At 61.2% G+C, this 57,671-nt stretch carries 51 protein-coding genes and 5 pseudogenes (1 of these 56 running past the window's edge); 22 read left to right on the forward strand and 34 right to left on the reverse strand.

Going from position 1 to position 57,671, the window contains the following annotated elements; genetic code table 11:
• Positions 1-577, reverse strand: a pseudogene (locus tag RAD15_RS05085) (VWA domain-containing protein); the annotation flags it as partial.
• 358 nt (positions 578-935) lie between these two features.
• On the opposite strand from RAD15_RS05085, the gene RAD15_RS05090 reads away from it, so the two are divergent.
• The 4 genes from RAD15_RS05090 to RAD15_RS05105 all read left to right on the forward strand — a co-directional run bounded on the left by RAD15_RS05090 (position 936) and on the right by RAD15_RS05105 (position 3,827).
• A complete protein-coding gene (locus RAD15_RS05090; protein WP_458176048.1) occupies positions 936-1,778 on the forward strand; it encodes an AAA family ATPase in 843 nt (280 codons plus the stop codon).
• Positions 1,779-1,858: 80 nt separating this feature from the next.
• Positions 1,859-2,446 carry a TetR/AcrR family transcriptional regulator gene (locus RAD15_RS05095; protein WP_458175055.1) on the forward strand — a complete coding sequence of 196 codons (588 nt, stop codon included), beginning with the start codon at positions 1,859-1,861 and terminating at the stop codon, positions 2,444-2,446.
• A gap of 27 nt (positions 2,447-2,473) precedes the next feature.
• The gene (locus tag RAD15_RS05100; protein ID WP_458175057.1) at positions 2,474-3,106 is read left to right on the forward strand and encodes a glutathione S-transferase family protein; all 633 of its coding nucleotides are present in this window, start codon (positions 2,474-2,476) and stop codon (positions 3,104-3,106) included.
• Between the two features lie 10 nt (positions 3,107-3,116).
• The gene (locus RAD15_RS05105; protein WP_458175059.1) at positions 3,117-3,827 is read left to right on the forward strand and encodes an SDR family NAD(P)-dependent oxidoreductase; all 711 of its coding nucleotides are present in this window, start codon (positions 3,117-3,119) and stop codon (positions 3,825-3,827) included.
• Between the two features lie 71 nt (positions 3,828-3,898).
• Here RAD15_RS05105 and RAD15_RS05110 read toward each other — a convergent pair whose 3' ends face one another.
• From RAD15_RS05110 to RAD15_RS05120, 3 genes and pseudogenes are all read right to left on the reverse strand, one after another.
• A complete protein-coding gene (locus RAD15_RS05110) occupies positions 3,899-4,873 on the reverse strand; it encodes a LysR family transcriptional regulator (protein WP_458176050.1) in 975 nt (324 codons plus the stop codon).
• A 497-nt stretch (positions 4,874-5,370) separates the two neighbouring features.
• On the reverse strand, positions 5,371-6,174 hold the full coding sequence (locus tag RAD15_RS05115) for a glutathione S-transferase (RefSeq protein WP_458175061.1): 804 nt from the start codon (positions 6,172-6,174) through the stop codon (positions 5,371-5,373).
• Between the two features lie 299 nt (positions 6,175-6,473).
• A pseudogene (locus RAD15_RS05120) lies at positions 6,474-8,096 on the reverse strand (long-chain-fatty-acid--CoA ligase); the annotation flags it as partial.
• A gap of 206 nt (positions 8,097-8,302) precedes the next feature.
• Here RAD15_RS05120 and RAD15_RS05125 point away from each other — a divergent pair.
• A complete protein-coding gene (locus tag RAD15_RS05125) occupies positions 8,303-8,710 on the forward strand; it encodes a tautomerase family protein (RefSeq protein ID WP_458175063.1) in 408 nt (135 codons plus the stop codon).
• Positions 8,711-8,951: 241 nt separating this feature from the next.
• Positions 8,952-10,049, forward strand: a complete 1,098-nt coding sequence (locus RAD15_RS05130; RefSeq protein ID WP_458175065.1) for a helix-turn-helix domain-containing protein — start codon at positions 8,952-8,954, stop codon at positions 10,047-10,049.
• 162 nt (positions 10,050-10,211) lie between these two features.
• On the opposite strand, the pseudogene RAD15_RS05135 reads toward RAD15_RS05130, so the two are convergent.
• A pseudogene (locus RAD15_RS05135) lies at positions 10,212-11,498 on the reverse strand (3-hydroxyacyl-CoA dehydrogenase family protein); the annotation flags it as partial.
• A 399-nt stretch (positions 11,499-11,897) separates the two neighbouring features.
• Between RAD15_RS05135 and RAD15_RS05140 the strand changes: the two are divergent.
• The 5 genes from RAD15_RS05140 to RAD15_RS05160 all read left to right on the forward strand — a co-directional run bounded on the left by RAD15_RS05140 (position 11,898) and on the right by RAD15_RS05160 (position 17,517).
• Positions 11,898-13,220: a 4Fe-4S binding protein gene (locus RAD15_RS05140; RefSeq protein ID WP_458175067.1), complete on the forward strand. Its 1,323-nt coding sequence runs from the start codon at positions 11,898-11,900 to the stop codon at positions 13,218-13,220.
• Between the two features lie 54 nt (positions 13,221-13,274).
• A complete protein-coding gene (locus RAD15_RS05145; RefSeq protein WP_458175069.1) occupies positions 13,275-14,519 on the forward strand; it encodes an alpha-hydroxy-acid oxidizing protein in 1,245 nt (414 codons plus the stop codon).
• Between the two features lie 243 nt (positions 14,520-14,762).
• Positions 14,763-15,764 carry a fumarylacetoacetate hydrolase family protein gene (locus RAD15_RS05150; RefSeq protein ID WP_458175071.1) on the forward strand — a complete coding sequence of 334 codons (1,002 nt, stop codon included), beginning with the start codon at positions 14,763-14,765 and terminating at the stop codon, positions 15,762-15,764.
• A gap of 142 nt (positions 15,765-15,906) precedes the next feature.
• Positions 15,907-16,836 carry a crotonase/enoyl-CoA hydratase family protein gene (locus RAD15_RS05155; protein WP_458175073.1) on the forward strand — a complete coding sequence of 310 codons (930 nt, stop codon included), beginning with the start codon at positions 15,907-15,909 and terminating at the stop codon, positions 16,834-16,836.
• Positions 16,837-17,517 (forward strand): nSTAND3 domain-containing NTPase, encoded by a 681-nt coding sequence (locus tag RAD15_RS05160; RefSeq protein ID WP_458175075.1) that lies wholly within the window; start codon positions 16,837-16,839, stop codon positions 17,515-17,517.
• 470 nt (positions 17,518-17,987) lie between these two features.
• Here the strand turns inward: RAD15_RS05160 and RAD15_RS05165 are convergent, their stop codons facing one another.
• The 9 genes from RAD15_RS05165 to RAD15_RS05205 form a co-directional block, all read right to left on the reverse strand.
• Positions 17,988-19,262, reverse strand: a complete 1,275-nt coding sequence (locus RAD15_RS05165) for an NAD(P)/FAD-dependent oxidoreductase (protein WP_458175077.1) — start codon at positions 19,260-19,262, stop codon at positions 17,988-17,990.
• 21 nt (positions 19,263-19,283) lie between these two features.
• Entirely contained in the window at positions 19,284-20,075 is a 792-nt protein-coding gene (locus tag RAD15_RS05170) for an amino acid ABC transporter ATP-binding protein (protein WP_458175079.1), read from the reverse strand.
• 34 nt (positions 20,076-20,109) lie between these two features.
• Positions 20,110-20,769: an amino acid ABC transporter permease gene (locus RAD15_RS05175; protein WP_280707931.1), complete on the reverse strand. Its 660-nt coding sequence runs from the start codon at positions 20,767-20,769 to the stop codon at positions 20,110-20,112.
• A 5-nt stretch (positions 20,770-20,774) separates the two neighbouring features.
• Complete coding sequence (locus RAD15_RS05180; protein WP_458175081.1) at positions 20,775-21,488, reverse strand: aspartate/glutamate racemase family protein; 714 nt, start codon at positions 21,486-21,488, stop codon at positions 20,775-20,777.
• A gap of 105 nt (positions 21,489-21,593) precedes the next feature.
• On the reverse strand, positions 21,594-22,451 hold the full coding sequence (locus RAD15_RS05185) for a transporter substrate-binding domain-containing protein (RefSeq protein WP_458175083.1): 858 nt from the start codon (positions 22,449-22,451) through the stop codon (positions 21,594-21,596).
• Positions 22,452-22,518: 67 nt separating this feature from the next.
• Positions 22,519-23,649, reverse strand: coding sequence for a saccharopine dehydrogenase C-terminal domain-containing protein (locus tag RAD15_RS05190; protein WP_458175085.1), 1,131 nt, complete (start codon positions 23,647-23,649; stop codon positions 22,519-22,521).
• A 12-nt stretch (positions 23,650-23,661) separates the two neighbouring features.
• Entirely contained in the window at positions 23,662-25,443 is a 1,782-nt protein-coding gene (locus RAD15_RS05195) for a thiamine pyrophosphate-binding protein (RefSeq protein WP_458175087.1), read from the reverse strand.
• 190 nt (positions 25,444-25,633) lie between these two features.
• Positions 25,634-26,074, reverse strand: a complete 441-nt coding sequence (locus RAD15_RS05200) for an Lrp/AsnC family transcriptional regulator (protein ID WP_458175089.1) — start codon at positions 26,072-26,074, stop codon at positions 25,634-25,636.
• Positions 26,075-26,158: 84 nt separating this feature from the next.
• Entirely contained in the window at positions 26,159-27,061 is a 903-nt protein-coding gene (locus RAD15_RS05205) for a LysR family transcriptional regulator (RefSeq protein ID WP_458175091.1), read from the reverse strand.
• 154 nt (positions 27,062-27,215) lie between these two features.
• Between RAD15_RS05205 and hglS the strand changes: the two genes are divergently transcribed.
• Genes hglS through RAD15_RS05220 form a run of 3 tightly spaced genes read left to right on the forward strand, consistent with a single transcriptional unit; the run spans position 27,216 to position 31,453 of the window.
• Positions 27,216-28,613 carry a 2-oxoadipate dioxygenase/decarboxylase HglS gene (gene hglS, locus RAD15_RS05210; RefSeq protein WP_458175093.1) on the forward strand — a complete coding sequence of 466 codons (1,398 nt, stop codon included), beginning with the start codon at positions 27,216-27,218 and terminating at the stop codon, positions 28,611-28,613.
• Between the two features lie 37 nt (positions 28,614-28,650).
• A complete protein-coding gene (gene amaB, locus RAD15_RS05215) occupies positions 28,651-30,213 on the forward strand; it encodes an L-piperidine-6-carboxylate dehydrogenase (protein WP_458175095.1) in 1,563 nt (520 codons plus the stop codon).
• 10 nt (positions 30,214-30,223) lie between these two features.
• The gene (locus RAD15_RS05220) at positions 30,224-31,453 is read left to right on the forward strand and encodes a pyridoxal phosphate-dependent aminotransferase (RefSeq protein WP_458175097.1); all 1,230 of its coding nucleotides are present in this window, start codon (positions 30,224-30,226) and stop codon (positions 31,451-31,453) included.
• Here RAD15_RS05220 and RAD15_RS05225 read toward each other — a convergent pair.
• The 9 genes from RAD15_RS05225 to RAD15_RS05265 form a co-directional block, all read right to left on the reverse strand.
• Positions 31,425-31,652: a hypothetical protein gene (locus tag RAD15_RS05225; RefSeq protein ID WP_458175099.1), complete on the reverse strand. Its 228-nt coding sequence runs from the start codon at positions 31,650-31,652 to the stop codon at positions 31,425-31,427. The genes RAD15_RS05220 and RAD15_RS05225 overlap by 29 nt on opposite strands.
• A 398-nt stretch (positions 31,653-32,050) precedes the next feature.
• The gene (locus RAD15_RS05230; protein ID WP_458175101.1) at positions 32,051-33,052 is read right to left on the reverse strand and encodes an FAD-binding oxidoreductase; all 1,002 of its coding nucleotides are present in this window, start codon (positions 33,050-33,052) and stop codon (positions 32,051-32,053) included.
• 21 nt (positions 33,053-33,073) lie between these two features.
• Entirely contained in the window at positions 33,074-34,213 is a 1,140-nt protein-coding gene (locus RAD15_RS05235) for an ABC transporter substrate-binding protein (RefSeq protein ID WP_458175103.1), read from the reverse strand.
• Positions 34,214-34,215: 2 nt separating this feature from the next.
• Complete coding sequence (locus RAD15_RS05240; RefSeq protein WP_458176052.1) at positions 34,216-35,529, reverse strand: oxamate carbamoyltransferase subunit AllG family protein; 1,314 nt, start codon at positions 35,527-35,529, stop codon at positions 34,216-34,218.
• On the reverse strand, positions 35,441-37,054 hold the full coding sequence (locus tag RAD15_RS05245; RefSeq protein ID WP_458175105.1) for an ATP-binding cassette domain-containing protein: 1,614 nt from the start codon (positions 37,052-37,054) through the stop codon (positions 35,441-35,443). Before RAD15_RS05245 ends, RAD15_RS05240 begins: the two co-directional genes overlap by 89 nt.
• Entirely contained in the window at positions 37,051-38,001 is a 951-nt protein-coding gene (locus RAD15_RS05250) for a branched-chain amino acid ABC transporter permease (protein ID WP_458175107.1), read from the reverse strand. The genes RAD15_RS05245 and RAD15_RS05250 overlap by 4 nt, the downstream gene beginning before the upstream one ends.
• Complete coding sequence (locus RAD15_RS05255) at positions 37,998-38,867, reverse strand: branched-chain amino acid ABC transporter permease (RefSeq protein WP_458175109.1); 870 nt, start codon at positions 38,865-38,867, stop codon at positions 37,998-38,000. The genes RAD15_RS05250 and RAD15_RS05255 overlap by 4 nt, the downstream gene beginning before the upstream one ends.
• An 11-nt stretch (positions 38,868-38,878) precedes the next feature.
• Positions 38,879-39,493 carry a hypothetical protein gene (locus tag RAD15_RS05260; protein WP_458175111.1) on the reverse strand — a complete coding sequence of 205 codons (615 nt, stop codon included), beginning with the start codon at positions 39,491-39,493 and terminating at the stop codon, positions 38,879-38,881.
• A gap of 21 nt (positions 39,494-39,514) precedes the next feature.
• Positions 39,515-40,879, reverse strand: a complete 1,365-nt coding sequence (locus RAD15_RS05265; RefSeq protein WP_458175113.1) for a Rieske 2Fe-2S domain-containing protein — start codon at positions 40,877-40,879, stop codon at positions 39,515-39,517.
• Positions 40,880-41,090: 211 nt separating this feature from the next.
• Here RAD15_RS05265 and RAD15_RS05270 point away from each other — a divergent pair, with 211 nt between their 5' ends.
• The 5 genes and pseudogenes from RAD15_RS05270 to RAD15_RS05290 all read left to right on the forward strand — a co-directional run.
• On the forward strand, positions 41,091-42,050 hold the full coding sequence (locus tag RAD15_RS05270; RefSeq protein WP_458175115.1) for a LysR family transcriptional regulator: 960 nt from the start codon (positions 41,091-41,093) through the stop codon (positions 42,048-42,050).
• Positions 42,047-42,616 carry a DUF488 domain-containing protein gene (locus RAD15_RS05275; protein ID WP_458175116.1) on the forward strand — a complete coding sequence of 190 codons (570 nt, stop codon included), beginning with the start codon at positions 42,047-42,049 and terminating at the stop codon, positions 42,614-42,616. The genes RAD15_RS05270 and RAD15_RS05275 overlap by 4 nt, the downstream gene beginning before the upstream one ends.
• Before the next feature lie 229 nt (positions 42,617-42,845).
• Positions 42,846-43,280: pseudogene (locus RAD15_RS05280) on the forward strand (LysR family substrate-binding domain-containing protein); the annotation flags it as partial.
• Between the two features lie 58 nt (positions 43,281-43,338).
• Positions 43,339-44,274: a RidA family protein gene (locus tag RAD15_RS05285; protein WP_458175118.1), complete on the forward strand. Its 936-nt coding sequence runs from the start codon at positions 43,339-43,341 to the stop codon at positions 44,272-44,274.
• Between the two features lie 243 nt (positions 44,275-44,517).
• Positions 44,518-44,725: pseudogene (locus RAD15_RS05290) on the forward strand (homogentisate 1,2-dioxygenase); the annotation flags it as partial.
• 441 nt (positions 44,726-45,166) lie between these two features.
• On the opposite strand, the gene RAD15_RS05295 reads toward RAD15_RS05290, so the two are convergent.
• From RAD15_RS05295 to RAD15_RS05305, 3 genes are all read right to left on the reverse strand, one after another.
• On the reverse strand, positions 45,167-47,635 hold the full coding sequence (locus RAD15_RS05295) for a family 16 glycoside hydrolase (RefSeq protein ID WP_458175128.1): 2,469 nt from the start codon (positions 47,633-47,635) through the stop codon (positions 45,167-45,169).
• A gap of 270 nt (positions 47,636-47,905) precedes the next feature.
• On the reverse strand, positions 47,906-48,652 hold the full coding sequence (locus RAD15_RS05300; protein ID WP_458175130.1) for a TSUP family transporter: 747 nt from the start codon (positions 48,650-48,652) through the stop codon (positions 47,906-47,908).
• Positions 48,653-48,981: 329 nt separating this feature from the next.
• Positions 48,982-49,986 (reverse strand): transcriptional regulator GcvA, encoded by a 1,005-nt coding sequence (locus RAD15_RS05305; RefSeq protein WP_458175132.1) that lies wholly within the window; start codon positions 49,984-49,986, stop codon positions 48,982-48,984.
• A gap of 47 nt (positions 49,987-50,033) precedes the next feature.
• Between RAD15_RS05305 and RAD15_RS05310 the strand changes: the two genes are divergently transcribed.
• From RAD15_RS05310 to RAD15_RS05320, 3 genes are all read left to right on the forward strand, one after another.
• Positions 50,034-50,294 (forward strand): DUF1127 domain-containing protein, encoded by a 261-nt coding sequence (locus tag RAD15_RS05310; protein WP_458175134.1) that lies wholly within the window; start codon positions 50,034-50,036, stop codon positions 50,292-50,294.
• A gap of 27 nt (positions 50,295-50,321) precedes the next feature.
• Complete coding sequence (locus RAD15_RS05315) at positions 50,322-51,011, forward strand: glutathione S-transferase family protein (RefSeq protein ID WP_458175136.1); 690 nt, start codon at positions 50,322-50,324, stop codon at positions 51,009-51,011.
• A 103-nt stretch (positions 51,012-51,114) separates the two neighbouring features.
• Positions 51,115-51,405 carry a hypothetical protein gene (locus tag RAD15_RS05320; RefSeq protein WP_458175138.1) on the forward strand — a complete coding sequence of 97 codons (291 nt, stop codon included), beginning with the start codon at positions 51,115-51,117 and terminating at the stop codon, positions 51,403-51,405.
• On the opposite strand, the gene RAD15_RS05325 is transcribed toward RAD15_RS05320, so the two are convergent.
• The 8 genes from RAD15_RS05325 to RAD15_RS05360 all read right to left on the reverse strand — a co-directional run.
• Positions 51,406-52,218 carry a hypothetical protein gene (locus RAD15_RS05325; protein WP_458175140.1) on the reverse strand — a complete coding sequence of 271 codons (813 nt, stop codon included), beginning with the start codon at positions 52,216-52,218 and terminating at the stop codon, positions 51,406-51,408.
• Between the two features lie 23 nt (positions 52,219-52,241).
• Entirely contained in the window at positions 52,242-53,663 is a 1,422-nt protein-coding gene (locus RAD15_RS05330; RefSeq protein ID WP_458175142.1) for a hypothetical protein, read from the reverse strand.
• Between the two features lie 7 nt (positions 53,664-53,670).
• On the reverse strand, positions 53,671-54,858 hold the full coding sequence (gene chrA / locus RAD15_RS05335) for a chromate efflux transporter (protein ID WP_458175144.1): 1,188 nt from the start codon (positions 54,856-54,858) through the stop codon (positions 53,671-53,673).
• Entirely contained in the window at positions 54,855-55,280 is a 426-nt protein-coding gene (locus RAD15_RS05340; RefSeq protein ID WP_458175146.1) for a hypothetical protein, read from the reverse strand. The genes chrA and RAD15_RS05340 overlap by 4 nt, the downstream gene beginning before the upstream one ends.
• Positions 55,281-55,466: 186 nt before the next feature.
• On the reverse strand, positions 55,467-56,063 hold the full coding sequence (locus tag RAD15_RS05345) for a superoxide dismutase (RefSeq protein WP_458175148.1): 597 nt from the start codon (positions 56,061-56,063) through the stop codon (positions 55,467-55,469).
• 28 nt (positions 56,064-56,091) lie between these two features.
• A complete protein-coding gene (locus RAD15_RS05350; protein WP_458175150.1) occupies positions 56,092-57,003 on the reverse strand; it encodes a DUF1259 domain-containing protein in 912 nt (303 codons plus the stop codon).
• Positions 57,004-57,020: 17 nt separating this feature from the next.
• On the reverse strand, positions 57,021-57,254 hold the full coding sequence (locus RAD15_RS05355; protein WP_458175152.1) for a PepSY domain-containing protein: 234 nt from the start codon (positions 57,252-57,254) through the stop codon (positions 57,021-57,023).
• Positions 57,255-57,303: 49 nt separating this feature from the next.
• On the reverse strand, positions 57,304-57,671 hold the 3' portion of the coding sequence (locus RAD15_RS05360) for a chromate resistance protein ChrB domain-containing protein (protein WP_458175154.1). It continues 451 nt past the right edge of the window; 368 of the gene's 819 nt are visible here — the last part of the coding sequence; the start codon falls outside the window, past its right edge; the stop codon is at positions 57,304-57,306.

A 57,671-nucleotide genomic window follows, 5' to 3' on the forward strand; every position in this document is an offset into this window, starting at 1 on the left:
GCAGGCGGCGCAGCGCCACCTTGATGTTGCGGATGCCGAGCTCGACATTGCCGTCGAGATCCTTGAACTCGCGCTTGTCCCACACCTTCACGGCGCGGTTGTTGCGGTTCTTCTCCTGGCCGATGCGCACGCCCTCGGGATTGTAGCCGTGGGCGCCGAACGGCGAGGTGCCGGCGGTGCCGATCCACTTCGAGCCGCCCTGGTGGCGGCCCTTCTGCTCCTCGAGGCGCTTCTTCAGGGTCTCCATGAGCTTGTCCCAGCCCATGGCCTCGATCTGCTTCTTCTCTTCTTCCGACAGGTATTTTTCGGCGAGCTTCCTCAGCCACTCCTCGGGGATCTCCGCCTTCTCCATGGCGTCGAGCAGGCTTTCCAGCCCCTTGAACACCGTGCCGAAGACGCGGTCGAACTTGTCGAGGTTGCGCTCGTCCTTCACGAGGGACGCGCGAGAGAGATAATAGAAAGTCTCGACCGTGTAGTCCGCGAGGTCGGCGTCGAGCGCCTCCATCAGCGTGAGGTATTCGCGCAGCGTGACGGGGACCTGCGCGTCGCGCAGAGAAGTGAAGAATTGCAGGAACATGATACATGGACCATCCGGTATCCGAGCAAACTATCCCGGATCTAGGCGCGCCCGATCGACAAACGAGAATAAGGACGCGTCATCGGTGAATAGCCTCGCGCATTGATTCTTGCTCTGCCGATGGTCGACCAATCGCTCTGAATGAGTAAGGCACAAAGCACTTGAATCATGGGACTTTAATCGCGTCGAGCTGCGCTCGGGCAGATAACCGCAACTCGTCGACTCTGCATGCGAGTCACTCCAGGAATATACGTGGCTTTTGGGAGCGGCCGAGAGGCCACGGGCTTGATCCGCTTGCAAAACTGTCGCTATTCAGATCATACCTTGCATACCATCCACTCGAACAACTCTGGTGGCCATGAAATTCACTGGGACAAAAAATTACGTCGCAACCGACGATCTCAAAGTGGCCGTCAACGCATCGATCGTGCTGCAGCGTCCCCTCCTCATCAAAGGCGAACCGGGCACCGGCAAGACGGTGCTGGCCGAGGAAGTGGCGAAGGCGCTGAACGCGCCGCTGCTCACCTGGCACATCAAGTCCACCACCAAGGCCCAGCAGGGCCTCTACGAATATGATGCCGTGTCGCGACTGCGCGACAGCCAGCTCGGCGATGCCCGCGTGTCCGACATCAACAACTACATCAAGCGCGGCAAGCTGTGGGAGGCCTTCACGGCCGAGCAGCGCCCGGTGCTCCTGATCGACGAGATCGACAAGGCCGACATCGAATTCCCGAACGACCTCCTGCTCGAGCTCGACCGCATGGAATTCCATGTCTACGAGACCGGCGAGACGATCAAGGCGAAGCAGCGCCCGATCATGATGATCACCTCCAACAACGAGAAGGAGCTGCCGGACGCCTTCCTCCGCCGCTGCTTCTTCCACTATATCAAGTTCCCCGACACCGAGACCATGGGCCGCATCGTCGACGTCCACTTCCCCGGCATCAAGAAGCGCCTGGTGGAAGAGGCGCTGCGTATCTTCTTCGAGGTGCGCGAGGTGCCCGGCCTGAAGAAGAAGCCCTCGACCTCCGAGCTGCTCGACTGGCTGAAGCTCCTGCTCAACGAGGAGATGTCGTCCGAGCAACTGCGCGAACGCGACCCGCGCAAGCTGATCCCGCCGCTGCACGGCGCGCTGCTGAAGAACGAGCAGGACGTGCATTTGTTCGAGCGCCTGGCGTTCCTCGGCAGGCGAGAGGTATAGCCGTTCAAGAATTCAATATTGGCCGTCAGCCGGAGTTCTTGATATGCAGGTCTCCGATTATTCTGACCGGAGTCGATGAGATGGGCCACTCCCAAGCGGACAAAGCGAAAAGTCGGGAGCGTATCCTGGATGCTGCCGCAATCCAGATCCGGGAGCTGGGATTGGACGGCCTCAGCATTGCCGAGCTCATGAAATCGGCAAAGTTGACGCACGGCGGGTTCTACGGGCACTTTGAATCGCGCGATCAGATGATCTCCGATGCTTTGGCAAAAGCTCTCTCGGAAGGCGGCCCGGAATCGGCGCGCGTGGGAAGCGCGAACGGTCCGCGCACTCTCAAGGCGATGCTAAACACCTATCTCAGCAAGGCACATCGAGACGATCGGAGTGTCGGGTGTGCAGTAGCGGCGCTGGCTGGAGACGTTGCGCGAAGCGATCGAAGAACGCGCGACGTCATGACGAGCTATCTCTCCCAGTACTTCGACAAAGTGGCTGACCTGGTGGAAGGCGATAACCCCGATGAATCCGCCATTTCCATCGTCTGCACGATGGTCGGAGCGGTCGCTCTTTCGCGAGTGGCGAGAGATCGTCCGATGTCTGACAAGATATTGCGCGCGGCCCGACAGAGCATTCTCGACCTTGTAGAGTGCCGCGAGGCAACTGAAGAATAGCGGCCCGAAGGGAAGAAAAGGACGACGATGAACCTCTACGATTTCGGACCTGCGGCGAGCGCTCAACGCGTTCGTGTCTTCCTGGCCGAGAAGGGCCTCAAACTACCGACCGAACAACTGAACGTCCGGGAAGGTGCGCAGTTCACCCCCGCGCTCACCGAGAAGAATCCGTTTCATTGCGTCCCCTTCCTGGAATTGGACGACGGCACGGTCATCGCGGAGTCCGTTTCGATTTGCCGCTATCTCGAAGAAATATACCCGCAACCAGCTCTTTTTGGGCGGACGAGCACCGAGCGCGCCGTGGTCGACATGTGGTTGCGGCGGTTCGAATTGGACGGCCTTGTTCCGATGCTGCATGCCGCTCGCAACTCCCTGCCTGTCTTCGCCGGTAGAGTCGTGCCGGGCACCCGGAATGGTCTGCCGCAATTGCCCGCACTGGTCACTCGTGGGCGCGAAATGATGGAGATCTTTCTCGATCGCGTGGAGCCGCACATGTCCAAGAACGCATTCGTCGCCGGCCCCCAGTTCAGCGTCGCAGATATCACCGGCTTCTTCGCCATACGCTCGGCCAACGCGCTGAACATGGATATCGGCGCGCGCTATCCTGCCGTCGCGGCATGGTTTGCCAAAGTTTCGGCGCGCCCGTCCTTTCAGCTCTGAGGAGGCCTATATGACAAATCCCGTTTGCCTCGTCACCGGGGTCGGTCCTGAGCACGGCACTGGCGCGGAGATCGCCAGGCGCTTCAGCGAAGGTGGCTACCGGGTCGCGATGATAGCCCGCAATGCGGAGAACATCCGCAATCTGGCATCGAAGTACGAGGGCGCGCGCGCCTATCCTTGCGATGTGGGAGATCTCAAGGCATTGGTCCAGACGCTCGCCCTGATCAGGACCGAGATGGGTGCTCCCCAAGTCGTCGTTCACAATGCTCTGCGTGCAACGCGGGGAAGCATCCTGGCCATGGACCCTGACGATTTGGAGAAGAACTTCCGGGTCAATACCACCGCGCTGCTCCATCTCTCCCGTGAGACCATTCCGCAGATGCTGGAGGCCGGGAAAGGTGCGATCCTGGTCACCGGGAACACGTCCGCCTTTCGTGGAAAGGCCAACTGGGGCTTCTTCGCTTCAACCAAAGCGGCCCAGCGCATCTTGGCCGAATCGATGGCGCGCGAGTTCGGGCCGAGGGGAATTCATGTCGCCTACTTCATGATCGACGCAGCGATCGACACGCCCCGCACCCGCCCAATCTTGGCGGCGGACAAGCCCGACGATTTCTTCGCAAAACCTGCCGCCATAGCGGAGGAGATGTTTCGGGTCGCCCACCAGGATCGGTCGACTTGGTCATTCCTTGTCGAACTACGCCCGTTCGGGGAGAATTGGTAAGGTAACCGAACTGCCGAGCGCGACGGATCCGATGGTCAAGCTTGCTCCGGCGTCGGTTCCGCGCAGACGAGCTAAGGTGCCAGGGCAATTTGACTGGACCGCGCAACCCGCTGCAATCGCTTCTGAGCGGACTTCTGCCCGACAAACCACGACTTGGTGTCAGTCAGTTCCGCTTCCAGAAAGCGCCAGACCTGCTTGGTCATCTTTCTGAGGTCGCTTTCGCGACGGCGGAGCAGCCATAAATCGAGAATGGCCGTCTCGTCCGGAAGCACACGCACCAAGCCTTCGGCCAAGGCAAACGGCACCGGCAGAAACGCCAAGCCAAGACCTTCCGCCGTCGCAGTGAAATGATTGACGACCGGCATGAGCTTCAAGGTGCTCCGGGCGCTCGCAGCCGAATTGAAGGCCGTCAACAAAGCGATGTGACTGGTGCGTTCGTTGTGAAGCCTGCCGTACTCGGTCATGCTTCCGATCAGTTCATGGTCGACCAGTTCGGTCAGGGACCTCGGTGCACCACGCTCAGCCACATAGCTGTCAGATGCAAACAGACCAAAGGCGATGGTTCCGATGCGGCGGCCGACGAGTTCGCTGTCAACCGGATGTCCTATCCTAATAACCAGGTCGAGATCACTGGTGGCAAGGTTCTGCTGCTCGACCGTGGAATTGATCTCAAGCCGGATCTGAGGATTCAGTGCGCGCAGCTTCTTGACCCGAGGCAGCAGCCAGTGCTTGGTCAGGCCTTCGGTCGCAGAGATCTTGACGGCGGTCGACCGATGGCCGACACGCAGGGACAGGTCCCGGTGAAACTCCTCGAAAGAACGAACCATCTCTTCCGCCGAGCGGAGAAGGTCCTGTCCCTCCTGGGTCAGTTTCACTCCAGACGAAACCCGAAAGAACAGCGGCGCACCGATATTCCGCTCCAACTCCTTCAAGCGCCTGCTAAGAGTCGGCTGGCTCATGCCCAAGTCCCGGGCGGCTCTATTGACGCTTCCGGTCCGCGCCACCGAAAAGAAGAGCCTAAACAGATCCCAATTGGTTTCGGTCAAGCGAGGTTTGTGTTGGCAACTACGAGTTGCCTCTATCCCCGTGTTGCGGGGCTCCGCTCCAGAGAAAGGTCCGCCGCGCGCAGCTTCGCCACCGACCACGTTGTCCATTTCCACCCCTTCGAGACATGTCCGAGCGGAGATAAAATGATGCTCGTCATCTTTATCTCAGGATGATGCTTGTCATGCAGAACGTCAAGCGGGGGATTGAACACAAATCGGTGGGAAGCAACAATTGAACAAATGTTCACTGCATGTTTCCAGGGCTGTGAAGGCTGTTAATAAGCACGCCGGCTGGTTAAATTGAGCTGTCCTTTGCGCACGAGAGCCGAATTCGCCTCTTCCTGGTGAGTTGTTCTGCCCGGCAAGCGTTGTAAGGCCCACTACACCTTCCAGACGAACTGTCTGAGAAATCTCCGACGGCACCCTTAAGTACGACTTCATGACACCGCACCGCGAACGCGGCGAGTTGAGTTGTAGACATACTGCATACCGTCACATCAGGCTGCCGCTACGGACAGTTTATCCACGTATGGCCCAAGGTCCGCAGCGAAATACTCATGCTTCAACAACCGACCGAAGTGTCTCATCATGCGTGGATACTCGTTGCGGACACCACTATGGAGTATTCTGCTTAGGCCCAGCTCCTGCAGCTGACGCGCTCGACAATTTTCGTTCATGAAAAGAGCGAACTCTGTGGCGAAGCAGATATCTGCAAGGGAAATGTTGTCGCCGACCAGCACCCGGCGGGCGGGCCAGAGCGCTTGCTCAAGTCCGGAGGCGTAGATCGAGAAAGCTTCTTGAGCTCTCGCGTGGATTGCCGCGTCCAGTGTCCCGTCTGACAGCGCGAGAAGGTAGATCTGGGCGTCTCGCGCAAAAATCAGACTTACATCCAGGAAGCTGTCGATCCTGGAAGTCTCGTAAGCATCGTGCCCATAGAGCGGGAATTCGGTCTTGCTCAGGCGTGCCACCGCTCGCATGATGCTGTTCGATTCGAAGATGCCAATTTTTCCGCCGGGAGCGAACGCGGCAGGAACGTTGCCGAATGGGTGGGTATTCATGAACGCTTCTGTCTTGAACAAGCGTTCTCCTGTCATCCCTACCCTGCCAGTCCGAGCGAGCGGCGAGTACGCATGCCATTCGTAGGAAGCTACGGGGGCGGCATTGTAATCCCAGAGCCAGCCCTTCAACTCCTTCGCAGGGGCACCTTTAATCTCGATCTCAACTCCTGCAAATCTGCCCGCAATGGTCGCCTTCCAAACTCTCGGGTTCGGCAAATATGAAAAGATGCGAAGGTCAGCCATTGTAAGCCACTCAGATGCGGTCCCCTCGGACGTGTCAGAGGACTAAAGGCCTAGCGGAATTCCCAGCAATCAAAAATCTGCATATCGCCTATTCACCAACGAATAGGCCGGTGCGAACCGCCATAGGCCCGTGCGCGCCACCGCAGGTCCCATCCGACTCGTCGTGGCGCGAAGTGGATTACAGAGGTGCGGTAAACTTGAGCGGATCACATAACGACCTTGCGCAGTGACGGATCTCAACTGTGAAGGTTAGCTCGCCCTGACTTGGACGTTTCACCATCCGACGGCGGCCGCGAGGACGCCGATGCGCTCGGGAGCTGGTGGTCGCGGTAACGCTCACGAAGCTCTGACTTCTTGACCTTTCCCGTCGCCGTATGCGGAATCGAATCCATCACGACGTCATCAGGCATCCACCACTTCGCGATCCTGCCCTCGAGATACGAAAGAATGGCGCTCTTGGACGCTTCCGCACCCGGCTTGATCTGGACTACGAGAAGCGGCCTTTCGCCCCATTTCGGATGTGGGACGGCGATCACCGCAACTTCCTGCACGGCAGGGTGCGCCGCAGCGACATTCTCGATCTCGATCGACGATATCCATTCGCCGCCCGACTTGATCACGTCCTTGGATCGATCGGTTATGCGCATGTATGCGTGCTCGTCGATCGTTGCGACGTCGCCTGTGTCGAAATAGCCCTCCTCGTCCAAAACTTGGTCATCCAAGCCAAAGTACCCTTTGGCGACGCTTGGGCCACGCACCTTCAGTCTTCCGAATGCTTTTCCGTCGCGGGGAAGTTTCGCGCCGAAGTCATCGGTGATCTTCATTTCGACGAGAAACGGCGCAAAGCCCTGGCTTGAAAGCTGGGCAAGCTTCTCAGCGCCGGTCAAGCCTTCGAACGGCGGCTTCAGGTACCCAATTGATCCGACGGGCCCCATCTCGGTCATACCCCAGCCTTGGCGTGCAGCGATCCCCATCCGCTGAAAGCCTTCGATCATTGTGGGCGGAGGCGCCGCCCCACCGATCGTCAAATTTCTAAGCGACGGCAGTCGCAAGTTCTCCGATTCCATATGCTGTTGAAGCATGAGCCAGACCGTCGGCACGCCGGCCGTCGACGTAACGTTCTCGTCGCAGAGCAATTCATATACCGAAGGGCCATCGAGCTTCGCGCCTGGAAAAACGATCTTGCTGCCGACCATTGGCGCCTGGAATACGTAAGCCCAGCTGTTGGCATGAAATAGCGGCACAACCGGAAGCACCGTATCGTTACAGCTTAAACCCATCACGTCTGCTTGGGCAGTCATCAGCGACTGAAGTACGTTTGACCGGTGAGAATACAGCACCCCCTTCGGATTCCCTGTGGTGCCTGACGTATAGCACAGGCCGGCAGCGGTATTCTCGTCAAAGGACTTCCAGGCGAAGTCGCCATCGACGCTATCGATCCAGTCTTCATACGCAATGGCTCCCCGCAAGGATGTGTTCGGCATGTTCTTCCGATCCGTCAATATGACGAAGCGTTCGATGAATTCGAGGTGTCGCGAGAGCTTTTCGAGAAGCGGCACGAATGTGACGTCAGCACAGAGAATTCTGTCCTTTGCGTGATTGATGATCCATTCAATCTGTTCGGGAAACAGCCGGGGATTCACGGTGTGGCAAATGGCGCCGAGCCCCATGATTCCATACCAGAGCTCCATGTGTCGCCAGGTGTTCCAGGCCAATGTCGCGACCCGATCGCCGAGCACGATGCCGTCGCGGTCCAGTCGTTGGGCAACCTTTAGCGCACGTTTTCTGATTTCGCCGTAATTGGTCCGATGGATCGGCCCTTCGATCGACCGCGTCACCACCTCGCGACCGGCATGACAAGCTGCGGCATGATCGATGATCCGCTGACACAGCAAAGGCCAGTCTTGCATCAAGCCCAACATGGAATCCTCCGACCGGTCCTGCCACTTCCGTTCAATCGGACTTGGTCTGTTGCTTCATTTGGAGCATGAGGCGGTCATGCGGCAAAACGAAACATAGGGGTTGGCGCGCAACGTCAACTTTTTGGCGCGCACGGCCATAGAACCCGCTTAGCCGGGACGTGATATTTCCAGGACATCCTAAGAACAGCGCAACGGTGGGAAACGGCATGCCAATCTATACGATCACGAGTGAACGCGGCACGATCAGCTCCGAGCAGAAGTTTGAGCTCGCCGAAGCGCTGGTGGAAATGCACCTACGTATCGCGGGCGGAGCCAGATGGCTCGTCAACGTGGTCTTCCAGGAATCGGAAAGCGTCTTTGTGGGGGGAGCGCCCGCAAAGAGATTACTGATAGCGACAACAATTCGGGAGGGGCGAAACGACGAAGCCAAAGCGTCGCTGCTGGCCGAATACTCATCCCTTGTATCGCGCGTGCTCGATGTCCCCACCTCGGATATCATTGCCGGCCTTGATGAAGTAAATCCGGACAATGTGATGGAGGCCGGATTCATTCTGCCAAAGGTCGGGCAGGAAGAGGCGTGGATGAAGAAGGTTCTAGCCTCCAAGGCGCATTGACGCCGATCGGCGATCGAAAATGGCCGGGTGCCAAGGTTTTGCCGGGGCAAGCTCCGGCCGAATTGAGGACCTCAGACGGGCTCTCCCGGCGGGATCGATACCGTGAAGTATCGCCAAGCCTTCCGGACCCGCTGCGACCGAGGCGTCGCAAAGGAATCCGAAGAGCAGATAAAATGGCTATGGCGATGTGTGTCGAAACATTGATATCATTCGACGGCGCTCCGCAGGGAGAACCGTCGCCTTGGCAGCTCTTACAGTCGCCTCATGCTGGTTTAACGCAATTCTCGACGGCCTTGAACGACAGGGCCTGGAGCGAACCCGACTAACAGTCGGGGTCCGCGGCGTCGCGGACGGCAGATTTCCGGATACGAGCCGCATTGAGCTGTCTCCAACAAGAACCATTTGGGGCCGCGCCCGGCTTCTTTCGGGCGACCCTCTGATCGGAGTCAAGGTCGGCAGCACCTTGCCTATTCACGCCACAAACGTGATCGCGATCATCACGGCGCATAGCCCCACATTTGGCGAGGCAGTTCAGCACCTTTTGCACTATCAGGCGTTACTGAGCGAGGGCGGCCAGTTCACGACGCAATCCACGGGAGGATCTGTTCGGCTGCAGTATAAGCCCAACTGGGACGCCGTATCGATGGATGTGCTCCACACCGATGCGATCATCGCCTGTTTCGTCGCCAGCGGTCCGAGGCCCACGCTTGTCCGGCTTGTTGGGCGGCCAGATGCCGATCAGGTATCGTTTGCTCAGATCTTGAAATGCGACGTCTGCTTTGGCGCCCGATACGCTTCCATCGATTACGATGCCAAGGCGCTGAATGCGATCAGATCCGGAGCGGATCGATCCTTGTGCGACATCAATATCGCGTACGCCGAGACTTTGTTGGGTACTCTCCGAAGAATGGATGCCCTTTGCCAAAGGGTACAGGCAGCGATCGCAAAGCTCGGTCCGGGTGCAGCCAATATCGAGTCCGTCGCCAGCGAAGTCGGCTGTTCACCGCGCACGCTCCAGCGCCGTTTGCGTTCAGCCGGCACGAGCTTCTCTGAACTTTTCGAGGCCTACCGGATGGCGGAGGCCTTGATCATGCTCTCCGAGACAGATGTCGGCCTCTCTCGTATCGGTCACCTGCTTGGCTACTCGGAAGCGAGTACATTCTCCCGCGCCGTTTCGCAGTGGTACGGACTATCGCCCCGCCAGATCAGGAAACAGCGGAACAGTGATATAGTTCGAATTCACGAGACGAACCAACCGCCTTCCCGCACGACGAGCAACGCCATTCGGATGTCTCGGACAAGGGGCGTCAAACGGCCGAGCTTCGTGTTTACCGTTTGATTTGCTCGCTCCGTCCCCCGCAACGAAACAGCCGGTCTTTCGATAATCCAAGGCAGCCTAGCGGAAGACATTCCCTCACATCCGACAATGAACGGGCTGTTCCGTCAACGGGGCACCGGATTGGCCGTTGTCCCGCCACGATGGGAAGGGATATCGACGTAGCTATGCCGCGGCCGCCTTTTTTGGGGTGAAGCGACCGTAGAATGTCTCGCCTCTAGCGGCCATTTCGATCAAGAGCCTTGGCGGAGTAAAGCGCGAACCATATTTCTTCTCCAGCTTCAGACACAGTTCGACGAACTTCTTCGCACCCATAAAGTCGATGTAGGACAGCGTGCCCCCGGTGAAGGGCGGGAACCCGAATCCAAGAATCGAGCCGACATCGGCCTCTCGCGGATCAGTGATGACACCATCCTCCACGGTGCGCGCAGCTTCCACCGCCTGGACCGCGAGAAACCGCTGTTTCAACTCCTCGACGTCGAGCGTATCCGGATCGAGAAGCTTGGGCTGCAGCACGGTCAACTCCGGCCATAGCTTCTTCTGTCCCTTGCCCTTCTCCGGATAATCATAAAAGCCCTTGCCATTCTTCCGGCCGAGGCGTCCGCGCTTTTCCACCATCTCGACCAGCAACTTCTTGTGATCCTGGTTGATCGCCTGCGTGCCGATATCGGCTTCGGTAGCCCTCAAGATCTTCAGCCCAAGATCGAGAGCAGTTTCATCACTGAGCGAGAGTGGACCGACCGGCATGCCGGCCATCTTGGCGACGTTCTCGATCATGGCAGGCGGCACGCCGTCCAGCAGCATCTGGTACCCTTCGAAGATGAAGAGCATCACGCAACGGTTGGCGTAGAAGCCCCGCGAGTCATTGACGACGATCGGCGTCTTCTTGATTTGTCGCACGTAGTCCAGGGCGGTGGCCAGCGCAACGTCGCCGGTGTCCTCTCCAACGATGATCTCCGACAACATCATCTTCTCGACTGGAGAGAAGAAGTGGATTCCGATGAACCTTGACGGATCCTTGAACTCCTCGGCCAGCGAATTGATCGGCAGCGTGGAGGTATTCGTCGCGAAGATCGCGCCGTCCTTCAGAAGCGGCTGCGCTTTGGCGTAGGTCTCTGCCTTGACTTTCCGATCCTCGAACACGGCCTCGATCACCAGGTCGCAATCGCTTATCGCATTGTAGTCTGCGGTGGCGGTAATGCGCGACAGGATGGCATCACCTTCGGCTTGATTCATGCGACCCTTGGAAACCGCCGCATCGGCGTTCGCCCGGGCGTGGTCCTTGCCCCTGTCCGCCGAGGCCTGGTCGCGATCGATCAGCACCACATCGATGCCGGCCTGAGCCGAAATATAACCGACGCCGGCGCCCATGAAACCTGCACCGATGACCGCAAGCTTCCTCACCTTGGTCGACGGCACGTTCTGCGGACGGCGCGCGCCCTTATCCACGTCGCCAATGTGCCTATCGATGCCGCGATCGGCTGGACCCAGGAGGACGGGAGGCGCGCCCACCGCCTGGTCGGAACGACTGTCGACGACAACATGGCCGACCCCGATCGTATCGCTGAAACCTATCTGCACCTGCATCGCCAACATCGCTCGACCTGGGCCTTCGAAGTGGTTCTCAGGCCTTGGGTGGAGAAGTGGTGAGCATTGCGCATATAGGCGCTTGTGCCCGGACCAACGCCCAATTCTCCGCTGAATAACGCCTAGCCGATTTTGGCCGCAGCGCACCGTGGTAAGCGTACGCTACTGATATGGCTCTGGACTTGCGGGCGGCAAAACCTGCCGCCGAGCGCTTCAAGACAGGGTGGGAAGCGATGACGAGCCAATTTATCGAGGGGGATCGCCTTGAGCCTTGAAGATCATCCCACGGTGAAGAGCGTCCGCTCCCGCGGCCGGCAAGTTGCCGACACCCCCGTTTCCGCGAACCTGATCAAGCAAATCGCGCGCGACTGCGGCGCTGATGATGCAGGCATCATCGAGATCGGTCGCGCCGCGATCGCACCTCAGGTCAAGGTCATCCGGAAGGTCTACGGCCGCACGCGGTCCTTGCTCGCGATCGCGTGCAGCATGAATCGTGAGCCGGTCCGTTCCCCAGCCCGTTCGGTCGCCAACGAGGAATTCCACGGCACCTATGATCATGCCAACGAGACTGCGCGGGCGATCGTCCGCGCGCTGGAAGAGCACGGCATTCAGGCCTGCAACTCGGTGTCCGCCTTTCCAATGGAGATGGATCTGCCACGGGTCATGATGGTCCAGCACAAGCCGGTCGCCGTGGAGGCTGGGCTCGGTCGCATGGGAATCCATCGCAGCATCATCCATCCGAAGTTCGGAAGCTTCATGGTGCTCGGCACGATTCTGCTCGGACGGGAGGTCGACGCCTATGACCAGTCGATCGACTACAATCCGTGCCTGGAATGCAAATTGTGCGTCGCCGCCTGTCCGGTCGGGGCCATCAAACCGGACGGCGCCTTCGATTTCCTGTCCTGCCAGACCCACAACTATCACGACTTTCTCGGCAACTTCGCGCAATGGGTCGAGACCGTCGCCGATTCGAAGGATGCCAAGGACTATCGCTCACGCGTGCCCCGCACCGAGACGCTGAACATCTGGCAGTCGCTCTCGTTCAAACCGGGCTACAAGGCCGCCTATTGCATCGCAGCCTGTCCGGCCGGCGAAGATGTTATCGGGCCCTTCCTGGAGAACCGCGACGCCCACTTCGCGGAGGTGGTCAAGCCGCTGATCGACAAAGACGAGTTCGTCTACGTGATCCGGGACACCGATGCCGAGGACACGGTCACACGGCGCTTCCCTCACAAAAAGGTCCAGTATGTCACTTCGGGCCGCCATAGCGTCAACGTTCAGGGCTACCTCTTCTCCCTGTCGCTTGGTTTCCAGCGCGGCAGGGCCAAGGGGTTGGACCTCGTGACACATCTCAGCTTCACGGGAACAACGACGCTCGATGCGACGGTCATCATCAAGGACCGGAAGCTGGAGATCGTGTCAGGCAGCCATGTTGGTGAAGCGGGATTGAAGCTCACGGCGGATTCCGAGGCATGGTTGAGCGTGGTCAACCGCGACCTCGATTTGGCCGAAGCGATCGCCTCCAAGCTGGTGAGCGCGAGCGATGAAAAGCTGTTTGCAGCGTTCATGCGCTGCTTCCCGATGTGAACGTATCGGCAAGAACACGAGACTTGAATTGATTGCGTCTGCGCAGGATTGAGCATGATTTCTCGTCGGAATCTGCTTTTTGGCATTGGCGGAGCGGCCGTCGGAGGGGCGCTTGCTAGCTCGCTTGGTGAAGCGAGGTTTTTCGACTATGGTGACACTCCGGTAAACGTCTTCGACTATCGCGAGTTGGCGAGATTACGTTTGCCGAAGATTGTTTTTGACTACCTCGAGGGCGGTGCGGGTGGCGAATGGTCCCTGTCGCACAACAGAGCGATTTTCGAACGCCTCGCTTTCCGTCCAAAACGGCTGCTCGACATCAGCAAACGCGACATGTCGACCGTTTTGTTTGGACAGAAGTATGCTGCACCGATCGTGATTGCCCCGACCGGCCTGAATGGCGCATTCTGGCCCAACGGGGACATTGCGTTGGCGCGAGCCGCCGAGAAGGCCAACATTCCCTTTGCGTTGTCGACCGCTTCAACAGCGTCGATTGAGGACGTGGCGCAAAATGTGGGCGGGGACAAGTGGTTCCAGCTCTATGTGTTGAACAAGGCGTTGTCGCAACAATTGGTCGAGCGGGCCAAGACAGCAGGCTACTCCAAGCTCATTCTCACGACCGACCTTGGAGTTGACGGGCTCAGAGAGCGCGACAATCGCAATGGCTTCAAATTGCCACTGAATTACTCGTCGAGCTTGCTCGTCGATGGCCTGACGCATCCGAGCTGGGCACTCGACTTTGCAAAGTACGGCATGCCAAAGGTGGCGAACTTTACCAGACGTGACGCTTCAGACACGGCAAGCCAGGCCGGGCAAATGAGACGAGGCCTGGACGCGACCTTCAGCTGGCAAGATCTGAAGTGGCTGCGCTCCATCTGGCCTCATCAGCTATTGGTCAAGGGCGTGTTGCGGCCGGACGATGCCGTGCGATGCATCGCTGAGGGCGCAGACGGCGTCATCCTGTCAAATCACGGCGGTCGGCAGCTGGGGGACGCGATCTCCCCGCTTCAAGTCTTGGCTGAAACACGAAGCAAGATCACACAACCAATCCTCATCGACAGCGGTTTCCGCCGCGGCGCGGACATCGTGAAGGCGCTTGCTCTTGGAGCAAACGCGGTTCAACTTGGTCGCGCGACACTCTACGGGTTGGCGGCTCGGGGCGAAACTGGCGTCACGGACGTGCTCAATATGATGTTCGCAGAGATCGACAACACCATGGCACAGATTGGTTGTTCCTCGATTGCGGAGCTCAACACCGATTGCATCACTGAAGATCGATTACCCCTGGCCGCTCGCTCCTGACTGGACGATCACGGCGGATGTTCTGCCGCCATGTCCGCCCGCAGCATAACGTTCGGCCGGCGCGTGGCGCTTAGACCGGAACCATTCTCCGATGAATAACGCCTAGCCGAATTAGCCGGCGCGCACGCCATACGCCTGGCCTATTGTTCTCATGACAAAGGCTGAGCGCCACAACGAAAACAACTTCAGTCGCTTCACCGACAATACACCAGGGAGATTATCATGCACTCACGACGGAAGCTGATGAAGGCCGGCCTTGCCGCGGCCGCGCTTGCCACCACCAAGCTCAGTGCGCAGGCCGCGGGGGACCCGGCATCGCGGAGCAGCGGGAGCGACGAGCTGCCTCGCAAGCTCACTGTCTTGTCGATACGCCAGGAGGACGGGCGCGAAACCATGGGCGTGAAGACCGCCGCCGGCGTGCTCGACGTGGCCGCCGCGACCAAGCTCCTCGGATTATCGGCGCCGCTCACGTTGGAGGCCCTCCTCGTCAACGGCGGCAATGCGGAGCTGAACACGCTCATTGAGGCTGCTCTCAAGGCGCCCAACGCCAAAGATGCATTCCTTGACGAATCCAAGATCAAGTTCGGACGTCTATTCATCAAGCCCGGAAAGATCGTCTGTCTCGGCCTAAATTACCGGGAGCACGTCGAGGAAACGGGCCAGAAACTCCCTCCTCTGCCCATCCTATTCAACAAGTACAACAACTCGCTTGCGCCGCACATGGCGACGGTCCAGCTTCCGCCCCGCGACGTCTGCTACAAGTTCGACTATGAGACCGAACTGGTCGTCGTGATGGGCCGCAAGGCGAGCAACGTGCGCGCTGAGGATGCTCTCTCATACGTTGCCGGATACGCCGTGGGCAACGACTTTACATCAAGAGATCTGCAGCTCGAGGTCCCCGGCGGCCAGTGGATGGTCGGCAAGACGCTTGATGATTTCGCCCCAATCGGCCCCTACTTCGTTTCCGCCGATCAGATCGATCCCAACAATCTGGACCTCGAGACTCGCGTGAATGGGGAAGTGCGACAATCGTCGAACACGACGAAACTCATCTTCAATCCTCAGAAGATCATCGCTTACGCCTCCCGGCTCTTCGCTCTCGAACCGGGGGACATCATCTTCACCGGAACGCCCTCTGGCGTGATCGCAGGTTATCCCAAGGAGAAGCAAATCTGGTTGAAAGCCGGCGACAAGATCGAAAGCACGATCCAGAGACTTGGGACGCTATCGTTCACACTCGCCTGACTGCGCTCGCCGATCATGAGATGAGTGTCCATTGAGCGATTGAGGCGAACCCCAATATCGGTCCGTGCAGCCAGGTTCGTCAGAGCACTAGGCACTCATCCCAATTCCAGCACATACCCTCGCTTCTCGGAGAGAGATCAAGATGTTTCGTTTCGACAGAGTGATAGTCTCGCTTGCGGTCGTCCTGCTTTGGCTGCCGCCCTTGCACGCGCAACAGACCGGAGGCGCGCCGTCCACGTCAGCACAAAATGATCAGACGGCTCGTATGGCCGAAATTCCATACAGCCCTCAGACGAAGATCACGATCGAACGCCAGGGACAGGTCGTATTGATTGGCATCAACCGGCCCTACATCGACAACCGCATCGACCCGGAGGCGCTGGAAGGACTGGCGAGAGCATACTACGACTATGATCAGGACGCCTCGCTTCGTGCCGCCGTACTGTTCGGCCATGGCGATCGCTTCTCCAAAGGCATCGATGTAGATGCCACCAAATCGTTCACCCAGTCGGGTCGGAAGCTTCTGGATGGACCGCGCTTCATCGACCCGACCGGTCGGGGCAAGCCAAGGCTTACGAAGCCACTGGTCATTGCCGTCCATGGCGACACCTGGAACTTGGCCCATGAACTCTTCCTTGCTGCCGACATACGCGTCGCTTCGGAAGACACCGAGTTCGGCCAGGATGAAAATACGCATGGTCGATTTCCTGGAGGCGGCGCCACGATCCGCTTTCCCAGAGAAGCCGGTTGGGGAAACGCCATGCGATACATTCTGACGGGCGACCATTGGGGTGCGAAAGAAGCCTTCCGGATGGGAACCGTTCAAGTCTTGGCCCCCAACCGGGAGGCGGCACTCACGAAGGCAATCGAAATTGCAAACAAGATCGCTGCGTCCGCTCCGCTCGGCACCAAAGCCTCTCTGGCCAGCTCCCGCATGGCACTGGAAGAATCGGAGAGTGCGGCAATGGCGAAGCTCGGCGAACAATATTTCGCACTGCTCAAGACCCGAGATTTCCAGGAAGGCCGGGATGCCGAAGCTGAAAAGCGTCGACCGGTCTACGAAGGACGCTGATTGGATACGCGCGCACTTGCCGCCAAGGACTCCGACCTTGCACGCTTCATCAAGAGGGTTCGCACGTCGTCAAACGCCCGGTTCGTGCTGACCACGCGGGCGCCCATCTTCGAGGAGGCGCGGCGGGTCAAGCTGCTGCTCGAACTTTCCGACCAGCAGGACGATTACGCGTTGGACGATCGGCCTTCGTTGGTCAATCGTCTCGAGGAAGGTCTGACCGAAATGCTTGGCGGCCACATGATGCCGGACGACCTAGAGAGCATATGGGATGAGATCGCCGCGAGACGAACGTCTTTCAGCCCACGCGTGGCCGACGCCGCCATGGACGCGATCGCAGACCATATTCGGGATGTTCAATCGTTCGTCGAGGGTCTCGATTCGGAATCGGAACTCAGGGACCATATCAAGACGATCGAACGCGTCGGCCGCCGTTTCGCGATCCCGGACGACGAACTGAAGAGGGCGATCAGCGTGGTCCACGAACGCATTGCGGAAATCGGTGAGGAGGCCGAAACCGCGCCTTCTCCGTCACGATCATCGATGCCGACGCCGGAGCGTGAGAGCTTTGATGACAGGGATCTGGCCAATTTGTTTGCACCCGCTGGTCCACGGTCTCGAGTGACGGATCCGCCCGGCGCATGCGAAGAAGGCGGGTCAAATCGCCGTCAGCGCCCAGCCTGAACACAGTCCAAGGACTCTATTACAGTCACCAGCCAGAGCCAGTATCTCCCGCAATCAATGGTGAGCGCTTTTGCGCGGCAAGCTGCTCCGGCAATCTAATCCTTGCAACGACGGAAAATTGACCGCCAAGCTGTGGAAAAGAATACGACTGCCTCATCTGCATGACCCAGGCGTGACCCAAGCCAAAGCGGCCGATCGACTCTTGCGAAACCGCCTCTTAAGACATTGTTTTGTCTGCAATTTTGGTGGGCGCACCAGGGCTCGAACCTGGGACCCGCTGATTAAGAGACATCCCACGGTCATTGATTTCTCAAGAGAATTTTTCCAACTAAGTCAAAATCCCTTCATTAGAGATCAATGGCTTACAGCGAAACATCCAACCGCCGAGGGTGCGTCGCGGTTGGGGGACACACGATGACATAACTGCCGCGTGGCTTCATACCGCCCCGAATGCCAAATTGTCTGCTTGATCAGCCAAATCGCGATATGGCGAAGGGCGGAAGGTCGATAGGCGCTTCCCTGCCGCAAATGAGATCCGCGATGATCCGACCCGTGATCGGACCCGACGCAAGACCGATATGTCCGTGGCCAAATGCGTGGAAGATATCAGGTGACGCGGGGGACGCCCCAATGACCGGACGACCGTCCGGCGTCGAAGGGCGATGACCCATCCAGCGTGCGATCGTAAGGCGCTCGAGCGGCCCGAGACCGGGATAGGTCTTCAGGGCGTGTTGAACCAGAATATCGACGCGGGCCCAATCCGGCTCGGCGTCGACATGCGCAAGCTCGACCTGTCCCGAGAGCCGGAGGCCAGCAGCCGTTGGCGTGTTGGCCATTCTTCCATCGCTCGGCATGATAGGAAGCCGCGGGCCGGCTCGAGGGGACGCGATCACGCCGTGGTAGCCCCGCTCGCTGGCAAGCGAGACGTGATCGCCAGCGGCTCGCGCGAGCGCCTTGGAGTAGATGCCGGCGCAGATTACGGCACGATCGCAGTCGATCCGGCCGTGGTCGGTCGTCACCGCCTCAAGACGGCCCTTGGTCACGACAAAGCCGTTTGCGCTCGCCTTGCGAAGAACGGCACCTCGAGCGCACACGGCTTTCACGATAGCAGCCACATAGGCGCCTGGGTCGGTGCAATGCGCGCCTTCTTCAACAAGAGCGGCAAACCGGTAGCCGGGACTCAGATCCGGTTCGCGCCGCCGCAGTTCCCCGGCATCGAGCTCGGTCCATCGCACTCCATTCTCGCTTCGAAGCCGCCACGCGAAGGCTTCTTCCTCGAACGCCTCCCGATTGCGATAGGCATAGAGCAGGCCGGACCGGCGTATATAGTCGGGCCTGCCGATCTCCTCCGCCAGGACGGCATGGCGCTGTGGACCATCATTCAGGATCGATGCGAGCACACGCGCTGTGCGCTCGACTTTCTGGACAGTCCACCCCGCCGCGAGGAACCGCAATAGCCAAGGTGCCAGTGAAGGCAGGGCCGTCCAACGCAGCACCAGCGGTCCGTTGGGGTCGAGCAGAAAGCCGGGCACCTTGCGCCAGAGACCTGGCATCGACATCGGCACGATCGAGGCGGGACTAATCCAGGCGCCGTTTCCATAGCTCGCCGCTTGCGGACCGCCGGGCTCGCTCGGCTCGATCAGCGTGACAGAGTGTCCGTCCTTGATCAGCTCCCAGGCCGTCGCAGCTCCGACGATGCCGGCGCCGATCACCGCGATGCGCAACGGCTTCTTGTCCTGTTCCATTCCTGATCCGGCCGCGGCTCGTCACCCGTTGTCCGTAGCCGCCGGCAAGCGGCCGCTATGGAAATGACTGAGGAAGGCGCGTGTCGCCGGCTGCTGCGGTGTATCGATGACCTGTCGCGCCGGCCCCTCCTCCACCACGACACCATCACGCATGAAGACCACGGTGTCGGCGACCTCCCGCGCGAATGCCATCTCATGCGTCACGAGCACCATGGTCATCCCTTCCGCCGCGAGTCGGCGGACCACCGCGAGGACCTCTCCGACCAACTCGGGATCGAGCGCCGAGGTCGCTTCGTCGAACAGCATGACCTCCGGCTCCATCGCCAGGGCGCGCGCGATCGCCACGCGCTGCTTCTGGCCCCCGGACAACTTGTCAGGCGCTACGTCCGCTTTGTCCTTCAACCCCACTTTGTCCAGCAACCCGAGTGCCCTTTCGCGCGCGATGGCTGGTTGAACCTTGAGCACCGTCACCGGTCCTTCCATCACGTTCTGTATCGTCGACATGTGCGGAAACAGATTGAAATTCTGGAACACCATGCCGGTCCGCGCGCGGAATGCCGAAAGCTCCTTGTCGCCTGGAAGCTTGTGCCCATTGGTGAAGTCCATGCTGCTTTGACCAACCCGGATGACACCGCTGTCCGGGAGGGTCAGCAGATTGAGGCACCTGAGCAACGTGGACTTGCCTGAGCCGCTGGGACCGATCAGAGCCATGACACCCCCGCGGGGGACACGAAGAGAGATGTCCTTGAGCACGCTCAAGGCCCCGAACGACTTCTTCACCTGAATGAGCTCGATCATCGCGGAATCAGACACGGCAGCATTCTCCTGTCGTTGGTAGCGCCATGCTTCAATGCGCAAACCGCGCCTCGAGAACGCGTGCGAAACGAGTCATGGGGAATAGAATGATGAAGTAGATCACGGCGATCATGGTGTACGTTTCCAGCGGCCGGTAGGTCGCCGAGGTGATGAGTTGCCCCTGGTAGAGCAGGTCCGGCACCGCCAGCACGGATAGGAGCGAGGTGTTTTTCAGTTGCAGCACGGCCTGGTTGACCAGAGGCGGGATCATCCGTTTCAACGCTTGTGGCATCACGATTCGCTTCATCAGGTCGAAGCGGCGCATTCCGAGCGCGCGGCCGGCGTCCCACTGCCCCGCATCGATCGACACGATCCCGCCGCGAATGATCTCCGAATAGAAGGCTCCCCCGTAAAAACTGAGCGCGATGAAGGCCGCAACTGCGGGCGAGAGTTCGACACCAATCAGCACCGGAAGCGCGTAATAGATCCACACCAATTGAACCAACACCGGCGTGCAGCGAAAGACCTCGACCAGCATCACGAGCGGAGCCGAAATAAATCTCAGGTTAGATAAGCTCGCGATCGCCACCACGCATCCGACAACAAATCCGGCTCCAGCAGTCAGGATCGTAAAACCAATCGTATAGGCGGCGCCGACACCGATGATCCTGCTGTACTGCAAAAGAAACCCAAAATTCCAGTCGTAATGCATCGGACCTATTCCTTGCCAATCGATTGCGAATAGCCGGTCTGGGTCAGCCCCGAATGAAACCAGCGCCCGAGCGTAATGATGTCGTAGACGGGAAGCCCGAACCCACGAGACACGTCATCCGAGAACGGCGGAAGATTTGTGCATTCGAAAACGATCGCGCCGATGTTTGGATTTTCGGAGAGCAGCGCGCGAACGGCCGCATGCACATCGCGCCGCAGCCCGTCGCGATCATAGGACCGGCCGCCCTCGATGTGAGCACGCAAGCTGCCGTTCGGCGGCAGCCCGACGCGCGGCGTCCCCGGATCGGCGCCGACTTCAACGAAGTGCCTGTCCGTCAACGCCTTCGCATCGTAGGTGATGACGCCGGCGCGGCGGCCGGCCGTAAGGCAACGCTCGACCATGGGCAGTTGCAGAAGGCTCGACGTTGCGAGCGGAAGCTTCATCCGCGCGGAAAGCTCGCGCTGGCGCGACGCCAGAAAGCCGCATGACGTTGTCAGACCGATCGCCCCCTGCGCATGCAGCGCGTCGCCGGCTGCGACGAATGCTTCGATCAGATCGGCGTCATTGCCATCCACGATCTTCCGCGCGGACGCGCCCGGGACGGTCCTGAAGATGACCTCGAACGGCCAACTGGCGGGATGACCCACATCTCCCGGCGGCCGGTCGATCGCTATATCAAGCATGATGATGCCCAGTGGAGGACGTCGTTCATGTTGCATCAATCAAGTGTCCTCTCGCGCCGGAGGCTGATTGGTTCAAAACTCAACAGCTTCCTGATACAAAGCTGCCCGCGTCAACGGAGACGCGGGCAGCCCGGTCGAAAGTCAAAATTGGAGGCCGGGAGGAACGTCCTGCTCCTGGATATTGACGAGCGAAAGGCTCGACAGGATCCACTCGCGCAAGGCTCCAAGGGAGCGACTATATTCGAGCCAATTGTCGACGTAGGTGCGGAAGCGGGTATCGACATCGACGCGCACCCCACAGCAGGTCGGCTGTGACGCAACCGGCGTGGGGATGATGACTTTACCGACCTTGGCATTTTTCTTGACGGTCACCAGCGACAGCATCGCTACCTGTATGAGGCAATCCGCCCGCCCCGATTGCACCGCCAACACGGCCTCATCCGGGGACTTGAGGGCAACCAACGTCGCCTTAGGAAGGGTTCGCCGGGCATAGAGATCGTGCGTCGAGCCGATGTCGACGGCAACCCGCACCTCCGGCTTGTTGAGGTCTTCCCACGTCTTCGGCTCAAAACCGGACTTGGCGATGATCGTAAAAGTGTTGTTCATGATCGGACGCGTGAATTCGACGATCAACGCGCGCGACGGCGTCGGACTGAGGCCGAACATGATGTCGATCTTGTTGGCCTGAAGATCCAGCACCGAGTTGCCCCAGGTCGACTCGATGATCTCGACCTCGGCCTCCATCGCCTTGGCGAGATCCGTCGCCATGCTCACGCAAAAGCCCGACCATTGGCCGGTGGCGATGTCCTTGTGGTAGTACGGCTCCGTGCCGACGATGCCGGCAATGCGAAGCTTCTTGGTCCTGCGAATTTGCGCGAAAGTACTCTCAGCCGGAGGCTGTGCCTGGGCTGCGGCAGGCGACACGGCTGAGCTTGCAGCCATCGCAGCGGCGGCGGCGCCGAGCCCTACAAGCGATCCAACTTCACGACGACTAACCATTATCAAACTCCCCCTCTTTCAGTTAAATTCCTCAAGCCGCGATCCAATGCTGCGGGCAACGCCGCACTCACGCCGCCCTCTTGGTAGCGAATCTTGCGGCAAAGTCACTCGTCTCGGAGCTACGGGCCTCCCTGACCAACCTGCCGCCCTCATGCGTGGACAGGAAGTCGGACAAGCTCGCATCCTCCTGCCGCACGAAGCCTCTTGCCGGAAGCATGCCCGAGAGAAACAGCTCGACCATCGCGACGCAGCCGGCGGCCGTGGTGAGCTGGATCGCCCCGAGCTCGGGTCTGCCATCGTAGCGCAGCACGATGCTGTCTTCCTCCAAGCGACCGTTGCGTTCGCCGATACCGGTGACGAAGATCACGACGACGTCCTTGCGGGTAAACGGGGCGGCGCGGTTGAGAATGCGGCGCATGGTCTCCCGGTCGTCGGCGAGCCCCAGCCCCTGCAGCAGGAGCTTCATGATCTCGGAATGGCCGGGATACCGCAGCGTCTTGTAGCTCATGTCGCGGACCTTGCCGGCGAGCGTCTCCGTCAACGTACCGAGCCCGCCCGACGTGTTGAAGGCCTCGTAGGCGACGCCGTCGATCATGACGCTCTCGACGCCCTCGAGCGCTGGCACCGCGATCGGCTTGCCGTCGAAGACGATCTCGCAAGGATTGCAATACTCATTGATCAAGCCGTCGACGGACCAGGTCACGTTGTAGCGCAAGGCATTGGTCGGATAGAGCGGCAGCGCGCCGACACGCATCTTGATGGTCTTCACGCTGTCGAAGCGCGCCGCCATGTCGGCACCGAGCACGCAGATGAAGCCCGGCGCTAGGCCGCACTGCGGCGCCAGCATCACATCCGCGCCCGCCGCGATCTCCTTGATGTAGGCCGTCGTCGCCACGTCCTCGGTCAGGTCGAAATAGTGCGTCCCGGTCTCCACAGCTACTCGCGCGATACCCTGGTTGAGAAAGTACGGACAGGCGCTGACGACGATATCCTGGTCTTTCAGGAAGGCGCGCACAGCGTCGAGGTCCCCAGCATCCACGACCTTGGTAGCGAAGGTCCGTCCAGCACTCAAGCGGAGCTGCGCCTCCGAAGCGTCAGCCAAGGTGACTTTGTGCCCCTGCTCCGCCAGCATCCCGGCGATTACGGCACCGATCTGCCCGGCGCCGAGGACAGCGATGTTTCGCGATGAATGAGCCATATTTGAACCTCTCTAGAGAGCAGCCTGGACGCCGACCGCTGCCGGATCGGCCCCCACTTTTTTCAACCATGAGAACACCGGGGGCAGGCGGTCGGCGATGGATTCGACCGCGACATCGATGAAGATCGGCTCGTTGAGCGCGAAAGCCTCACGCAGAGCCGTCTCCAGTTGCGCAGGCGTCTCGACGCGGAAGCCGCGGATTCCGTAGACGGCCGCGAGCTTGCTCATGTCGTACCTTCCGAAATCGACGCTGAAGGTCGGGTCGTTGCTCGGTGCAGCCTCGCCTCGGCCGGAGCCCTTGCGGGCATGATCGCGGTCGACGACCCGCTGCAGCGCCTTGATCCAGCCAAAGCAGGCGTTGTTGAAATGAATCAGTACAGCCGGAATTTGAAGACGCGAGAGCGTTTCCAGTTCACCGGCGGACATGCCGAGCGAGCCGTCGCCGAACAAGCCCACGGGCCTCAGATGCGGCGCTGCGAAATAGGCCCCGATGACGGCCGGGATGGCGTAGCCAAGTCCACCATAGAAGCGAGGGATCACGAGCTTGGACTGTGGATCTCGAAGGCGGAGAAAACGCGTCGCATAGGGCGTCGGCGTTCCGGCGTCCGACACCACGTTGCAGGGCGTCGGCAGGCAACGATTGAGTGTTTCGATGACTCGTTCGGGACGCAGCGGCACCTCATCACTTTCCAGCTGCGGCGCCATCACGTCCCAGAACTCCGCACGGCGCCGGTTGATATCCTCGACCCAACCGGCCGTGCCGGGCCCGCGGGCCACCGGCACCATGGCGAGCAGCGCATCGATGACGGCACGAGCATCGCCGACCAGCGGAAAGTCGATGGCGTAGGTGTTGCCGATGACTTCCGGTTCGAGATCGACCTGAACGATCCTCGTCTCTCCGTTCGGGACGGGCCACTGCCAGTTCATCGTGGCGACCGACCCCATACGGCAACCCACATAGATCACGAGGTCGGCGCGCCCGAGTGCCCACACCGCATGCGGATGAAAGCCATTGTCGCCGATGATTCCAATGCCAAGCTTGTGGTCGTCGCGAATGATGCCCTGCCCGGTGATCGTGGTGACGACGGGGATGCCGAGCCGCTCGGCAAAAGTGGTGATGGAAGCTGCCGCACTGGATCGATTGGCGCCGCCGCCCGCAACGATCAGCGGACGCTCGGCGGCGAGAATGGCACTCAGTGCGCTTTCAAGATCGCTGTCCGCGGGCCTGCTGCGGTAGGACGGTGCCTGCCGACATTGCGGCTCGACATGCAGCGACACCCCTTCGCCCGGTAGATCCTGGTAGAGAATATCCTCCGGCAACGCGAGGACGACCGCGCCCGGACGACCGCCGGTCGCTTCGCGAAAGGCACGGCGGACGACCTCAGGCAACTTCGCGACATGGGAGAGCGTCTCCGCCCGCTTGCTGATGGGCTTAAACAAATCCTGGACCGGCAGTTCGGTCAGCGTGCCGCGTCCGACGCCGGGCTGCGGGATGTCGTTCACGAGAAGGATGATGGGCACCGAGGATTTGTTGGCTTCAGCCACGCCCGGCAAGCCGTAGAGCGCGCCGGCCCCGCTGGGCACCTCTGCAACGCCGGGCTTTCCAGACAGGCGCGCGTAGCAGTCGGCCATGAAGACCGCGGAGCGTTCGTCACGACATAGAATATGGCGCGGAGCCCCTTTTGTCGTTCTGAGAGCCTCGTAGAGCGCGACGTTCGTATCGCCGGGCACGCCAAAAATAACGTCCACGCCATAGCCGGAGAGCATGCTCACGAGAGCGGTCGCACCATTCATTTTCAAATGCTCCTTGTTCTTTCTTTTATTCAGGAGCATAGGCGCGACATAAATATCCAAACCGCCGGCTATAGGAACAATATAGTTACAATCCGCCGGGGTAACTTCTATTTCGATGGGAAACGAGGAATTTTGCCAAGAAATGGAGCGGAAATGACGGCTTCAAGGCAGTGTTTTGCCTAAGCCCTGCTCACCTTTCGAATTTTCTGGCGAGAAGAATGGAGGACGTGGTGCGGCGAACCCCTTCCATCTCGGCGATCCAGTCGATGATCTCGTCGAGATGCGTTGATGTCGCGCAATTGATTTTCACGAACAGATCGAACGGACCGCTCAGCGTGTAGCAGTGAACGACTTCGGCCTTCTTGCGCAGGGCCGCAATGACGTTGCCTTGCTGCTTCACTTCCAGCTCGATCAGGATGATCGCCGAGATCGACGTAACATGCTCCTGCTTGCCCAAGATCGCCGTGTAGCCAGCGATCGTGCCCTGCTTCTCCAGCCTTGCCATACGTCCCTGTGCGGTCGCGCGGGATACGCCCAGCACCTTGGCGATATCGGAGATCGACGTCCGAGCATTTGCGATCAGGATGTTGAGGAGATCCTGGTCCTTCCTGGCATCCGCCGGACGCGCCATCTAAAACTCTCCAAAGTGCCTGTTTATGGACAAAACGAAGGGAAATTATTGCGCCCCGTCGGGGAAAGGTCCAGCACATCATTGTTAGCGGTCCGGCGCGGTCTCCGCGATCAGCCAGTCCCGGAAAGCCGCAAGCGGCGGGTACTTCGTCCGGTCGGACGGCCAAACCAGGTAATAGCGTTCGGGACTTTCCATCGGCAGGTTGAGGGCACGGACCAGCTTGCGGGTCGCGAGTTCGTCCTGAATGAGGAAGGTCGGCAGAAGCGCTACGCCGAGGCCGGCGATCGCCGCTTGGGACGCGGTCGCGAACTGATCGAACACCATGCCCTGGGCGGCTCTGGCTGGCACATCGTGAGCGGAGAACCACCGATCCCACGCGTGGAAGCGGGTTGAGATGCTCAGCAGCGGGGCCCTTCGGAGGTCACCCGCAATCCGAAAGCCGAATTGCTTCTTCAGCCCAGGGCTGCACGCAGGGACGACCTGTTCGGATCGCAACAGAGCCATCTCGGCCCCGGGCCACTCCGGTTGACCGAAGTGAATCGCTGCATCCAGGGACTCGGCTCGGAAATCGAAATAGGACAAGCGGGTCGTGAGATTGATGGTGATCCCGGGATTGGCGGCCAGAAACCCGGGCAGGCGCGGCGCGAGCCAGCGGGTGCCGAAGGTCGGCAGAATGGCGAGATTGAGAGTCCCTCCCCGCGGGTTCGCATGGAGATTGAAGGAGGCGGCGCTGATCTTGTGGAGTGCGTCGCGGATTTCGCGGGCATAGGATTCGCCAACGGAGGTCAGTCGAACTGTCTGCCGCTCACGGATGAAGAGTTCGACCTCGAGCTGCTCTTCCAGTATCTTGATTTGCCTGCTAACGGCGCTCTGGGTCAGTCGAAGCTCGCGCGCGGCGAGCGTCATGCTGCCGGTCCGCGCCGTGGCCTCGAACGCCGACAACACGGCGGTGGACGGAAGAAAGCGACGAGGTATTTGCGGGTCCATTGCTATTCATTCCATTTCAGAATGATCTTCTGAATAAACATCGTTTGAATTGGCCGGACAGGCAAGGTCTAATCATCGAGTTCATGATGAAATTGCATGATCCAAAGGATCAGGCCCGCGATGAGGGCCTGATCCGCAGTCAACGGAGATTTTGATGCCAGCGCTGCGCGCGGACGCGGACGAGATCCGCACTCTGTTTTCCCGCGCCATGTCGGACATGTACCGGGTCGAAGTACCGCAATACGGCACGCTGATGGAGCTCGTCGACGACACCAATCGCGAAACATTGCGTCAGCACGAGGAGCTTCATGCGATTCTCGAGCGAAACGATGAACTCGAGCGGTTGAACGTCGAGCGCCACGGCGCCATTCGCCTGGGGCGCGCGGACGAACTCTTCGACATGCGTCGCGTCTTTGCGGTGATGGGTATGCACCCGGTCGGCTACTACGATCTGTCGGTGGCCGGGGTGCCCGTCCATGCCACGGCCTTTCGGCCGACCGACGATGCCGCGCTCCGGCGCAACCCGTTCCGGGTATTCACCTCGCTGCTGCGCCTCGACCTGATCGAGGATGAACCCCTTCGCGCCCATGCGGAGCGGATCCTCGGTGAGCGCCGCATCTTTACGCCGCGCGCGCTCGAGCTCGTGAGCATTTTCGAGACGGAGGGTCACCTGACCGTCGCGCAGGCAGAGGAGTTCGTGCGCGAAGCGCTCGATACCTTCCGCTGGCATAGCGAGGCGACGGTCAGCCTCGAGGTCTACAAGCGGCTGCACGACGCCCATCGGCTGATCGCCGACGTGGTGAGCTTCAGGGGCCCTCACATCAACCATCTGACACCGCGCACGCTCGACATCGATGCCGTCCAGGCCGGGATGCCACGACGCGGCATTGCGCCAAAGGCGATCATCGAAGGGCCGCCGCGCCGCGACTGTCCGATCCTGCTGCGTCAGACCAGCTTCAAGGCGATCGAGGAGCCGATCCTGTTCGGGCAGGCAAATGCCGCGAAGGTCGCCGGGACGCATACGGCCCGCTTCGGCGAGATCGAGCAGCGCGGTGTTGCCCTCACGCCCAAAGGTCGCGAGCTTTACGACCGATTGCTCGCCTCCACGCGCCAGGCAGGCCTACCCGCGCGCGACTATGACACCGAACTGACCGAGCGCTTCAAGGCGTTCCCGGACGATTGGTCGGAGCTCCGATCACAAGGGCTCGCCTTCTTCCGCTATTCGGCGATGCCCGCAGGCATTGAGGCAGGCAAGAGGCAGGCTCCGCCATCCAACCTTGATGACTTGGTGGCTGCGGGATTTCTGCGCTACGATCCGATCGTCTACGAGGATTTCCTCCCTGTCAGCGCGGCAGGAATCTTCCAGTCGAATCTCGGCACCGATCAGCAGCAGAACTATGCCGCGCGTTCCAACCAGGCTGCGTTCGAAGCCGCCCTCGGTGCCAGGGTTTACGACGAGATGAAGCTGTACGCGCAGGCGGAACGAGATTCCCTGGAACAAGCTCTGGTCCAGCTCGGGTCACCGCACTTCGCACGCCGGGCCATCGCCTGATCGAACCGCCTTTCAACTGTTCAAGAGAAACACCGCGATGACGACCACAACCCAAACCGCAACACGTACCGTCAACTCCCTTGCGGGCGAGGCAGACGCGCTCCTGAACTCACTCGGCGTCAAGCGCAACCGCTATACCGGCGGCAAGCTGATTGCGCGATCGCCGATCACCGGCGAGATCACGGGCCATGTCAACGAGATCGGCTCCGCAGACGCTCAGGCAGCAATCGACAGGGCGCACGCGGCCTTCCTCGAATGGCGGCTGGTGCCCGCGCCGAAGCGCGGCGAACTCGTCCGCCTTCTTGGCGAGGAGTTGCGCGCCAACAAGCAGGCACTCGGCAGGCTCGTATCGATCGAGGCCGGCAAGATTGCCTCCGAGGGCCTCGGTGAGGTCCAGGAGATGATCGATATCTGCGACTTCGCGGTGGGCCTGTCGCGCCAGCTCTACGGCCTGACCATCGCAACCGAGCGCAGCGAGCACCGGATGATGGAGAGCTGGCACCCGCTCGGTGTCACCGGGATCATCTCGGCGTTCAACTTCCCCGTCGCGGTATGGTCGTGGAACGCGGCGCTGGCGCTGATTTGCGGCAACAGCATCGTCTGGAAACCGTCCGAGAAGACGCCGCTGACGGCGCTCGCGACGGAAGCGTTGTTCGATCGTGCGTTGGAGCGCTTTAAGGCGGAAGGCGGCAAGGCGCCGGACGCGCTGTCCGCTGTTCTCTTCGGTGGCCGCGAGATCGGTGAAATCCTCGTCGATCATGCCAGGGTCCCGCTGGTGTCGGCGACCGGTTCGACGGCAATGGGGCGTATTGTCGGCCCGCGGCTGGCAAAGCGCTTCGCGCGCGCGATCCTCGAGCTGGGCGGCAACAACGCCGCAATCGTCGCACCGACGGCCGATCTCGACCTGACACTGCGCGGGGTCGCTTTCGCCGCCATGGGCACGGCAGGCCAGCGCTGCACGACACTGCGACGCCTCTTCGTCCACGACAGCGTCTACGACACGTTCGTGCCGCGACTGAAGCGCGCCTATGAGTCCGTAACCATCGGCGATCCGCTCAAGGACGGCACCCTGGTCGGGCCGCTGATCGACGCGGCAGCTTTCACGTCGATGCAGAAAGCGCTGGACGAGGCGCGCGCCGCGGGCGGCAAGGTATTCGGCGGCGAGCGCGTTCTCTCCAATGGTGCCGACGAGGCGTATTATGTTCGCCCGGCGCTGGTCGAGATCTCAGAACAGACTGGCCCCGTCGTGCACGAAACCTTCGCGCCCATTCTCTACGTGATCAAATATCACGACTTCAATGCGGTGCTCGACCTGCACAACGCAGTGCCGCAGGGCCTCTCGTCCTCGATCTTCACCAACGACCTCCGCGAAGCCGAAGCCTTCCTGTCGGTGCGCGGATCGGATTGCGGCATTGCCAACGTCAATATCGGTCCATCCGGCGCCGAAATCGGCGGCGCCTTCGGGGGCGAGAAGGAAACCGGCGGTGGACGCGAGTCGGGCTCGGATGCCTGGAAGGCCTACATGCGCCGCGCGACCAATACGGTCAATTTCGGCCGGACGTTGCCGCTGGCCCAGGGCGTCAAGTTCGACGTGGCGTAGAGGACCATTGATGAACGCGCCCTTCCCCACTTCAACCTCATTCCGCCCCTCACAGCGCCTTTCGTCGATTGGCGTGTCGGAGATCCTGAAGATCAGTGGGCTTGCCGCTGAGATGAAGCGAGAAGGCCGCGACGTCATCATCCTCGGTGCAGGCGAGCCTGACTTCGATACGCCGGACTTCATCAAGGATGCAGCCGAGCGCGCCATGCGCGCCGGCGCGACCAAGTACACCGCTCTTGACGGCACGCCCGAACTCAAGGCTGCGATCCGCACCAAGTTCAAGCGGGACAACGGGCTCGATTTCGCGCAAGACGAGATCACCGTGTCAGCCGGCGCCAAGCAGGTGCTGTTCAACGCCATGATGGCGACGATCAACCCTGGCGACGAGGTCATCATCCCGACGCCGTTCTGGGTGACCTACGCCGACATCGTAGCGATTGTCGGCGGCACCCCGGTGCTGGTCCCATGTTCGGAAGCCAACGGCTTTCGGCTTTCAGCCGAAGATCTCGAGCGAGCAATCACGCCCCGCGCGCGATGGATCATGCTGAACTCTCCGTCGAATCCATCCGGTGCGGCCTATGCGGAGGCTGATTACCGGCCGATCCTCGACGTGCTCCTCGCGCATCCGCAGGTCTGGCTGATGGTCGACGACATCTATGAGCATATCGTCTATGACGGCTTTCGCTTCGCCACGCCGGCCGCGATCGAGCCGGCTCTGCGTAACCGGACGCTGACCGTCAACGGCGTCTCGAAGGCCTACGCGATGACCGGCTGGCGCATCGGCTATGGCAGCGGGCCAAGCGCTCTGATCCGGGCCATGGCCGTCGTCCAGAGCCAGTCGACCTCCTGCCCTTCGTCGATCAGTCAGGCCGCAGCGATCGAGGCGCTGAATGGCCCGCAGGATTTTGTCCACGATTGCTGCCGGTCCTTTCAGGAACGGCGCGATCTCGTCGTCTCCGCACTGAACGCAATCGACGGCATCAGCTGCCGGGTCCCCGAGGGCGCCTTCTACACCTTTGCGAGCTGCGCCGGTCTGATCGGCAAAACCACGCCCGAGGGGCGAATGCTGACGAGCGACAAGGACTTCGCCGAGCATCTCCTGCACGCGGCGGGCGTCGCGGTTGTTCCCGGGTCGGCGTTCGGTCTCGCACCCTATTTCAGGATTTCCTACGCGACCTCCGCCGTCGAACTCAAAGATGCGTGTCGGCGCATCACACGCGCAGCTTCGGAACTCTCGTGAACGCGCAACCAGTCAAGTTGCCGTGGACGACAACAGCCCTGCCGCCTTTGACCATGATCGCGGCGACCACCTGGTCCGTGGCCAGCTTCCTGGCACTGTAATGAAAGGCGACTGCGGCTCCTCGAGCCAAGATCCGGGCGGCGATTTCGGCACCGTTCTCCTTGGATACGCCCGTAACGAGCGCAATCTTTTTCTCCATATCTCTTCGCCGTTGGCTATTTCGGAACCGTAAAACCCGAACTTGATTGCGAGGAGACGCGATTGCCGCAGGAACTTTTCGTGCCCTGATCGCCGCACTACGAGCGAGCAACAGATCTCTCGGACGTCCGTTTTGCTCGCTAGAGCACGCTAATCTACGACGCTCATGCAACGAGAGCTGACGATGAAATGAAATCGCATAATGCGTTAAGCTTCCGTGACGTTACAGCACAATCAGACTTACTCGCCGGAGCGAGAATGGCGCCGTCACCAACCCAACTGTGTGCTCGCTAAAATCCGACATAACTTTGCGTCGGCATCTGGCGGAGCCGTACTCTCACAGCAATTTTTCCGACGGCGCTCCAGGCCTGTGGCTCGTTTCGAACTCCCGCAGCGCACTCACGCACTCGGAACAAACCTCTCCGAGAAGATCAATGCAGGACAGGCCCCTTGCGACAAGACATTTTCCCTCGCTCGATCGGTCATGGCAGGCGGCCCGCAAAGATAGATCTCGGTATCGGCCAGACCTTCCAATCCGATCAGATCGGTAACGAATCCTGATCTCGCGCCCGCTTTCGAAAAGCCCTGCGCGATCGCAAGTTTGAAGTCAAATTCCGGCAGGACACGCGCAAAACCGGCGAGTTCCTCCAAAAGAAACAGATCCTTGTCCTCGTTCACCCCGAAACACAGCCTGACTGCCCGCTTCTCTCCGGCCGCGATCATCTGGCGCAACATGGAGATCATCGGAGCCACACCTGTGCCGCCGGCGACCATGAGGATCGGCCGAGCCCCATTTCGCAAGTAGAACGTGCCCTGCGGTCCTCGACACTGGATGACGTCTCCCGGCGCGGCCCGCTCGACCAGATAGCGCGACATGATCCCGTCGTCGAGGACTCGAACAAGAAACTCGAGCGTCCGCGTTTCGCCCGGTGCGTTGGCCATCGAATAGGACCGCCATTCCGACGTGCCCGGCACCTGGAGATGAACATACTGGCCGGGCAGAAACTTCAACGGAGAGAGACCGAGCACGTCCGCCGTGAAGCCGACGACGGACGCGCTCAATCTCCGGATCTCCTGCACCCTGATCGAGAACGGCTTCGCCGCAATCAGCTTGCCACGCTCGTAGGGAACGCGAATGTCGAGATCGGTTGCAGCCGACGCCACGCAAGGCAAAATTTCGCCGGCGTCGATTTCGGATTGATTGAGCGAGACCGTGGCCAGTTCGTCGTACTCGATCTCTCCGGCAACACAGGTCGCACGACAGGTCTGGCAGTCCCCAACCTCGCAATCCGAGCTTAGCGGAATTCCAGCGCGACGCGCTGCGGTCAGCACAGTCTCGCCGTCCTTCGCCGGGAGGGCGACACGATCGCCATCCTCGAACTGCAACGTGATCGTCGGCATATTCCGCTCCTCCAGCCTTCGTCAGCGCGCCAACGCGAACTTCCCGTCCTTCACGGTCAACAGAACAACGCTATCGGCCTTGGCGCCGAAATGATCGTCCGCACCGTAGGAGTACACCGCGGTGACGCCGACATGGTCCTTGAGGCCTTCGATTGCGTCCCGGACCTTGGTGCGATCGGGACCCGCCTTGCGGATGGCTTCTGCAATCATGTTGACCGCGTCGTAGGCATTGCCGGCGAACGTCGCGGGCGGCTTGCCGTACTTGGCCTGGTAGTCACGGACGAAGGACGACAGAACGGTCTTCTGCGGGTCGGTATCCTTCAGGGAGTCAATGACATAGATCTTCGAAGACGGGATCAGGATATCGTCGGCCGCGCCGCCCGCCAGTCTCAAGAAGTTGAAGTCGTTGGCCGCGTGCGACAGATAGAGCGGCGCCGTCAGGCCGAGCTGCCGATAATTCTTGACCGCAATCGCCTGCCCCGGCCCGGTCGCCCAGATAATAACCGCGTCGGGATTGGCGCTACGGATCTTGGTAAGCTGCGGCGTCATATCCTTGTCGTCATTGCCGTAGGCCTGTTGCGCCACGATCGTGATCCCGAAGGAGGCGGCGTTCTTCTCGAGCTGATCGCGCCCGCTGGTTCCGAACGGAGAATCCGCGTGCAGCAGAGCCACGTTCTTCACGCCCCGTTGCTTCATGTCCGCCATCATCACGCTCTGCACCAGCACATCAGTCAGCGGTGAGAGGAAGATCCATTTCTTGTCCTGTGGCGGCAGCACGATGCCTCGCGAGCCACCATTTGAGATCATCGCGGTCGATGCGCGCTGAACGGTATCAATGATGGCGTAGGACGAGCCGCTGTTCATCGGACCGACGAGGCCGACCACATCGTTCTGCTCGAGCAGACGCTTGGCCGCGGTCACCGACTTGGTGTTGTCACCCTCGGTGTTGAGGTTGACAAGTTCGAGCTTCCGTCCGGCGATGCCGCCCTTGGCGTTGATCTGCTCCACGGCGAGCATAGCGCCGTCCAGTCCGGGCTGACCGAGGGAAGCGAGCGGCCCTGAAGTCTCCAGCAGGCCACCGATCTTGATGGTTTCCTGCGCCTGTGCGGTCGCCATTGCCGCAGCAATTAGCAACGAAGCCAATGCGAACTTGATGGTCATCGTCAACCCCTCTTTGGTGGTGTCAGGTTCAATTCAAGCGCCGCGACTGCGGTCGCGAACAGGCAAAGAGGCGGGCGATAGATTCCCCCGCCGATCCTGCCGTTGTCGCCGTTGCGATCGAGAATGCCGAGCACGATCTCGGGCGTGACATGATGCGCGATGATATTCCGCGCCGGCATTCCGAGATGGAGCCCGCTGCTCGTGAAGGCGCTGTGCGGGCGCGGCAGCAGGTCCGCGAAATCGTTTACCGCGGGGATCGTGCCGCGCATCGATACGGCGGTCATCGCGCCGAACCCCATGGCATCCAACAGCGCGCTGTCGCCGATCGCGCCGAGCCGATCCTCGTTCTTAAAGCCTTCTACGAGGCTGCCCGCGGGCGGCGTAGCAGTTGCGGTAAACCAGCGATCGGGCTGGCTACCAAGCTTCACACCGACCTCGACACCGTTGCCGCCGAGCGCCGTGACGAGGCTGCTCTCTTCTCCCTTTCCCGCGCTCGCGATACATGCCGCAGCCGCCATCCAGATATTGAGAAAGAAAGCAGAGGCCTTGTCGAGAAAGCGCCGTTCCGGCGTATCGCCGCCGAGCCGCGGTGCCAGCGCCCGTACAAGGCGGCGGGTCGCCGAAATCGTCCGCGAGTGCAAATCGTCGCCATCCGCCAAAGCAGCATCGGCGATATCAATCAGCGGCACGTCACGGTCGGCTATGATCTCCAGCGTGGAGGCGAGATTGCCGTTGATCCAGCGCAGATGCGACAGCACCTGGCGGTTGCACAGGCCAAGTCGTTGCGCCAACGCCATGCCGCCATTGAGCGGGCTGAACGTGACATTCTCGGAGTTGCGCGCGTCGGCGACCACCTGGACCGCCATGTTCGGCGAGAGCACGGCCGCGAGCGGTACCATCGTGCGGTGATCCTGCGCGGGTCGGAGCTGCACTTCGCCGCGATCGAGCTGCGCGGCTGCTGAGGTCGCATCCTGAGCCCAGCCTTCGTAAATCATCGCCATGATGGCGCTGTTCGCGAGCGGCTGCGCGATGCGGCCGGGACGCACCGGTGGGCCGGCGTGGAGGATCGTCCGACCGGAAAACGGAATGACGTCACGCGCGAGCGCGATACCGCGCCACACCGGGCGCACGGCGTGCATGCGTTTCAGTGCATCGGCATCTGCGGTATGAAGGCCGGTATCCAGAACGTCGTCAGTCGCTGTCGAGAGGTCAGTCACAGCACTCTCCTCACATCGCCGCTGCGCGGGAAACTTGGTCCGAACGACCGGAGACCGGCTCGCTCGACCCGAGGTAGGCTGCGGTGATCCGTTGATCATCGAGCAGCGCCCGGCCGGTGCCCTCGGCAACCACGCGACCATTGGCCAGCACGTAGCCTCGATCAGCGACCGACAGCGCTGCAGACACATTTTGCTCCACCAGCAAAATCGTCAGCCCCTCGTCGCGCAGCCGCTCGATACAGCGCAGGATCTCCATGAGAACCTGCGGCGCGAGCCCGAGCGACGGCTCGTCGAGCATCAGAAGCCGGGGCTGTCCCATCAGGGCCCTGCCGATCGCCAGCATTTGCTGCTGGCCGCCGCTGAGCGTGCCGGCAAGCTGCAGCGAGCGCTCTTTCAGAACCGGAAAAAGCTGATAGACGGCCTCCAGTCTTTCCTCGAAGACCCGCCGCTCCCGGGCGCTGCGCCAGATCACATGGCGAAACCCCTCGGCACGGCGGCGCGCATAGCGGCCGGCCGCGAGGTTCTGCGTCACCGTAAGAGAGGAGAACAGGGCTCGCCCTTCCGGCACCAGGCTAATGCCCCGGGCGACCGCGCGATCCGCCGGTACGCAGCGGAACTCGGCACCGTCGAACGTCGCGCCGACGGCCGTCGATGTCTCGATACCGGCCACGGCGCGGAGCAGGCTGCTCTTGCCCGCACCATTGGCGCCGACCAAGGCGACGATCTCGCCCTCCCCGACAGTGAGTGAAACACGGTCCAATGCGGTCAGTCCACCGTAACTGACGGTGAGTTCGGAGAGCTCCAGCAGCGATTTTGTGACGCGTGGACGAAGCGGAGCCGTCTTCGCCGGCATCGGCGCCGCACGCTGGCCCAGATAGGCTTCCAGCACACGCGGATCACTCCTGACCGCCTCAGGTTCGCCATCGGCGATGATACGCCCCTGGTCGAGCACCAGGATGCGCTGCGCAAGACGGCTGACGAGGGGCATATCGTGATCGATGAACAGGATCGTCTTGCCGGCCGCATGCAGCGACAGGATGATGTCACCGAGCGTCCGCTTCTCGAGATCGTTCAACCCGGCGCCGGGCTCGTCGAGCACCAGCATGTTCGTGCCGGAGGCGAGCAGGCGCGCGATGCTGAGCAGGCGGCGCTGCCCCGCCGTCAACACGGATGCAGGCTGATCCGCAAGTTCGGTCAGGCCGACGATGGCGAGGTGCGCATCGGCTTGGCGCTTCAACGCACCGTCCTCGAGCAAAGCGCGGCCGCGCCCGATCAGCGCCGACAAAAGATTGACCCGATGACCCGCTACACCGCCGACCATGACGTTTTCCCGCACCGTAAGGCGCTGAAACGGCTCGGCGGCCTGAAACGTGCGGGCCAGTCCCCGGGCCACAATGCGGTGCGGTGCTTCGCCGGTCACGTCGCGACCGCCGAAGCGGACCGTACCCGTCTGCGGCGTGATTTCACCGGACAGGACATTGAGGAGCGTGGTCTTGCCGGCGCCGTTGGGGCCAATCAGCGCGACCAGCTCGTTGGCCGTGATGCTGAAGCTCACGTCGGTGAGCGCCTTGAAGGCCCCGAAGTTCACCGAAGCACGGTCGATCGACAGAAGCGGTTCGCTCATGACGGCCGCCCCTCCGCGGAGAATCGAACGCCGCGAGCAACCAGTGCTGACACGCCGCGCAGCAGTCCGTTCGGGCAATAGATCACGCTCACCACCAGCAACAGGCCATAAGCAACGACATCGTAGGCGCCGAGCGGCCTGAGGAACTCGCCGATCAGCGTGATGAAGAACACACCGAACAGAACACCCCAGATGTCGGCAAAGCCGCCGATCGCCACCATCAACAGGAGCTTGACCGAGAAACCGACGTCGAAGGGGCCAGGACTGAGGTACCCGACATAATGGGCATAGAGCCCGCCGCCCAGCGCACAGCAGAGTCCGCTCAACATCATCACCATGCGTTTGACCGACTGGACGTCGTTTCCGACCGAACGCGCGACGATCTCGCTTTCGGAGATCGCCCGGATCGCAAGCCCGCTCGGCGAGGCGATGAGATTTTCCGCGCAGATGATCGTCACGATGGTCACGACCCAGACAGCCGGCAGGAAGACGAAATCGCCATCGAGCGCGTAGCCGAACAGCGCGAGCGGGGCGATGCCTGTGAGCCCGTTGGGCCCGCCCGTGAGGTCGCGCAGTTCGACGAAGCCAACCTGCACGATGATCCCGAATGCCAGCGTCGCCATGGCGAGATAGTGGCCCTTGAGGCGGAAGACGAGCCAGCCGATGGCCCATGCGATCGCGGACACGAGGGCGGTCGCCAGCAGGATGTCGAGCCACGCCGGAACACCAAACCACCTTCCGATCAGTGCCGCACCATAGGCTCCGAGCCCATAGAACGCGGCATGGCCGAGCGATATCTGCCCGGTAAAGCCGGAGATCAGGGCGAGCCCGATCGCCGGCAAGGCCTGCAGGCCGATCACGACCGCCAGGCTGACGAGGTAGCTGCTGCGGGATAATGCGCAGAACAGGAGGAGCACGATCAGTGCCGGAATGCGCCAGTGCCTCATGCACGCACCCGCTCATATTCGCCGAACAGGCCACCGGGCCGGAACAACAGGAAGCCGAGCAGGAGAGCAAAGGCGATCGCGTTCTTGTAGCCGGAACTGATATAGCCGGCGGAGAAGGCCTCCAGCACACCGAGCACGATTCCACCCAGCGCCGCTCCGATAGGGCCGCCGAAGCCACCGACAATGCAGGCGACGAACCCCTTGATGCCGAGTTGCAACCCGGTGTCGTATTGCGTCAGGGCTATCGGCGCCACGACGATGCCGGCTATTGCTCCGAGCGCGCCTGACATCAGGAAGCCGACAAGGCTCATGGTCTCGACCTTCATCCCAACGAGCCGTGCAGCGAACGGATTCATCGCGCAGGCCCGAAACATCTGGCCGAGATAGGTCCGACGGAACAGCAGGTCGAGCGCGATCATGGCGACCGCGGCAGTGCCGAGCACCCACAATGACTGAGGCATCAAAGTGGCCCCGAATACATGGATGAGCTTCTCACCGGAGAAGGCCGGCATTGGCTCGGCATCCGTTCCCCAGATGATGGCGGCGATGCCCTGCAGGACCACGCCGACGCCGATGGTCACGATGATGCCCCGCATCACGTCGCCACGGACCGGCTGAACAGCTGCGCGCTCGATCAGCACGGCGACCGCACACGTGATCAGGATCGCGAGAATGATGGCGAGCCACATCGGCACGCCGGCGCTCTGGAGTGCGATCGCGCTCATCGCACCGACCATGGCGAAGTCACCCTGGGCGAAGTTGACGATGCCGGTGACGTTGTAGATGCAGGTGAAGCCGACGCCGATCAGGCCATAGATGCTGCCGACGACCAGTCCACTGATGAGAAACTGCAATGCGTCGGACATGGATCCTCCAATCAGACCTGCATCCACGATTCAGAGAACGCAAGGAATGCCGTGCTCTTGCGGGTACCGGCAAAATCCCGCTGCACCACCTTGCCCGACAGGGGCCGGCCATTGATGGTGACCGAGCCTTCGGCAGCATCGAGGAACAGGCTGTACATCTGGTGGATCTTGGTGGGGCCATTCTCGGCCGGCATGTCCACCGCATACGGCGCGCCGAGCTTGGTCCAGGTCGCGACGACCTCCAGCTCCTCGCTGCGGACGATCTCCGAATAGGTCGACCGCGTGCTGCCCTCCCGCCGGCACTCAATCATAGGCAGGTGGGTGACCGACTGGATACCCGGAGAGACACGGAAGGAGGCGAATTTCGAGAAGAACTCGGCGATCAAGTAGCGCGCCAGCAGTTCGTTGTCGCTGATGCAAACATTCACGGCTTCCGGATAGCCTTTGGCAACGCCGGGCTTGTCGAGCACGACGATGCCGCTGCCCATGCCGTGCTCAGAATAGAGGATACGAAAGAAGCACATCAGTCCGGTCCAGGGACCATCCTGAGTGTCCTTCAGATAGATGCCGGGATTTTCGCCGGTCCAGGCCACTGCGCCGGGATGAATGGGACTATTGGTCGACACGCTTGGCTCTCCGGGTTCAGATCAGGCCGCGGCCTGTGACGCGACAGAGCGCTCGTACTCCGTCAGCATATTGCGAACGATCGCGAGCCGATCGTCGGACGTGTGGTGTTCACCCTCGACGACAATCTCGGTTACGCGTCGCCCGATTTCTTCCTGCAATTCGAGATCGTCGACCCCCGCGATCGGCGGGATCGCAAGCACCGTATCGTGGCAATAAGTCGGGATAAGGCCGCCGGACCGCAGCGTCGACGTCGGCACCTCCTCGCCGGCGGCGAGCTTGCGGATGTCACGGCGCAACAGCTTGCGCAGCATCACCACGCCCTTGTCGCAATAGGTCAGATGCTCGAGCCCGTGCCGGGCGATCGGACGCTGCGAAACGATCGCATCGTAGTCGCCGGGCAACCGCTGACGCTCCTCCAAGGATTGACCAGCGCCCTGCCCGTAGAAATCGACCTTCTCGAGGCCGCACTCCTCCTCCTTGCCGATGCCGCGCGGATTGACCTCGGGATGAAAGTGCCGCCAGCCGATCACCTTGCAGGTGGTGTTGTCGATCGGCGTGGTCCAGCGCGTGATACCAACGCGCCCGAACTGCTTGGCGTCCTGGCCATCCTCCCAGATATGCCCAACCTGGGCGAGATTCGGCATGATGATGTCGTTGGAGCGCACCCACACCTTGTCCTTCCAGCGCCGCGTGGTGACGTAGATCATGCCCGTCGGGGTTTCGACGAAGTCCATGACCGGCAATTCTCCCCAGGTGTCCGAGAAATGCGAGAAGGTGACGCGGGTGTGCAGGAACACCGCGTGCGCGGGGTCCATGACGTTTTCCTGCACCTGGAGCCAGTTGCAGGGATAAGTGACGCAATAGGGAACGAGCTTGTCGTTCGGATATTCGTAGCTGTCGTAGATCGGAAAATCCGGAACGCTCGCGGGTGAGCCGAAATAGCCGAAGATCAGGCCCTTATATTCCTTGCAAGGATAGGCTCCGTGAAACAGGCGATCCTTCAGCGCGCTTCCGGGCGGGTCGCCGGGCGTTTCGAGCACGCGGCCGTCCACGCCGAACAGCCAGCCGTGATAGCAACAGCGCAGGCCGTCTTCCGTCGGCAGGCCGAACTCCAGCGACGTACCGCGATGACTGCAATGACGATCGAGAATGCCGTACTCACCCTTGGTGGTGCGGAAGACCACCAGATCTTCGCCGAACATGCGGAAGCCCAGCGGCACTTCGCCGACTTCCGAGGTCAAGGCGATCGGCTGCCAATAGCGCCGCAGCAACTCGCCGGCCGGCGAGCCCTTCTCGACGTGGGTCAGCTCTGCATTCTCGGCCGGAGTCTCCTGCTTGAGATATCCGCCATACGCCGTGGTGAGAAATTGCTTCTGCGCAACCATTGCGAGCTCCAATCATTCGGCGCCAATGCACCGCGTCAAACTCCACTCGACTATTGCCTTCGCTCTTGGTTCTGCCAATTATAATTACAGGTCGCTTTGGTTTGGTTTTTTTGAACTGCTTAGACCTCACTCGAAATGCCCAAAGCAGTTGCAGCGTTTTGCGTGCGGGACAGGCAATCAGGCCCAACCAGACTTGAGAGAGGGATCGGCCGTGAGTCCAGACAAATACCAGGACAAGCTTGAAGTCGGAGAGAACGTCCCGAAGCTCTCGCTGCGGCAGCTGACCTACTTTCTTGCAACCGCCAACCGCGAGAGCGTTCTCCGCGCCGCGGAAACGCTCAACGTCTCATCCGCTTCGATCTCGACCGCCATCGCTCAAATGGAGGAATTTCTCCAGGTTCAGCTCTTCGTGCGGCGCCACGCGAGAGGATTGGTCCTGACCTCGGCGGGCCAGGATCTCGCTGCTCACGCCCGTAACATTCTCCTTCATGCGCGGGAAATTGAATCGGTCGCGCAGCGAGGTCCTTACAAGGCGGTCGGCCGCATCAACATCGGCTGCCTCACCACCATTGCTCCGTATCTCGTTCCACTGGTTCTCAAAGAAGTGGCCGCGAACCATCCCGAGATTCAGCTGCGCTGGCGTGAGGACAAGCATGAGGCGCTGCTCGATGGCCTGCATTCCGGCGGATTCGATCTCATTATCGTTTACGACTACGATATTCCGACGACGCTGCACCTGTCTCCGCTGCGCCCGATGCCTGTTCAGGCGGTCCTGCCCGCGTCGCATCCGCTAGCCCACAGCCAACGGTGCTCGTTGCAAGACCTCGTCGACGAACCGATGGTGCTGCTTGATCAACCGCGAACACGCGACTATTTCCTGTCGCTCTTCGCCAGCAAGGGCCTGACACCCAAGATATCTCAACGGACGGACTCATTCGAAATGGTTCGCAGCCTCGTCGCCAACGGGTTCGGATACTCACTCCTGAACTTCGTTCCGCCGTACGACGTAGCAGGACACGGCAAGCTCATTTCGCGTCCGCTACCGGAACTGAACCGATCACAAAACCTGGTGCTTGGAAGGCTCTACCGATTTCGCGCGCCCCGGCTCGTCGACGAATTGTACAAATCCATCAGTACGGCGGTGCAGATGCTCCAGATCTCAGCGACATGACTTGCGCGCTGTTCACCGGAACGATCGTCACGGTTGGCCATTCCAACAGGTCGCTGCCCGAATTTCTCGATGTACTCCATTCGGCCGGCGTACGGACGCTGGTCGACGTGCGAAAGTTTCCGGCATCGCGACGAAACCCTCACTTCAACTTCGGATCCCTGAGAGAGGCTCTGGCATCCATCGGTATTGCCTATCACCACCTTCCGGAACTTGGCGGCTATCGCGGGCCACCGACGACAATGTCCCCTAGCCCGAACGCCGGATGGCCGGCGGGATTTCTCCGCAACTACGCCGATTACGCCATGACCGACCGCTTCCAAGACGCGCTTCGCCATCTCCGTCAGCTCTCCGCACCGCCGCTGGCCCTGATGTGCGCGGAAAGGCAATGGACCGACTGCCACAGGCAGATCATTGCGGACTATCTTATCGTCAGCGGACATCAGGTTATTCATCTCATCGACGCAACGACCAGGGAAGACGGGCGGCTGTCGTCCTTTGCCAAACTCACGGACGATGGAAGGATTTGCTATTCGGCTTCGTCTAGGCAGCTTCGATTTGATCTGTGAACGCGCTCGAACCCGAAGGACGTAGGGGCATGCTGCGACCATGCAACAGCGATGACTTGCTGCGCGGCAGCCCGAACAGATTGTCCGTTTTGCTCGCCCTCATCTCCCATTCTACAACGAGCACATAGTCGCCGGTACCATGGGATCTGCGGGCTTTATCGAACGGGATGAAAACTCAGAAGCAATGGAAATGCCGCACGGGTGATCAGGCCGCACACAACGTCCGCCTCAGAACGTGACCATTGTTCGCCTTTGGTCCGACCCGCTGGAAGTGTTCGTCCCGAAGGACCATCGGCTTCTTCTCAAGCGCGGGGCCATTGACGTCCGGGCCCTGGCCGCGGAGCCATTCATCTTTTTCGCCAATGCGAGCCGACGCGGGCTCAACGGTCATGTCCTTCACCTCTGCAGCGGTGCGGGATTTGCGCCCAAAATGGTTCAGGAAGCGGAGGACGGCGGCGCCATACTGGACCTTGTGGCCGCCGGCCTGGGGATCGCCGTGCTCCCTAAATGCTACGGCCAGATTGCCGTCCGTAACGTCGTCCAGCGCTCGGTGACCTCGCTCGGATCGAAGAGCCATCGCTACCTCGCGTACAACCGCGACCGCCCGTCCGATCAGTTGATGCGATTTGTCGAGCTGAGCTCGGCGGCACTGCCGGCCGCCTGATGCCATCTGGATATTAGATAGATCGTATCTAAAGGTTAGGCTTGATCCAGGAAAGACGGTGCGTTTCGCTGACGCGCGAGCGCGGCAAGAGTCGCGCGCACATGATGAGAATATGGCAGCGACAGTGAAGACAGGCATTCAAGTTCTAGCGATCCTCGCGACCGTCGTGTCGCTCCAATTGTCGTCCCCCAGCGCGCGCGCTGATGATGTGCCGTTTTCAACGCGCACTGTAGCCATTGTGCCATCTCATCACGGAAAGATTTCCGACATCGTCGCGATCAACGGCCGCAGCAGGACGATATTCGTCTCGGGCGTCGGCGCGGAGGACGAGGACAGCACGACGCAATACGCTCCTCAGGTCCGTTACCGCGGCGAATTCTCCAAGCAGTGTGACTATGCGCTCAAAAATTTCGGGCGAATGTTGGGGACGCGCAACGCGGGACTTGGTGACATCGCCATGCTCAGGGTCTACCTGATCGACGCCCGAAATGTCGGCGATCTCTACACATGCATCGATCAGCGCTTTGCGGACTTACCGCGCCCCGCCCTCACCGTCGCGGACATCTCCCAGCTCGCTCACGCCGGCATGATGATCGAAATCGAGGCAACGGCGTCGCTCGCGGCATCAGGCAACGACACCGCCTTCACCATCTTCCGCAACAAGGAGACGCTCGGAAAATGGAATGTCGGCGCAACCGAGGTGCTTGAAGTCTCCGGCCGCGACAGCACGACCTGCGTTTCCGGACTTCATGCAGTCCAGAAGGGATCGGGCACCACGGGGCTGCCGATCGCAATGCTCCCACAGGACTTCATCGGGCAGTGCGGGTATGTGCAGAAGAAGATGAAGGCGGAAATGGTGGCGCCCGGCGGCAGCAACGACAACGTCATCCGCTCAACGACCTTCGTGACGGGAGACTGCGGCAGCCCGATTCGGCCAAGTGCCGCGCGCAGCTCCCCAAGGAGGATCTGGTCCGCGTTCCCGGCACCCTTCTGAACGTTTCGCAGCTCAGCGCCATCGGCGAGACCTTCACCTACGATATTGTCGCGATGGTGCCCGATCGCGACCGAATGCCGGGCCTTCGCGAAGAAGGCCCGCCCGGACGATGTGGATCCGGCGGTCGCTGGCACCGTGACGATCTCTGGTCCGCGCCGGACTCTCTTTCTCTCCGGACTTGGCGCCGAAGGCGACGACGGCGTTGTTCAGTTTGCCGGCGACTTCCAGGCCCAGTGTCGGGCCGGAGCAAATTGCCTCGCGAACTCCAGAGACTTTCTTACGCCCGTCGCGGCGTACGAAGATCGAGACGCCCCCTCCAAAATGCTGGTCAAATGGGGGAGCGCTTTGGGTGGCGGATATTGCTCATTCTCCCCTCGACGTGGTGGCCTGGCACGGCAACTACGCTCCCTACAAATATGACCTCCGAACCTATTCCCCGGTTGGCCCGCTGCTGCAAGCGCCGGCGTTCGCCATTGCGTCTCGCCCGGATTCCAGACGTAAGGTTGGTAGCCCAACGTGAAGGCGGATTGCTTGCCCACACCGAATTCGCGCGCAAACGGGTCGATAATCCAATCGAGCGTGTCGACGTTCGGATTCGTAATCGTGTAGCGATACACGTAACGGCCCGGCGTCCCCCAGGCGGAGCCAGCCACCGCCGGAACGGTCCCGGCGATGGGCACCGTGGCGGACCAGAAATCTCCGTAGGGAGGGCGAAGACCGTGCGCGAGCTGAAACTCTCGGGCTGGCAGGTCCTGGAGAAACTGATCCGCCTCATGAATGATCTTCACGGTCACGATGTTGCCGTCGCTCGCCGCGACCCACGGAAGCCAGAACCCGAACGTCACTGTGCCGTTCGTTTCGACGGCGCCCAGCGATCCTAGTGGCATTAGGTTCATGCCACGATGCCTTCTAACGTCTTCCACTGAATGTTGCGAAAGAGCGCGCGGCCGGTATGTGTCTGCAAGCCGATGAAACGCGGGTCCTGCGCGGTTGATGGAAGTCCTCGACGCGGAGACTGCGCATCGCCGGCGAAATGGAAAACATTCACCGTCTGTCCGTTCAGCACGACGGTGATGTCAGCGCCGTCGACAGTAATCTCATAGTCGTTCCACTCTCCTGGCGGATGGACGACCATTGGACCGTCCGTCGGGCCCTTGAAAGGGTAGACCGCGCCGGTTCTGTGGATCGGCGCATTGTCAGGCCGGGCCAATTCGTCGATCTGTATCTCGAAACCGAAGTTGACGCCGACATATGCCGTGTTGTCGTAACCTTCGTTCCGCGGGTCCGGGAAACCGATGAATACGCCCGAATTGTCGTCAGGCGCTGTCATCATCCATTGCAGGCGCAGCACGTAGCGTCCTGGCGTCGGTCGTGTAAGCCAGAGCAGGCCCAGATCAGTTCCCGTTCGCCCCTCAAGCACGCCCCGTCGGACGCGAAATGAACCGGGGTCGTCTCGACCAGGCTGATTGCTGATCGTCGACATCGTCCAGTCGCCGAGCGAGGTGCCGTCGAACAGCGTCTCGAAGCCCGCATCGGCGACGAATGCTGGTGGCGTCATGATGAGGTCGCCAGTGCGCCGCGACAGCGCGATACCGGTCAGCATCGGGTTGGGCGAGCCAATGCTCGGGAATAGCGCCGGGCCTGCCGCGTACAGGTTTTCAGTATGATGAAGGCGCCCGCCGCTATCAGTAACGCTCAGAGCCGGATCGGTCCCCATCCAAAGCGTTCCGGCTTCGTGATGCGTCGTCCCCAGCCCGTCTCGATTGCTCTGAAGAACCTGCATCTGCTGCCCGCCGGCAAAGATGGCAGCGACCTGCTGCATGGCCGCATCCATTGCGTCCCAGAGATCGTGGTCCCTTTGCGTTGGGACCAGCGCGACCGATCCGCGACGGATTCCATATTCGTCAGCACGCGCGCTCAGATCGACGCGGCTCGGGTGGGCAGCGAGGTTGGCCGGATCCACCGGCTCCATCTCTCCCAGACCCCTGATTGCGACTGCCACATGAGTGTCGGTCGAGGTTCGGAGCTGATCGTAGAAGTCGACATCGGGGACCTTGCGGTAAAGCTCGTCCTCAGCGCCGACAGTGTTACCCCCGCCGCTCGCGGAAATCTGAAGGTGGAAGTGGCCGATCAGATCACCGTTCGGACGCGTGGCCCGTCCCTTCACGAACAGCGCCGCTGTCTGCAGTTCGCTCGCCGCCGGCGAAAGGCCGGAAATCGCCGCCCGCGGCACACGGATGACGAGGTTGGACCGGAGGTGAGCGATCAGATTCTTGCCCATCAGCGGCAAGGTCGGCAGGCCGGTTGCATCGAATGACGCAAGAGCAAGCCGCGCGTTCTCGATGGTGCCGAGCGACATGATCACGGCGCCGCCCGGCGCCAGGTCAATCGGGCCGCGGCTGGTATCGATGCCGGTAACGCGCCGAGAACCTCTCGCCGTCGGTACGGTGCGCAACGTCAGGACGTGGGTGTCGGGCAGCAGCATGAATTCCTTGACCGCATCATTGCCGTTGGAGTCGCTTGCCGCGGTGCGGGCCGCCTTCATCAGCAGCGGAACGACGCTGAACTTGTTCAACGGGAAGAAGCCTGCATGCGGTGGCCGCGCCTGCACTGCGAGAGGCGCTTCGAGCTTCAGCAGGTTCAGGAGGTCGTTCTGCGAGAGACCGCCGGTCGACGTCAGTCCAAGCAACTGTGCAGGATCCGACCCGGGCTTTAGTAATGGCGACGATGGCAGCGCGTCGAGCGCAAACGCCCCGGGAACGCTGGACAGACTGTCGAAGAGCTGACGACGCAGCGCGTTCTGCAATTCGCCGAAAATGAAGTCGTTCGCTTCGTCGACGCCGATCTGCCGCGAGCTCTCATCGAAATAGCGGCTTTTCAGATCGGCCACCGTATTTGCGGGCCAACCCGCCATCTCCTCGTCGAGCAGACGAGGCGACCATCCGCCCCAGTATAGTGACCTGCCTCCCACGGTGTAGGCGAGCCCCTTGAAGGGGATGGTCGATTGCCAGGGGATGCCCCAAACCTCGTTACGCGGCTGCTCCGGCTGCGGCAGGCTCTCGTTCAGGAAGAAAGGCGTGGCCGGGTCGGCGAATCCCTGAATTCCGGTGTTCTGGACGTGCTCGGGCACGGTGAACAGTCCGGCTTCGACGATCAGCGTCCGCAATCCTCCGCCAGCTTGTTTCTGACGAAACCAGAGATGCTCGGCGATCGCCGAGCCGAACGTCCCGCCCCCCACGATGATGAAATCGAAAGGACGACCGCCTGCGGCCCTCCAAGCGTCGACCTCCGCGAAATCGTTGCAGAGATAGCGGCCTTGAACGTCTTTGGTGAACGAGGTCCTCTCCGTAGTGATCGGCATTGCCCGCCTCCTGGTGCAATCCTCGAACTCGCCTTCCTTGGATAGGCGCGATCTCCATCAACCTCAAATGATCTAGTTCACAGATTGCGCTTCTAGAGATCACCTAGCGAGTCCAAGGCCTGCTCCGGGAACACATTCTGGAAAGGTTCCTCCATTCTTCTCGCCACTGGGAAGGCCCAAGGCGGCGACAGCGACCGGGGCGGGCGCCGCGGTGCCGTTCCGCCCTTGGTTCACGACCGCGCAGCGGAAGAGCAGCACCTGCCCTCGCCGTCAGCGGAACGAAAAAGGCAATGTCGACACGATCAAGGAGAGTCCCGCGAACAGCAGCAGCACCAATACGATCTTGCGGAATGTCTCGTCGTCGATCTTACCGAACAGCTTGAAGTCGGACCAAAGGCCGGCGACCATGAACGGAACGCCCAATGCATACAGCACCAGAGTTTCCTTCGTTATGCTCCCAGCGGCGGCTTGAGAGATCGAAATCACCACGAACGCCACGAACAACACAGGTTGGAACACCGCCCGCTGCAGATCCTTGGGCCACCCTCGCCACTGGCAGGAGATCGTCGAGATAACGCCGCCCAAGCCCGTCAAACCGCCAAGGAGACCGTTCGAGATCCCGATCGCGATATCGGCTCCGGCGCCAATCTTCATGGGCGCGAACGCGGGACGTGCGAGCCCGTAGATGGAGTAGGTCACCAGCAGCACGCCTACGCCGAACCGGAGATAGATCGGGTTCAGGTACGCTAGGATGCTCACGCCGATCGGAATGCCGATGACGGTCCCAAGCGCGAGCGGCCAGGCCTTTCTCACGTCGAGGACATGCCGCAGCTTGAAGATGCCGTAGCCCTGCGTGAGCAAGCCGTAGCCGGCGATTAGAGTCGCGGTCTGCATCGGCGTGATGATGTGCAGCCAGACGCCCGACACGACCAGCCCCATCGCAAAGCCTGAAAAGCCGCTGACGAAGCCGCCAGCGAGGGCGGCAAGAGCGAAAACAAAAAAGACAAATCCATCCATAGATCGCGCTCCCCGAGCGAGGTAACGAGCACTTGGATGGATGACCCATCTCATGGGGAGGCTGCATATCCCCAAATCTGCAGAGGTTATTTCTGATCCGCCTACTTCAAGGGCGGAACGCGCGAATATGCGCCGCGCCGCGGAACATGGCGATTTGGAAAGCGATGAATTCTGCGGGTTAGGGCGTACATGCGCAATCTCCTCGAATCCGAGTGCTGCGCAGAGCTTGGACGGTACGCCGTCTATCGGGGAGTCTGCTCGTCCCCTGCCGTCAAGCTATCAGCGTCACGCGATCACGGCAATACGTGGCGCGGCAAGCGTCCTGGTACTCACTTCAGCCGACGAGAGATCGGGCCGAGCTTCTTGAGGAGGCGCAGCTCGCTTGCTGCCTCCGCGAGCAGCCAGTCCCGAAACGTCACGATCTTCGGCAGGTTCGCGGTCGCCTTTGGGCACAAGATCCAGTAGGTCTTCGACAACGATACCGAGAGCGAAAAAGGCCGCACCAGATGGCCATTGGTGAGGTCCCATGCTGCCAGCGTGGTGCGCGCCAGCGCAATGCCTTGCCCGTTGATTGCCGCATCGATCACCATGCTGGCACGATTGAGGACCGGTCCATGGATCGCGGCAGCATCGTCAAGTCCGGCTTCCTGAAACCAGTTCTTCCAATCGCCCCGGCTGTCCAGGTGGATCAGCGGAAATTTCAGGATGTCAGCGGGTTTGCTCAGACGTCGCTTGCCGGACAACAGTTTCGGGCTGCACACGGCAAACAACTGCTCCGGACTGAGTCGTACCGCGTCCAGCCCCGGCCAGTTGCCGTCGCCATGGCGCACCGCGAGATCTACCTCCTCCCGCGCGAAGTCCACGTGATGCAGCGTGGCGGAAACTCGCAGGTCGATGCCACTATGCGCCTCGGCAAAATGGCCCAGCCGATGCACCAGCCATTTGGCGGCGAAGTCCGGCGACGTCGAAACCGTGAGCACACCGGCATTCTGCCGCTGCAACAAGCGCTCGGTGCCAATAGCGATGCGGTCGAGCGCGTCACGCACGACCGCAAGATAATCGCGTCCGGCCTCGGTGATGATCAGCCGCTGCCGCTCTCGGTTGAACAGCTTTAGCGCAAGCTCGGCCTCAAGCGCTTTCACCTGATGGCTCACCGCGCCTTGGGTCACACAAAGCTCTTCAGCCGCGCGCGTAAAACTCTCGTGGCGCGCAGCCGCCTCGAAGGCCTTCAGGGCATTGAGCGGCGGCAGGCGTGGACGCATCGGACCGACTTCATGAGAAAAACTAAGGCAGGCAAGAGAAACGATGCTTTGCGGGGAAGCACCCCGCACCATTATTGAACAGCTCCAGCACAGCATTTCAAGCTCATTTGGAGCCGACCATGTCCATCCTGCTGACTGACACACTATCGATCCCGCCCCCGCAGGGCGCCGACCCGGCCATCCCACTTCATCAATCCAGCTCAGGGCTCCGACCGGCCGTTCGCCGGCGCGGATGGTGGATCTGGCTCGACCGACAGTACGAACGCAAGGACCTGCGGGACATTGCGGATGACCCGCATCTGCTCAACGACCTCGGGCTAACCCGAGAAGAGGCTATTCGCGAGGCTGCCAAGCCGTTCTGGCTCTGGTTCATGCTCTGATCGACAAACTCGAAAGGGAGGAAGCGGATGCCCGATCCGATCGTTTACGGTTTTCCCCGCAGCACCTTCGTCAACATCATCAGACTGATCCTGACGCACAAGGACGTGGCCTACCAATTCCAAGACCTCGAGCCGGTCATGGGAAAGCCCGATCATCTGGCGCTGCACCCGTTCAATCGCGTCCCGATCCTGAGCCACGGTGACCTCACGATCTATGAAACGAGCGCAATCGCTGCCTATGTCGACGAGGCCTTTGGCGGCGTGTCGCTGACGCCAAAAGACATCAAGGCGCGGGCGCGCATGAACCAGTGGATCAGCGCCGTCAATAACTATTACTACCCCTACATGATCTACCACGTGACGCATGAGCGTCTGGTCTTCCCGGAACTCGGCATTGCCTCCGACGAGAAGGTCGTCGCGCATGCGTTGCCCAAGGTCGAGACCGGCCTTGCCGTCGCCGAACGCCAGCTTGCGCACGGCAAGGACTTTCTGCTCGGGGACGAACTCTCGATTGCGGATTTCTATCTGCTGCCGAGCACGTTCGCCTTCAGTCTGACGGCGGAAGGGCAGTCGATGTACCCGAAGTTCCCGGCCTTCTGCCGCTGGCGGGAGCGCATGGACAATCTGCCGGCGACGCAAAAGGTGCGCGCGTCCGTGCAGCGTCTGCCAATCGAACACGCGCGAGAATGGGCAACTTCGCACCGGCCCAAATATTGACCATTCCCGCCGTGGCATTGCGGGACCAAAACAGCGCTGATTTTTCGAACAATGCTCATGACAGCGAGTTGGTGCACTGTCCTAACGAGTAAGGGAGATACCTATGAGCAAATCCAGATCGCTCGCACTCTCGTCAACGCTCGCACTAGCTCTCGCCTTCGCCGGAACCTGTGCACAAGCCCAGTCCACGCAGGTACAACCGTCCCAAACGCCGCAACAGTCTGAGCAATCCCATGAGCAGGATCGAAGCCGCGCCGAAGACGTCAAGATTGGACGTGACTGGAAGGCCCAAGGCGGCGAGAACGACCACGCCAATCAGGCAACGCCGAGCGAGGATCATGAAACCGTCGGCCGCGACTGGCGCGCGCGTCCCGAAAACCAGGACCGCAAGTAGCTATCGAGCCGAAATTGGCGGCGCCTGGCGCGCGGCGTGACCTTCGAAGAAGGAGAGCGGAAAGCCGAAGGTCAAGCCCGCTCGGATCTCGTTCACCGGGTGCCCCCCGGTGAGCGCATGACGAACCGCGACGTCGAAGCTCAGATCGTCTCGGACGCGGTAGATCAATCCGACCAAGCCGGAAAACGTCTCCTCCTTTCCGAACTCGTTCTCATAGAAGATCTCGGCGACGGGGCGCACCGTCCACGTTGCCGGTCCTTCGATGATGGCTCCGAGGAAGAGGTCGCCATGATGGTCACGCGTCAGAGCCGTCTCGGCATTCAGATGGATGGTCCCCCAATCCCAGCGCTGCGAGACGATCCCGGCCAGGCTCAAGCCAACGCCTGAATCCCCAGTGCTGTCAGGTAACAGGACACCAAATTCGGTCGCAATGCTCGGGCCGGTCTTGTCCTGCAGGCTCCCGGGCACCACCACATGCTTGAGGAACGCTCCGGCTGCGGTCAGGCTGGTTGGGCCAGGTGGAGAAAGCGGCGTCTGTCCCTGACCCTCGAAAACGGCTTCCCAGTCTTCGCTCAAGCCGTAGTTTACGACCCAGGCGGGCGCGATCAGGCTTGCACCGCTCTCGTCGCGCAGACGCCCGGCCGGTTGCAGCTCGATCTCCATTTCTCCCTTCTTTGCAACAGCAGCATCGGTGCCGTCGAAGGGGCGATATGCCGACACTGGAGCAGACCACGCGACCAGCCCAAGCGCGACAACCAAGCTCGGGGCAAGCTCTTTCCGGGAGCTGCGAAAGCCTCGGCTCCGTTTGCGCATGCGAGCCTCCTACTTAGTCGATCTCAAGGCATAGGCTTGAACACCCAGATCGCTGCTGGACCGCCCGGCCCGGCACGCACAGCTACGAACAAGCGGTCCAGCTCCGGCACCAAGAGCGACGTTCGCGCGCCTGTTGCCGTCGGCAAGCGTGCGATCCGTCGATAAACCGATCCATCAGCTTCGAAGATGTCGATGGAGCCGCCGCCGCAGCTCACGTAGACACGTTCACGTTTTGCGTCGACGAAGAGGTCGTCAACGTCGCCGCAGGTCTCCGCACTCGCGATCGGTTTGCCATCGGTTGAAAAGACCGCAAGTTCGGCGGGCTTTCGGTATGCCACTAGCACGCGACCCCGGTCTCGATCGATCGTCATCGCAAAATTGCCGCCCTTGTCCATCGGCCAGTTGGCGATCTGCTTCCCTGAAGCGCTGTCCACCACCGCGACCGCGCGCGCGTCAGGTAGGTTGACAAAGATGCGCCCGCTGTTGGGCTCGATCTGGAAGCTCTCCGGATGCGCCTCCAAAGGGACACTTTGGACTTTGCTGCGGGTCGACGGATCGAGGACCGCCAGACCGCCGTCGCCGTAGCCAACGACGACGCGCTTGGCGGCCGCGTCGATCCGGATGTTGTCGGCATCGCTGCCGAGCTCGATCCGTCCGGTCGCCTTGTAGTCGCTGGCGTCGTAGAGCCGGACCGATCCGTCGCGGGCATTTGCGACGTAGAGCGTGTCTGTCGATGGTTCGAAGCCGACGCCTTGGGGTTCGCTCAGCCCGGTAATGGTTTTGAGGAGGCTATGTGCGGCCAGATCGACCACGCCGATACTGTCATTGCCGAGTTCGGCCACGAACAATCGCTGCCGCTTCAGGTCGACCGCCAGATGATCGATCCGCCCGCGGACATCGCCGAGCGGGATCTTGGTTTCGAGCTCAAGAGTCACTTTGGTCCCCGTGGCTTCCGCCGCTGCCGCCAGCGTCGGAATAAGGGCGTCGATGCGCTGGACGATCTGATCCCGGGTTGTCTCATAATCGTCGATGCCCAAGGGGACGCCGGACCAGTAGGTCACGTTGACGCCCCCTCGCCGGTCGGCCGGTATTACATCGAACGCCACCACCCCGCCTGCCGCGGCCATGTCTTCCACGGCGAGCTGCTGCGGTTTGTTAACCGGCTCCAGACCATCCAGCGCAAGGCCGTCCTGGACCGGCACCGGCAGCGACCGGTAAAGATCGATGCCCCGGGAGACAGCCCTGAACGGTAGCGCCCGCTCCTGCGCGGCCTTATTGAAATACGCCGCAGCGATCTGGCTGTTCACCACCCCATGCTGGCAGACGAAGACGACGGTCTCGCCCTCGGCCGCCGGCGCGGTAGCCAGCGATGTCAGCAAGGCCGCCAGGGCCATGATCGCCAGGCGCAACCTTGTCTGAGAATTCCCGAGCGGCGTTCGCGCCATCCGCATCTCACTTCAGCCCTGTGAGCACCCATACCGGTTGCAGGATAGGATAGGCAACCAGCCCAATGACCGCCGTCGCGGCGATGAGCAAGGGGTTGCTCACCTTCCAGCGGAACAGCACGGCCAGCGACACGATGCCGATCAGCGCGGTCAGCCAGTCGCCGATCGCGATCTTACCGAGCAGAAAGCTCGCGCCTAAAATGGTTCCGATGGCCGCCGCATAGGCACCCTTCACAAAGCCTTGCACATTCGGATTCTTGCGGTATCGCGCCAGCAACGGCGCCACGATCAGGACCAGCAGGAACGACGGCAGGAAGATGCCGACGGTGGAGACTAGCGAGCCCCAGAAGCCGGCCACCAGATAGCCGACAAAGGTTGCCGTGATCACGACCGGCCCTGGGCTCATCATGCCGATCGCGACGGCAACCAGGAATTCGCGCTCGTTGAGCCAGCCATACTGCTGCACCAGCCCCTGTTCGAGGAACGGAACGATCACCAGGCCGCTGCCGAATGTGAGCGAGCCCGCCTTGAGGAAGAACAGCAGCAGCTTGCCGAGCGTCGAGCCGGTGGCCACCGGTGCCGCTGCGGGCGCCGCCGCCGGGATGACCGCGAGTTGGAGAGCGACCGGCGGGCGCTTGATGTTGCCGTAGTAGATGATCCCGACGATCCCCGCCCCGATGAACAGAAACGCAACCTCAGCCTTCAGGATCACGGTGACTGCAAGACAAACGGCAGCGATCGCCCATTGCAGCCAGTCTTCCATGCCGAGCTTGGCAAGCCGGTAGCAGGAATGCAGAATGAGGGCGATCACGGCCGGGCTGACGCCATAGAAGATTCCAGTGACCGCCTTGAGATCTCCGAGGTGGACATAGAGCGCACCCAAGGCCGCGACGATGACGAAGTTCGGCAGGATGAACGCCCAACCGCCGGCCCATGCGCCCCAGAAACCGCAGCGCAAGTGAGCGATGAAGATACCGACCTGGATCGCCAGCGGCCCCGGAAGCGACTGGCAGATGGCAATGGTCTCGCGCATCTCCTCCTTGGTAAGCCACTTCTTGCCGTCGACGAGCTCGCGCTCCATCTGGCCGACCAGCGCGACCGGTCCGCCGAAGCCGAGAAAGCCCAGCCGCAGGAAATAGCGCACCAGCTCGCCCATGTTTCCGCGGTCGGCATTCGTCGTTGTCGTCGTCGTCATCGCTTCTCCCCATCCCCGTGATATGCGGGCTCCAATATGCCGTCGATCGGACCGCCGGGGCCGGTCGGCTTCAGCTCGAACCGTTTACCGCTCTGCGTCACGCGGTAGCAGTCGTCGCCCATGTCCTTGATGTAGAGACAAACTTCATCCTTCTGGATGCGCCATTTTCCGACCTGCTTCACACCCATCGAATAAGTTCGCAGCGTCCCGTCGCCGTCATAAACAAATCGATAGTGGACCTCGTCGGTCAGTTGCTTCCCCGTGAAAGCCGCTCGAATCTGCGCGCCGGTCAACGTCCGAACGCTCTCGGCCGCGACAAAGCCGGCATCGAGGGTGACCAGTCCCCCGATGCCGGTAGCGAATGCCGCGATGAGGCACCTCGCAAGTTGGCTCTTCGACTCCGCCAGCCTCACTTTTTGCATGCCTTTCGACAGATCTCATACTCCGTCTTGCAGGCGGGGCCGGCGTAGTTCTTCATGCAGGCAGCACGCTGGTCAGCGCAAACCTTGCAGGTCTGCGCGTGAGCCGCCTGTGGGGCGGCAAGCAGACCGGCCAGCGAGAACACAGCGATGGCAAGGTTTCTCATCCCTCTCACCTCATCTATCCTTTCAGATTTCCTTCGCGTATCGATCGTAGAGCGCGGAGGCGTTGTCCCAGCGAATGGCCTCCATGTAGATGTCGACATAGCGGGCCGCCGCAGCGCCGAAGTCCATGTGATAGGCGTGCTCATACATATCGAGCACCAGCACTGGACGGCCGCCGGCGAGCGTCGTCGTATGATCGGCCGCCCACTGGTTGACGAGCCGCTTGTCGCGGGGGGAGTAGGACAGGATCACCCACCCCGAGCCTCCTCCCTCCGCCTTGCCCATCGCAGCGAACTCCGTCCGCCAGCGATCGATGCTGCCGAAGTCGCGCACGATCGCCTCAGCGAGCGCCCCGCCCGGCCTACTGGCGCCGCCGAGACCGTCGAAGTAGATCTCATGCAGGATCATCGAGTTCGCCGCGATCAGCTCTTCGCGCTTGAGGCCATTGATGACGAAGTTCGGTGCCTTGGCGAAGTCCAGCTCGGCCAGTTGCGCACTGACCGCGTTGAGCCGCTTCACCGCGCCGCCGTAGTTGTTCTCATAGTGGCTGACGAGCACCTTCTCGGATATTCCGCTGATCGACTTCGGGTCGAACGGCAGCGGCTTGGTTTCGTAAGGCATCAGGCAACTCCTTCGCTCAATCAGTGGCTCAACTCTTCGTACTGGCGGTCTTGTCGAGCGCGGCGCGCAGGCCCTCGGCGAGCTTCACAGCATCGTCGTTCGCCCAGAAGTGCATGAAGAACAGCCGCGGCTGCTCGTCGAGCATGTGGCTGTGCAGCGCGGTCACCTCGATGCCGTGTGTCCGCAGCGCCAGGATGACCGGGTTGACCTCGTCGCCGGTCAACACGAAGTCGCCCGTGATGGCGGCCTTCCCGCCTCCCGTCGGCTGGAAGTTGATGCCGATCGCGACGCCCATCGGACCGACGGGGGTCAACGGCATGCCGTCCTGCGTGATCGGGTCGCGCCGCTTGACGTTGAACTGGTAGACGCCGCCGTTGGCCTGGCCTTTGACGCCGATGATCTGGTCGAGCTTCGCCGTGTCGAGGTCGACGGCCGGCGGCGGGCTCGCCGGCGCCTCCACCGTCAGCGGCGTCTTGCTCTCGGCCAGCGCATCGTGGATAGCCAAAGCCAGCTTTACGGGGTCGCCGTGGCCAGCGACGTGCATGTAGAACGTTGCCGGGCTCGCGCGCAGCAGGTGGTTGTGGACGGCGGTGATCTCGAGACCGCTCGCGATCATCTTCGCCATCACAGGGTTGATCTCGGTCTCGAGCAGCACAAGGTCGCCCATGACCATGGCGCCGCCGTGCCCGGGCTTGAACGCGACCCAGCCGCCGAGGGCCAGCGCCGGCTTGATCGCCACGCCATCCAGCGTCACGGAAAGATCGGTACGGGGGAAGCCATAGCGGTGGACGTCGTCCGAGACGGCGGCCTTCCGCCCCAGCGTCTCGTCGACCTTCTGCCAGTCGACGCTCTGCGCATGAGCCGCCGAGACGAAGCTGCCGGAAGCAGGTGCCAGGAGGCAGGCGCCGAGCGCGATCAGCGCGTGAATTGTCCGTTTCATCGTACTGCTCCTCGAACTCAGTTTCGTTCTTTGATCTGGCCGCTGCTGTCGACGAGCAGTTTCACGGGCTTGCCGTCCTTCACCGCATTGGCCGTGATGCCCTCGGCCGTCGATTTCACGTCTTGAACCTGCGAGTAGCCGGCCGCCTGGATCTTCGCGACCAACTCTTCCTGGGTCAGGGCGCGGGCGGGCGAGAGGCCCGCTGCGAGCGCCACGAAGAGCGCCGCCCCATAGATCGTCGATGTTCGCATGTCTGATCTCCTGGTTGTCCCTGCCCCAGAAGTCATCAGGCCTTCGGCCTCACTTGCCCTTGTTGGTCGGCCAGTTGTGCAATTCCTTGGTTGCGTCGCGGCACCATCGGTAGAATGCGTCGTAAAGCTGGAGACCCGCGTTCAACTGTTCGAGGTCGTCGTCGAACATGCGAGACAAGCCGAGGGATGCCGCGAGCAGGCCCGGCGCCTCCGGAGACAGATCGAGACGCCCCGTATCGGCGGCGCGGACCATCGTCGCCAACCGCTCCAACGCGGGCGACGACAGGCCGAACTCCTTGACCATGACGTCGAAGGTGCAGAGCTCGCCGCGATGGCTCCAGAACACGTTCTCGATGTCGAAAGGCGTGGCCTCGAAACGCTCGGCAACCGCCTCGACTTCAGAGGGCGCGACGAACA

This window comes from Bradyrhizobium sp. 14AA, from assembly GCF_054185205.1.

What these genes read in the sequence shown, in the direction of transcription:
- RAD15_RS05090 (WP_458176048.1), top strand. Translation starts at nt 936, where the DNA reads ATGAAATTCACTGGGACAAAAAATTACGTCGCAACCGACGATCTCAAA.
- RAD15_RS05095 (WP_458175055.1), top strand. Translation starts at nt 1,859, where the DNA reads ATGGGCCACTCCCAAGCGGACAAAGCGAAAAGTCGGGAGCGTATCCTG.
- RAD15_RS05100 (WP_458175057.1), top strand. Translation starts at nt 2,474, where the DNA reads ATGAACCTCTACGATTTCGGACCTGCGGCGAGCGCTCAACGCGTTCGT.
- RAD15_RS05105 (WP_458175059.1), top strand. Translation starts at nt 3,117, where the DNA reads ATGACAAATCCCGTTTGCCTCGTCACCGGGGTCGGTCCTGAGCACGGC.
- RAD15_RS05115 (WP_458175061.1), bottom strand. Translation starts at nt 6,174, where the DNA reads ATGGCTGACCTTCGCATCTTTTCATATTTGCCGAACCCGAGAGTTTGG.
- RAD15_RS05125 (WP_458175063.1), top strand. Translation starts at nt 8,303, where the DNA reads ATGCCAATCTATACGATCACGAGTGAACGCGGCACGATCAGCTCCGAG.
- RAD15_RS05145 (WP_458175069.1), top strand. Translation starts at nt 13,275, where the DNA reads ATGATTTCTCGTCGGAATCTGCTTTTTGGCATTGGCGGAGCGGCCGTC.
- RAD15_RS05150 (WP_458175071.1), top strand. Translation starts at nt 14,763, where the DNA reads ATGAAGGCCGGCCTTGCCGCGGCCGCGCTTGCCACCACCAAGCTCAGT.
- RAD15_RS05155 (WP_458175073.1), top strand. Translation starts at nt 15,907, where the DNA reads ATGTTTCGTTTCGACAGAGTGATAGTCTCGCTTGCGGTCGTCCTGCTT.
- RAD15_RS05165 (WP_458175077.1), bottom strand. Translation starts at nt 19,262, where the DNA reads ATGGAACAGGACAAGAAGCCGTTGCGCATCGCGGTGATCGGCGCCGGC.
- RAD15_RS05175 (WP_280707931.1), bottom strand. Translation starts at nt 20,769, where the DNA reads ATGCATTACGACTGGAATTTTGGGTTTCTTTTGCAGTACAGCAGGATC.
- RAD15_RS05180 (WP_458175081.1), bottom strand. Translation starts at nt 21,488, where the DNA reads ATGCAACATGAACGACGTCCTCCACTGGGCATCATCATGCTTGATATA.
- RAD15_RS05185 (WP_458175083.1), bottom strand. Translation starts at nt 22,451, where the DNA reads ATGGTTAGTCGTCGTGAAGTTGGATCGCTTGTAGGGCTCGGCGCCGCC.
- RAD15_RS05190 (WP_458175085.1), bottom strand. Translation starts at nt 23,649, where the DNA reads ATGGCTCATTCATCGCGAAACATCGCTGTCCTCGGCGCCGGGCAGATC.
- RAD15_RS05195 (WP_458175087.1), bottom strand. Translation starts at nt 25,443, where the DNA reads ATGAATGGTGCGACCGCTCTCGTGAGCATGCTCTCCGGCTATGGCGTG.
- RAD15_RS05200 (WP_458175089.1), bottom strand. Translation starts at nt 26,074, where the DNA reads ATGGCGCGTCCGGCGGATGCCAGGAAGGACCAGGATCTCCTCAACATC.
- RAD15_RS05205 (WP_458175091.1), bottom strand. Translation starts at nt 27,061, where the DNA reads ATGGACCCGCAAATACCTCGTCGCTTTCTTCCGTCCACCGCCGTGTTG.
- hglS (WP_458175093.1), top strand. Translation starts at nt 27,216, where the DNA reads ATGCCAGCGCTGCGCGCGGACGCGGACGAGATCCGCACTCTGTTTTCC.
- amaB (WP_458175095.1), top strand. Translation starts at nt 28,651, where the DNA reads ATGACGACCACAACCCAAACCGCAACACGTACCGTCAACTCCCTTGCG.
- RAD15_RS05220 (WP_458175097.1), top strand. Translation starts at nt 30,224, where the DNA reads ATGAACGCGCCCTTCCCCACTTCAACCTCATTCCGCCCCTCACAGCGC.
- RAD15_RS05225 (WP_458175099.1), bottom strand. Translation starts at nt 31,652, where the DNA reads ATGGAGAAAAAGATTGCGCTCGTTACGGGCGTATCCAAGGAGAACGGT.
- RAD15_RS05230 (WP_458175101.1), bottom strand. Translation starts at nt 33,052, where the DNA reads ATGCCGACGATCACGTTGCAGTTCGAGGATGGCGATCGTGTCGCCCTC.
- RAD15_RS05235 (WP_458175103.1), bottom strand. Translation starts at nt 34,213, where the DNA reads ATGACCATCAAGTTCGCATTGGCTTCGTTGCTAATTGCTGCGGCAATG.
- RAD15_RS05240 (WP_458176052.1), bottom strand. Translation starts at nt 35,529, where the DNA reads ATGATCAACGGATCACCGCAGCCTACCTCGGGTCGAGCGAGCCGGTCT.
- RAD15_RS05245 (WP_458175105.1), bottom strand. Translation starts at nt 37,054, where the DNA reads ATGAGCGAACCGCTTCTGTCGATCGACCGTGCTTCGGTGAACTTCGGG.
- RAD15_RS05250 (WP_458175107.1), bottom strand. Translation starts at nt 38,001, where the DNA reads ATGAGGCACTGGCGCATTCCGGCACTGATCGTGCTCCTCCTGTTCTGC.
- RAD15_RS05255 (WP_458175109.1), bottom strand. Translation starts at nt 38,867, where the DNA reads ATGTCCGACGCATTGCAGTTTCTCATCAGTGGACTGGTCGTCGGCAGC.
- RAD15_RS05265 (WP_458175113.1), bottom strand. Translation starts at nt 40,879, where the DNA reads ATGGTTGCGCAGAAGCAATTTCTCACCACGGCGTATGGCGGATATCTC.
- RAD15_RS05275 (WP_458175116.1), top strand. Translation starts at nt 42,047, where the DNA reads ATGACTTGCGCGCTGTTCACCGGAACGATCGTCACGGTTGGCCATTCC.
- RAD15_RS05295 (WP_458175128.1), bottom strand. Translation starts at nt 47,635, where the DNA reads ATGCCGATCACTACGGAGAGGACCTCGTTCACCAAAGACGTTCAAGGC.
- RAD15_RS05300 (WP_458175130.1), bottom strand. Translation starts at nt 48,652, where the DNA reads ATGGATGGATTTGTCTTTTTTGTTTTCGCTCTTGCCGCCCTCGCTGGC.
- RAD15_RS05305 (WP_458175132.1), bottom strand. Translation starts at nt 49,986, where the DNA reads ATGGTGCGGGGTGCTTCCCCGCAAAGCATCGTTTCTCTTGCCTGCCTT.
- RAD15_RS05310 (WP_458175134.1), top strand. Translation starts at nt 50,034, where the DNA reads ATGTCCATCCTGCTGACTGACACACTATCGATCCCGCCCCCGCAGGGC.
- RAD15_RS05315 (WP_458175136.1), top strand. Translation starts at nt 50,322, where the DNA reads ATGCCCGATCCGATCGTTTACGGTTTTCCCCGCAGCACCTTCGTCAAC.
- RAD15_RS05320 (WP_458175138.1), top strand. Translation starts at nt 51,115, where the DNA reads ATGAGCAAATCCAGATCGCTCGCACTCTCGTCAACGCTCGCACTAGCT.
- RAD15_RS05325 (WP_458175140.1), bottom strand. Translation starts at nt 52,218, where the DNA reads ATGCGCAAACGGAGCCGAGGCTTTCGCAGCTCCCGGAAAGAGCTTGCC.
- RAD15_RS05330 (WP_458175142.1), bottom strand. Translation starts at nt 53,663, where the DNA reads ATGGCGCGAACGCCGCTCGGGAATTCTCAGACAAGGTTGCGCCTGGCG.
- chrA (WP_458175144.1), bottom strand. Translation starts at nt 54,858, where the DNA reads ATGACGACGACGACAACGACGAATGCCGACCGCGGAAACATGGGCGAG.
- RAD15_RS05340 (WP_458175146.1), bottom strand. Translation starts at nt 55,280, where the DNA reads ATGCAAAAAGTGAGGCTGGCGGAGTCGAAGAGCCAACTTGCGAGGTGC.
- RAD15_RS05345 (WP_458175148.1), bottom strand. Translation starts at nt 56,063, where the DNA reads ATGCCTTACGAAACCAAGCCGCTGCCGTTCGACCCGAAGTCGATCAGC.
- RAD15_RS05350 (WP_458175150.1), bottom strand. Translation starts at nt 57,003, where the DNA reads ATGAAACGGACAATTCACGCGCTGATCGCGCTCGGCGCCTGCCTCCTG.
- RAD15_RS05355 (WP_458175152.1), bottom strand. Translation starts at nt 57,254, where the DNA reads ATGCGAACATCGACGATCTATGGGGCGGCGCTCTTCGTGGCGCTCGCA.